This is a genomic window from Chryseobacterium sp. HR92, assembly GCF_045689405.1.
GTDB classification, from domain to species: domain Bacteria; phylum Bacteroidota; class Bacteroidia; order Flavobacteriales; family Weeksellaceae; genus Chryseobacterium; species Chryseobacterium viscerum_A.
This window is the reverse complement of record NZ_CP139139.1, coordinates 1,930,316-1,987,246: the sequence shown is the minus strand read 5'-3', so window position 1 is coordinate 1,987,246 and position 56,931 is coordinate 1,930,316. Positions and strand designations below refer to the sequence as shown.

Here is a 56,931-nt window from a genome sequence, read left to right as displayed (position 1 = left end):
GTATGCATCTCCTACCTGATTTCTGATCACCTGATACTGAACGGAAATTTTCATTTTGATGAAAACATTGTCCAAAGTTTTGGTATCAATCATCACATCTAGCTGTTGAATTCTCAGATTCAGTCTTTTAGCAATCTGATCTATAATTGGCAATTTAAGATGGAGCCCTGAATGTTTTACTCCCTGAAATTTTCCAAAGCGTTCGATAATAGCTGCTGTTTCCTGCTTAACTACAAAGAATGAAGCGAACAAAATAATAAGCCCAAAGAAAATAACGGGCGCTAAATATATTCCCATAGTTTTTAATTTTTTTAATATGTCGTTATAAACCCTGTTTTGTTAAAAACATTTCTACCTGTGTTGCTTAAATATAAGAAAAATAAATAGATGCCTTACAATATAATCCTCTGGGAATCAAATGCAGAAATTATTGATTATTTTTAAATTAAAATTATCCTGAAAAAACTTACTTTTGAATATTCATTGCATATCATGGTCAATTCCAAAGAAATATTAAAGGATCACATCTCTAAATTCACTTCTCTTCCTGAAGAACAACTTGACTATGTTTTTGAACATTTTAGTCTGATTACTTTAAAAAAAGGGCAAAGCCTTATTTCTGAAGGCGATTTCGTAAATCATGAATATTTCGTTCTGGAAGGCTGCCTGAAGGCATTTTATCTTAATGACAGCATGAAAATGTTTATTCTTCAGTTTGCTATGCCTACCTGGTGGGTGACAGATTTTGATGCACTTTACAGTAAAACCAGGGCAACCATCAATGTAGACTGCATCACAAATGCCAAAATCCTTTCTATTTCCAACGAAGACAGGGAAAAAATCTGCAGTGAAATTCATGAGGTTGAACATTTTTTCAGATGGAGAACCAACAAAGGATATGTCGCGGCACAGAAACGCCTGCTTTCTTTCATGAATAATGATGCTAAATTCCGATATGAGGAACTTTTAGCCATGTATCCTCAACTGTACAATTTGGTTCCTAAACACCTTATTGCTTCTTATCTTGGAGTGACCAGAGAAACTCTGAGCAGACTCCATCAATAATCAGCCTATTTAAAACTATTGACTTCCTTCTCTATTTTGTGAGGTACATCACGTAATTTTCTCTTTCAACCGGCTGAACTTTGTGTCAATATTTAAACTAATAAAAATGGACACAAAAAATTTTAAAGTCAATAAAGAAAACAGTACCATTGACTGGATCGGAAGAAAAGTAACCGGCGCTCACAATGGAACAATCGATGTAAAAGAAGGAAACTTTACGTTCAAAGACGAAAAATCCATCTCTGGAAAATTTATCATTGATACCCGTTCCATCAAAATCCTTGACATCGAGGATGCTGAAACCAATGCTCAGTTTGCGAATCATCTGGCTTCTGATGATTTCTTTAATTCTGAACAGTTTCCCGAAGCTTATTTCGAGATCACTCATACAGAACCGGGTGATGAAAATCTTTATTATGTGAAAGGAGATCTTACGATAAAAGGCATCACACATCCTATTGATACGAGTCTACAAATCGTAAAAACGGATAATACAGCTGTTTTAAATACTAAAATTGTAATTGACAGGACAAAGTTCAACATCAAATTCAGATCTTCCAATTTCTTCACCAATCTTGGTGACACCTTGATTTATAACAATTTCGACTTAAACATTCATCTTGTTGCAGAGGCTTACTAATGTAATTCAACTATCAATAATTTTTAAAATTTACCATCATGCCATTCATCAAAGTAGATGTGCTTCGCGAAGATCTTAACCGCGAAACAAAACAACAATTAATCAGAAAAATAAGCGAGGCTGTAACTTCAGTTTTGAATAAGGATCCTCATTTGACCCATATTGTCATCAACGAAATTGAAGATGATAACTGGGGATATGCCGGAGAACAGGTTTCAGTGTTAAAAGAACAAGGATTTTCAACAGAAAAAAAATAAATCAGAAATGAGAAAACAAACCGTAATTATAACAGGTGCATCTTCAGGAATAGGATTGGAAACTGCCCGTTATTTCTTAGACAGAGGTGATAATGTAATCATCAATTCACAAACAGCATCCAAACTAGAAGAAGTATATCATGAATTGGGAGCCGGAGAAAATCTGGCGATGGCTGCCGGAAATGTATCAGAGAAATCAACAGGAGAAGCTTTGGTAAAAACAGCACTTGAAAGATTTGGATCAATCGATGTACTTGTCAACAATGCAGGAATTTATGAGAACAAACCTTTCCTGGAAGTTACTGAAGACTATCTGGACCGTTTTTTAACAACGAATCTGAAAGGAACATTCTTCACCACACAGGCTGTGATTCCTCAAATGATTAAGCAAAAAGACGGAGTAGTTATCAACATAGGAACGCCGTTAGTATACCATTCGATTGCGGAATCTCCTTCTACAGCGCCTATTTCGAGTAAAGGAGCTATTCATGCCCTGACTTTGCAGCTGGCTGCAGAGTTTGGAAAAGAGAATATCAGGGTCAATACGGTTGCTCCGGGTTTAATCAGAACTCCGATGCATGGTGCTGGTCTTGATAATAATGCCGGAATGCACCTCATCAATCGTATTGGAGAGCCGGAAGAAGTTGCTCAGATGATTCATGCGATTGCTAAAAACAAATTAATTTCCGGAGCTATCATCAATGTAGACGGAGGAATGGGAGCCGGACATCATTTATCATGAAACTATTATTAATCATTGCATGGCTGCTCAGCTTTCCGTTGAGTGGTCATGCACAAAAAGCAAAGAATATGAACACCAAGCCAGCAACTGAAACTGAAATAAGAAATATCATTGAAAATTATTATTTCAAAGGGATTTATGAAGGGAATACTGAACTTCTTACAAAAGCATTTTATAAAGGAGCTTTAGTCTTTGGAGATGTAGATGGAGTTCCCTATTTCAAAACTGCAGAACAATATATTGAAGGAGTTGGAAACCGTATAAGTCCGGAGAAATCCGGAAAGGGATTTAAAGCTGAAATTATATCAATTGACGTCATTAACTCGATTGCTGTGACAAAATTAAACGTAAGAATGTATGATTTTAATTATTATAATTTCATAACTTTCAATCATATAGACGGGAAATGGATGATTATAAACAAGACATTGACCAACGTACACCCTTAATTCAAATTTTTAATTTAAACCGATACAATCATGTGGAATAAAAATAGAATTACGGAATTATTAGGAATTGAATATCCCATTCTGCAAGGTCCTTTTGGCGGAGGTCTTTCCACCGTTGAACTCACAACAACAGTGAGCAATTTTGGCGGATTGGGAGGTTTCGGAGCGTATACCTTGTCACCGCAGGAAATATATGATATTCACAGAGAAATACAGTCGAAAACAGACAAACCTTATAATCTTAATCTCTGGGTAAATGATCACGATATCACTAGCGAAGAACATACAAAAGAACAATATCAAAAAGCTGTTGAAATCTTCAGACCTTATTTTGATCTTCTGCAAACGGATATTCCTGCACTTCCACCTTCTTTTGAATCGAGATTCCAGAATCAGCTGAATGTTATTTTTGATATTAGGCCTAAAGTTTTCAGCTTTATGTTTGGGCTGCTTAGTGAAAACCTCATCGAAGATCTTCATCGTCAGGGAACGGTAGTGTTAGGAAATGCAACAACGCTGGATGAGGCAATTGCTCTGGAAAAAACGGGCGTTGATGCTATTGTAGCTTCCGGGTTTGAAAGTGGCGGCCACAGACCTTCGTTTCTGGATCAGGCTGAACTTTCTACAACGGGGACTTTTGCTTTAATTCAACTGATAAAGGATCGTGTAAAAATTCCGGTTATTGCAGCCGGAGGAATTGCTAATGGCCGTGGAATTGCCAGTGCTTTCACATTGGGAGCTGATGCGGTACAAATCGGAACGGCTTTTCTGGCTACTGAAGAATCCGGAGCACTGCCCATTCATAAAGAGTTTTTATTTTCAGATGCAGCAAAATCCACCACTTTAACCAGAGCGTATACCGGAAGATTAGGACGCGGAATTACCACAACAATTGCAAGAGATGTATTGACAGCAACTGATAAAACACTGCCATTTCCGTTACAGACACATTTTATGGGTGCGTTGAGAAAGGCTGCTTTGGAACAACAAAAGAATGATCTGGTTTTTTTCTGGTCTGGTCAGATCGCCCCACTTTTGAAGCATAAAAAAGCCTCCACTTTAATGCAGTCATTAATAGAAGAGGCTTCTGAATTATTACAATAAATAGAATTTACACAGTCATTCCGATGTCTATTCCTTTAATTTTTCTATATAAATCGGTAGCGTAATTATCTGTCATCCCTGAAACGAAATCAATGACCCCAAGAACTTTCTGATAATCGGTTCCGTCATTGTAAATAAATTGCTTTGGAATTAATTTCAAAGCTTTTTCATCATAAGACTTTCTATTGTCTTCCGGTTTCAGAATGGAAGGAATAAAATGATCCAGCAATTCATACATTACATTATACCCCGCATTTTCAATTTCAACAACTGCTTTGTGATTGTAAATTTTTTCTACCGAGAAACTTTCAATATCCTGCAGTGCTTTATTTTCTTTTTTATAGATATCAAGTAAACCATTACCAAGATTTCCTTCAAGAATTGTCACAAAATTATGTTTGTACATCTCAATCGATTTATTGATTAATGCATTGATTACTTTCGCTCTTAAGTAAGAAATCTGTTCGTTCTCATTGGAGATAGAACTTAACTTTGTTTCAATTCTCTTAACATCATTTGTTTCAGATTTTACCAGTTCAAAAAATAAATTTTTACAGTCTGCTGTTGAAACAATTCCCAGTCTGTGAGCATCTTCCATATCAATGATATTGTAGCAGATGTCATCAGCCGCTTCTACCAGCCACACAAACGGATGTCTTTTGAAAATATGAGGTTCTTCACTTTCAGAAATAAGCTGGGTTCCTTTGGCAATTTCCAGGAATATATCTTTTTCATTTTGGAAAAACCCAAACTTCTTCCTGTGAATGATTCCTTTTTTCTTTGCAACCGCTTCACACGGATATTTTGCAATACTTGCCAGTGTAGAAAATGTAAGCTGAACACCTCCTGCATCTTTCCCTTGTTGCTGCTGAGCCAGCACCCTGATGGCATTGGCATTTCCTTCAAAATTTACCAGATCCGCCCACTCCTTCTCATTGAACTTTGATTTCAGGTCTTTTTCATTTCTTTCAAAATAACTTGCAATAGCATCTTCCCCGGAATGTCCGAAAGCGGGGTTTCCCACATCATGACATAAACATGCGGCTGCAATTACATTTCCTAGATTATAGAGATAAAAATTCTTTGAATCTTCAGTAAGTTCGTTTTTAAAATCTTCAGCAATAAATTCACCGATAATACTTCCTAAACTTCTTCCTACAGATGATACTTCCAGAGAATGCGTAAGCCTGTTGTGTACAAAAACACTTCCGGGAAGAGGAAAAACCTGCGTTTTATTCTGCAGTCTTCTGAAGGCAGAAGAGAAGATAATTCTGTCGAAATCCCTTTGAAAATCAGTTCGCGAAGCTATAGTCTGTGGATTATTTCCTGTACGTTGATTGGTGAAAATCTGGTTTAAATTCATCATTTTTCAAAATTACTCCAAATTTTAATTGTACGGAATAGTATTTAGATTTTTATTAAACAGATCTGTCATTCAAAAAATCTATTATAGTAAACGTTTTTTAGGGATCGGAAAGCTTGAGGAAATATTCTACATTTGATACGACTAATACAATTGAAGAATACTTATGATTCTTCTTCATGTAAATTTTAAATTCTTTTTACAATGACGGACAACACATGGCTCAACAGATGGGACGAAAGGTATAACAGCGAAGAGTTTGCCTATGGAACAGAGCCCAACAATTATCTGAGAGAACAGCTTAGTAAATTACAACCAGGCAAAATACTTTTTCCTGCAGAAGGTGAAGGCCGAAATGCCATTTTCGCGGCTACAAAGGGATGGCAGGTTTCAGCTTTTGATATAAGTGCGAACGGCAGAAATAAGGCTTTACAGCTAGCGGAGCAACAAGGAACCACGATTGATTATCAGGTTGGAGAACTTTCAACTTTAAATTATCAGACAGATCAGTTTGATGCTATTGCTCTTATCTATGCTCATTTTCCGGGTGCCATTAAATCATCCATACATCAAATGTTGAATCAATATCTGCGTAAAGGCGGTTTTATTATTTTTGAAGCTTTCAGTAAAAATCATCTTGAATATATAGCAAGGAACGAAAAAGTAGGCGGCCCGAAAGATATTGAATCTCTATTCTCCATTGAAGAAATTAAAGCTGATTTCCCTGATTATGATAGTATTGAATTAGAAGAAACAGAAATAGAGCTCAATGAGGGACTGTTTCATAACGGGACGGGTTCAGTAATCCGCTTTGTAGGACAAAAGCTGGTATAATTTTATTTTTTTTGGCTAGAGCTGTTGAAGTGGAGATTGTTTTCATTAGACGGCTTTAGCCCATGGTTATTTTCTTTTTCTACTGCAGATTATACGGATTTTCACAGATGATGATGTATATTTTTTAGCCTGATTATTATTACTCATTGCTCATTACCTATTACTTATATTCTAATCTGAGTTCAGGAGCCCTCCGGCAAATTTTGTGAAAAATTCTGATCTGTATACTTCTCCAAGAGGGATTTCAGAGTCTTCTATGTATATATTATGATTATCAAATGAGTCTATATAGTTCATATTCACCACGTAGGATTTGCTCACTCTGATGAAGGTTTCACCGGAAATTTTCTGATGAATGGTTTTTAAATTCATTGCAGTGATAAGCTTTTGCTGCTTTGTATGAATGACTACATAGTCTTTAAGTCCTTCTATAAACTTAATGTCTGAAAAACTGATTTTATAGAATCTTCGTTCTGCTTTGATGAATAAAAAGTCTGCGGTATTAGATTCTACGGTATTTTTTACTGTGTCCTTGGATAAAAGTTCAGTGTAAAGTATGGCTTTATCAATTGCTTTTTCCAGTCTTTGGGGATCAACAGGTTTCAGAAGATAATCAACAGCTTCCAGTTCATAGCTCTTCAGTGCATATTGAGAATAGGCTGTTGTAAAGATAATCAGGGATTTTTTCGGAAGCATTTCTGCGAACTCAAGACCTGTTACCATAGGCATTTCTATATCAAGAAAAATAAGATCTACATCATTATCTTTAAGAAACTCGAGTGCAGACGGAGCATTGGAAAATTCGCCAAGGATATCAATACTGGAAATTTCAGCAATCAGTGACCTCATTTCGGATCTTGCCAAGGGTTCATCATCAACGATAATACAATTCATCACACAGGAATTTTTAAATTTACAATATATTCTTTTTCACCGGATTCTATCTTCAGGTCAAAAGTATCACCATAGAGAAGTTCCAGTCTTCTGGTAATATTGACGAGCCCAAGTCCACTGTTTTTATTGTCTGAAACTACATAATTGCCACTTATTGAGTTCACACATCTGAAATAAAGCTGTCTGTTTTCAATATTAATTTCTATTTTCACATAAGATTCTTCTCCACTGATATCTACACTGTGTTTCACAGCATTTTCAACGAAAGTAGTAAACAAATTCGGAGGAATAAATGTGCTGCTGGTCATTCTTTTATCAACATCGGTTTGAATATCAAAAGAAAAATTATCACGCCTTATTTTTTCAAGGTTTAAAAAGTTGGACAGGAAATCAATTTCTGAGGTCAGTAATGTCTTTTCCTCACTGTTTTCATACAGCTGATATCTCAGAAACTCGGAAAGTTTTACAATCACTACCGAAGCTTTTGCCGGATCTGTTCTTATAAGTGCTTTTACATTATTCAGCATATTAAACAGAAAATGGGGATTAATCTGGTTTCTGAGCTCATTCAGCTCCATACTCAGAGTAAGATTGCTAAGTTCATTGATTCTTTTATTATCATTAATCCATTTCTGCAGAAGCTTTATGGTTGTCGTTGTCAGAATAATCGGAATACACATCAGAACGCCTTCATAGATTCCTCCTCTTTCATTATCTTTCGGAATATATTGTGTTCTGAAATCCTCAAACAGATATCTGAAACTGTACCCAATAAAATTAAGCCCTACAACTCCCATCAGAACAAGCAAAACAAGATAAGTCACGTATTTTGTTTTAAAGAAAAACCGTGGAACCAATACATATATATTAATGTAAACCATGGCGATCAGAATAGTATACACAAAAAACAAAACATAGTATTGATATATTCCTGAATACCAATGCCAGAATCTTGCACTGTACAGCAAAAAGAAAAAGAAGATCAGAAACAGCAGATGTCTCCGGAACCCATACTTCGCTTCCACCAAAAAATCCATCACAAAGGTTTCTTCAAATTTCCACGGACTGTATTTCATAGGACAGGTTCATTTTATCATTAACAAAAATAGACAATAACGGAAATTACAACTATTTTATTATACAAAACCTACATTTTATTATACCAACTATGATGTCCCGGGATTTGGTATAAAATACCGGCCATTTTGTATAAAAACAAATTTACGCTCTCCTTTTCTCTATTCCTTTGTACCGTAAAATGAACACATATGGAATTAACAGCTTTTCACGAACTAACTCAGGAAATATCATTGGAATGTTTTTTTATGACAGAATCTCAACAGGAAGAAAAAGTAATACAGCTCATTGATTTGCACCATTTTGTAGAATGTTTTGACCCAAAAATGAAAATTCTCAGCTACCTCCATCATCCTATTAATATTGTGGAACATAATGGAAATAAAAAGGGAATTCTGTTCTGTGATCTCAAGCATTCTACTGTTCCTGACAGCAATGCTTCTGAAAAGTTCAGAAGAAGATACGGGCTTTCAGAACTCTGGTTTGTTTTTGTAGAGGAAACATTTGTACCGGATACGGCCGGCTACACTGATGCAATTATTGAAAACAGTCTGGATATCTTCTATGACAGAATTTTTACATTTAATTTTTTCCAATCTGTAATTCAACCTTTAAAATAAACAACCCATGAAAACATTGAGAAGAGTACTTGTCCCACTGGCAATACTCCCTTTTAAAAACATTACATATGCCCAGAAAAAGGATAGTATTCCTTTAAAAGTTCGTGCTTTTTTTGCTGATAAAATTCCACAGGCACGAAACTTCAATCTTGAATACACTTTGGTTTCTCCCTCCTCTTTCTCTTCGCAGCTTCAGGGAAAGGATATGCCGGATAATAAGGTAAAAAGCTTTCAACAGGTAAAAGCGGATGCCAATATTTATTTTATCAAGAACAGGAGCTGGCTCTTGAGTACTGCCTTAAGCTACCGCTACACTTCGATCAGAAATGAAAACCCTGTTATCCCCGGAATTGAAACTGACGAAAATTTCCACTACCATTCGGAGGCCATCAATCTTACTTATTTTTCAAAACTGCTCAAAAAGACAGCCATCTACTCAGCCAGTATTTCAACGGACGGAAGTGATCAGCATTTTGAACGAATCAGAGGATTGGTAACTGCTTCATTGATTTTAAAAGCAACTCCAAAAATAAAAATGACTCTTGGACTGGCCGGTATTATTGACCCAAGTACCCAAATACCTGTACTTCCTATCTTCACTTATGAAAACAGATTCAATAACGGATGGGTATTGGATGTTCTGCTTCCGAAAAAAGTACTGGTAAGAAAAGATATTTCCTCAAACGGAAGAGTTTCATTGGGGACAGAAATGGATAACACTTCTTTTTACACCTACAGAAATAATAATACGTATGAATTCCGGCAGGTTGCTATCAATTCAGGGGTGATCTATGAGCATAATCTTGGGGGAAATTTCATAGGAACTTTTAAAACAGGGCTTAGAGCCAATATTAATTCCAGAGCTTTTAATAAGCAGGAGTCTTTTAATGATTATATATGGAAAGGAACTTATAAACCTTCATTCTATTTCAATGCCGGAATTTCTTATAATCCTTTTGAAAGACGAAGAGCAAAATAAAATCAACAAAGTCATTCTCAGCCTTGTTCAGTTTTAATTTTTACAATATCTGAACTTATTATCAATATTCCCAGACCAGAAGATTAAAAAAAAATTAAAATTTTCACTCTTCAGCATTTAACCATTTTCACAAAATACAATCAAAACTTCAGCTAAACATAAGCTGTTTCACATTCAGGGATTGTATTTCTATCCTTCATGAAAAATCTTATAGTGTATGCACATAGTTGATGAAAAATGATCTCAGGATTTTAATAAGAATATACTAAAGAATATGGCAGTACCCAAACAAATATTTCAGACTTTTATAACTAACAAACTTCCTCTGATTACGCGTTATCATATCTGGAATATGAAAAGAAAGAATCCGGAATATGCGTATTACTTTTATGATGATCAGGATATAGAAAATTTTCTCGAAGAAGAATTCCCTCCCCAATATATTGAGACTTATCGCAAGCTGAGGATTGGTGCTTCAAAAGCAGATTTTTTCAGATATGCTGTTTTATATAAGAAAGGAGGTATTTATCTGGATATCGACAGCAGTATTATCAAGCCATTCAGAAAGTTGATTAAAGATAGTGATGAAGCTGTAATCAGTGTAGAAAGACATGAAAATTTGTATGTTCAATGGGCGCTTATTTTCAATAAAAATCATCCTTTTCTAGAAAAAACACTGGAATTGATGATGGATAATATAAACAGCCACCGCTATCCACATGATATACATTCTACTACAGGACCTACCGTATTCAGTAATGGAATCAGACAGGCATTAGAAGAAAATCCGACAATTCCCTTTACATTATTTGACGGTATTGAGTTCCGCGGATATTTAAAGTTCAAATATAAACTGGGAAAGTTTTTCTTATACAAAACAAGATCTAAACATTGGAAACAGATGCAAAAGCATCAGGAGATTATTTTTTAATGCGTTCCCATTTTTGAAAATACATTAATAATAACCACCCCGATTACAATCAGAGCAATACCAATAATAGCCGGAAGATCAGGAATCTGCTTGAAGGCGATAACCCCAATCATTGTTATAAAGACAATTCCTACCCCGGACCAGATGGCATAGGTAATCCCTACAGGAATCTGACGAAGGGTAAGACTTAAAAAATAAAAGGCACAGGCATATCCTATGACTGTCACTACGGAGGGCCATAGTTTGGAGAATTCCTCAGATTTTTTCAGAAAACTCGTAGCGATGATCTCAAATACAATAGCCAAAGCAAGAAAAATATAACTGCGTCCCATAAGTTTATTCTTTATACAAAAGTAACAAAGCACTCAGGTAATTCCAAAAAAGAATAGTGGTGAAATGCTCTGTTTATCCAAAGAAAAGAGATATTTCTCTGTCTTTGCTAGTTGTGAAAATTCTAAGTTTTTTAAATCATCAATCATACGATTATACTTCTTACAGGCACTTAATTCATCTTAAGTGCTTTATTTTTAGCTACATTCATCATTTCAAAAGCTTTAAAAAGTATGCCATTATGCAAACTTATTGTTCTGATCTGACACAAAAAACAATATTTCTCTTTGTCATCAAAAGTGACGGCTGACAAAAATTCCGAATGAAAAACGAGACGAAAAATAAATTTTCTTAACATGAAAATCCTTTTCGCGTGAAAAATTTACATTCAAAAAAAGTGTTTTAAAACAATATTATGCCAAGCATTATTTATTATTTGTTTTATCAACTCCAATATAGAAGTCAGGAAACGGTTAACGTTTTCACATAATTTTACAGAGAGAACAATAAAAGTATTAATAAATTCTCAATAATGCATTAATTTAATGTAAACAAAAACTCACCAATAAATGAACACCAACCATCGTAATACACTGATATACATCATGAACTTTTACTTTGGCACGTGATTTGAAAGTAGTAATATTGCAATTGAAAGATTGATAAAAAAAAGTCAAATAATTAAAAATAATACAAAATGGTAACTTATATCGGTATCGTAACAGGTTTAGTAGTAATCACTTCATATTTCATGACAGTAAGAAGAGAAAGAAACTAATTCTAAATAAAACAAGCCTATAGAAAATCTATACTAATTATATTGTTTTATGTTTTTAGTCTGAGAGATCGGATTGCTCTTTTACCATCGGGTAAAAGGGCCCAAAAACATAAACAGAAAGATCTTAGTTTCATAACAAATTTTAATATCCAAATGAGAAAAGCCGGTCGCAAGTCCGGCTTTTCTTTTTTTATTGGGAGCGTTCTGTAAAAACATAAAAGGTTTATTTCCCGCAGATTTCACAGATTTTCACAGATGCCTGGGGATATTTTTTATTTTACAGATGTACATTTATAAATTATAATTCATAATTCATAATTCATAATTCATAATTCATAATTCATAATTTATCATTTACATTCATTTTACGCTGGACCAGATGTTTATTATTATTCAGGATTTTTTTTGACATCCAATAAAGCTTTATCTTTGTTTATTCAATAATCCTTTTAATCGTCATCATGAATCTGTACAATCTTATTATCCAGGATAAAGAACAAGTCAACCTTAATGAAGTATTTCTCGATAAAAGTAACAAAGAGCATCTTGTACAGCTTATCAAGGAACACAATTATATTAAAGAGCTGCAGGAGTACGGTCTTCCGGTTAATAATAAGGTTTTGCTTCAGGGAAGTTCGGGATGCGGAAAAACAATGACAGCAAAGGCCATTGCCAATGCCCTGGGAAAAAATATTATCATTTTAAATCTTAGTAATATTGTATCATCCCGCATCGGAGAAACTTCACAGAATATTAAAATGATTTTTGATAAAGCCGCCAGAGAAAGATCTGTTCTTTTTCTGGATGAACTGGATCAGATTGGAAAAGCACGGGGAAGTGATGATAAAGATGTAGGCGAAATGAGAAGGCTGGTGAATACCTTGATTCAATTGATTGACTATTACCCTGAAAATTCTCTTTTAATCTGCGCTACCAATCATCCTGAGATTATTGACACTGCTCTTTTAAGACGTTTCCAGCTAAAGATTAATTATGAGATGCCTTCTGCTGAGATTCTGGATACATTCTACGATCAATTGCTGAATCAATTTCCGGAAGAAATGAGAACCGTTGAAAGAAAGTACTCTGTTTCTTTTGCTGAAGCTAAAGATTATGCCTTAACAGCTGTGAAAGCGGCTTTAATAAAAAAACTGGAAGCTAAAGAAACCATTCCATCATGAAAGACGATATCCTCCACAACCTTGCTGTCATAAATAACCGGATAAAAAATGCATGTGCAAAATCCGGAAGGAATACTGATGAAGTTAAGTTGCTACTGGCTACAAAAACTGTTTCAGCAGAGCGTATCAAAATCGTGTTGGAACATGGGCAGACTTTAATCGCTGAAAATAAAGTACAGGAACTGAAGGAGAAATATGAAGAACTAAAGGATACATCTCATAAAAACCACTTTATAGGCCATCTTCAGACCAATAAAATCAAAGATATCCTGAAATATGATGTTACCTGCGTTCAGTCACTGGATCGTCTGGAACTGGCCGAAAAACTCCACCAAAGACTTTTAACTGAAAACAGGACAATGGATGTTTTAATTCAGGTGAATACTTCCAATGAAGAGAGTAAATTTGGAATTGATCCCGGTGAAGCGATTGAACTTACCCGAAAGATTTCCCATTACCCTACTTTGAAAATAAAGGGTTTGATGACCATCGGTTTATTCAGTGCTGAAAGCGAGAAAGTAAGAGCATGTTTTAAAATCCTTAAAAATCTTCAACAGGATATCATCCGTGAAAATATTCCGAATGTGGAAATGAAAGAACTGTCTATGGGAATGAGCGGAGACCTGGAAACAGCCATTGAAGAAGGAGCCACCATTGTACGGGTGGGAACTGCTGTTTTTGGGGCCAGAATCTACCCGGACAGCTATTATTGGAATGAAGGAAGGAATGAAGGAAAAACAAATAACCAAGCTTAAAACTATATGTTCCCATTTACTTATACTTTTGAAAAAGAAATCACAAAAGATAAAACTTCTGATCAGGTTATTTACGCAGTACGAGATCTGCTAAAAGAAGAAAGGGTTCAAAATATTCTTTACGGGCCGGAGTTTGTTTCCTTCGATGAAGGTCTTTTCAAAGAAAGATCCAATTGGCACTATTTATCTTTAATTGATAATGGGAAATTCACTTATAATGAAAACAACAAAATACTGACTTACCAAGTAAAGTTATGGAAACTCAATCTCTTTTCGCTTATTTTTCTCATTATTACTATGGTTAATTTTAAAGATATCTTCGGCAATCTGTTTCCTTTTTCAGCACTTTTGATCAATCATTTACTTTGCTATTTTGGAAACCGGGGATTGATAAAGAAAATCGTTTATAAGATTAACGATTTGTCCTAATTGTTTACGTTAAATCATTTATTGCCAACCATCAGTATAGCCAAAAAACCTTACAACAAAAGGGGTTTTAAGTCTACAAATCCGGTATACTTTTTGCTGTAAAACTTTCATAACCAAACAAATGCGTTTATGAATAAAAAATTACTCTCGGTCTGTCTGTTTATGACAGTATTATTCTTTTTTTCATGTGAAAAAGAAAACACACAGATGAAAAGTGGAATTTCAATTGAAACTATTTCAATTATAACCTGCGTAACTATGGGCGTAGCCATTCTGCTTGCCTATAGCTTTAAAAGGAGATAAAAGAATATGACAGAAAACAATAGAACACCTCTCAGTTTTGAGAGGTGATTTTGCTTCCGGAAAGATCCTTTCATTTTATATAGAAATAAATTTTAACCCGCTGATATTTCATTAAAATCCAATATATTTCATCATTCTTTTACAACTAACAACCTCATGAAAAAAATACTTCTCTCAGCACTTTTACCTTTGCTTATCTTTAACTGCACCCGCAGACAAGAGGCTAAAAAAGAAGAGATCATTCAAATTCAGCATACAGAAAAAGATAAAGAAGATGTAAAACCTACAGCCCCTACTCCGTTTGAATATCTTGCCGATTACCCTGCAATCAAAGATTCCTCGAAGTTTATCCAAAATCTCCGTCAGGCTTTTGATCTTCATATTCATGAAAGCCCATCTCAGCAGGAAAGTGAAAAAATAACAGTATTCAGGAAGGTAAAAATCAATGGTTCAGATAAGGATTATTATTTTATTGAATACGACTGGAAAACCGGATCTACCTCACAATACCCATGGAAATATCAGCTGCTATTAACGAAGAATGGAAAGCTTGTCAAAACATTAGCTGCTGAGCGGTATGAATTTGTTTCAATTTTCCCAAAAGAAAATCCTTTTTTGCTGGCAACCATTGTAACAGGTCATGGAAATGGCGGGCATGAACTTTATAAAGTGTCAGCAGATTCTCTGGAAAATGTATATGAGGGATATTATGACTTTAATCTAAGAACTTATGATGCTCATGAAGATAACAAAGTGTATGAACCGTATGAATTACAATTAAAGATCAAAGACTATAATAATGACAGGGTCAACGATATTGCTTTCAAAGGAAAATCCGTATTAGTCCGTGGGCGGACTCCGGATGGTGACTGGTATGACTTTACAACAATAAATGGTAAGCAGGTCAATTATTCTGCTGACCACCCTTTCAAAAAAATCCCTGTGGAATATATTTTTCTTTATGATAAAAAATCAGGGCATTTTAAGGCAAAAGAAAATTATGCGGAAAAATATAAAATATATGAATAGAAAATTGAGATTGCTTCGCTACGCTCGCAATGACTATGAACAAAAACAAAAATCCCTCTCATTACTGAAAGGGATTTTTTATAGTTAAAAAACTGAGATTACATATAAGCCTCAATTGGCTCACAAGTACATACTAAGTTTCTGTCTCCGTAAGCTTCATCTACTCTTGATACAGAAGCGAAGAATTTGTGGTCCCTTACCCACTCTAATGGATAAGCTGCCTTTTCTCTGCTATATGGTTTATCCCAAGAATCAGAGATTACCAATTGTTCTGTGTGAGGAGCATTTTTCAATACGTTGTTAGCCGCATCTGCTTCTCCGTTAGCAATTTCATCAATTTCTTTTTTGATAGAGATCAATGCTTCTGCAAAACGGTCAATTTCAGACTTGCTTTCAGATTCTGTAGGCTCAATCATCAACGTACCTGCAACCGGGAAAGAAACGGTAGGAGCATGGAAACCATAATCCATTAATCTCTTCGCCACATCAGCCACTTCAATTCCTAAAGATTTGAACTGACGGAAATCTACGATACATTCGTGAGCTACTCTTCCATTTTCGTTTGAATATAAGATAGGGAAATGCTCAGCTAAAATTTCTTTCAGATAGTTAGCATTCATGATAGCGTGTCCTGTAGCCTTTTTAAGGCCTTCAGTTCCTAACATTTTGATGTAAGAATAAGAAATATTAAGGATCAATCCTGAACCGTAAGGTGCAGCAGAAATACCTTCAATAGCTTCTTTAGATCCGATTCTGATATTCGCGTTGGAAGGAAGGAAAGGTACTAAGTGTTTAGCTACACAAATTGGACCTACTCCAGGACCTCCACCTCCGTGAGGAATTGCGAAAGTTTTGTGAAGGTTAAGGTGGCAAACGTCAGCTCCGATGTTTCCAGGACTTGTAAATCCTACCTGAGCGTTCATGTTGGCACCATCCATATATACCTGTCCTCCGTGTTCGTGGATAAGGTTGGTAATTTCTTTAATGTTTGCATCAAAGAATCCGTAAGTAGACGGATAAGTAATCATTACAGCTGATAAATTTGCTGAATGAAGTTCTGTTTTAGCTTTAAGATCTTCGAAGTCGATTTCACCGTTTTCAAGGTTTTTCACAACTACGATTTTCATTCCTGCCATAGCTGCAGAAGCCGGGTTGGTTCCGTGTGCAGACTGAGGGATCAACACTACATTTCTGTGGTGGTCTCCTCTTGAGATATGGTACTCTCTGATTACCATTAATCCTGCATATTCTCCCTGAGCTCCAGAGTTTGGCTGAAGAGAAGTTCCTGCAAAACCTGTAATTTCTGCTAAGTCTTTCTCCAGTTCACGGATCATTTCCTGGTAACCTTCAGCCTGATTAACAGGCACAAACGGATGCACTGCTCCCCAGTTTTCCCAAGAAAGTGGTAACATTTGAGTTGCTGCGTTCAGCTTCATTGTACAAGATCCTAAAGAAATCATTGAATGTGTCAATGATAAATCTTTTCTCTCAAGACGTTTGATGTAACGCATCAATTCCGTTTCTGTGTGGTATTTATTGAATACTGATTCTGTAAGAATTTCGTCTTTTCTTAAGTTTTCTTCAGGAATGCTGTATCCTTCTTTGATTTCTAATTTGAAGGTCTGCTTGTCTTTAAACTGAGCGAAAGAAGCCATCAGATAGTTTAATTTTTCTAATGTTGTACTTTCGTTGATCGCGATACTTACCACACCTTCTGTAAAATAGTTAAGGTTAAGTTTGTGATCAAGCATCAATCTTACTAATCTTCCTTTTTCATCTTCAGCCATTGTGATTTTCACTGTATCGAAGATTGGCTCTTCTACTACCTGATAACCTAATGCTTTAAGACCATTTTTCAAAGCATTTGCTTTAAAGTGAATCTGATCTGCAATATAGTTTAATCCTTTTGGACCGTGATAAACAGCATACATTCCTGCCATTACCGCCAAAAGAACCTGAGCTGTACAGATGTTTGAAGTAGCTTTCTCTCTTTTGATATGCTGTTCTCTTGTCTGCAGTGCCATTCTTAATGCACGTCTTCCGTACATATCCTGAGAAACTCCGATGATTCTTCCCGGAATATCTCTTTTATAGTCTTCTCTACAAGCAAAGAAAGCTGCGTGAGGACCTCCGTATCCTAATGGAATACCAAATCTCTGTGTAGTACCTACCGCACAGTCAGCTCCCATTTCTGCAGGAGACTTTAGTTTAACTAAAGCCATAGGATCACAAGCAACTGCTACCTGAAGGTCCAGTTTTTTGTATTCTACGATATCTTCTGTATAATCTAAAACGATTCCGTTTTTACCAGGATACTGTAATAAAACTCCATAATAAGAACCATCAAACTGGTGTGTTTTATGATCTCCTACTACAATTTCAATTTCTAATCCTTCAGCTTTTGTTTTTAATACAGAAACTGTTTGAGGAAGAACAAGGTCAGAAATGAAGAACTTATTAGCTCCTGCTTTTTTCTGATCTTTCGTTCTGTTGTTGAAGAACATATGCATTGCTTCAGCTGCAGCAGTAGATTCATCCAGCAAAGATGCATTAGCCAATGCAAAACCTGTAAGATCACATACTACCGTCTGGAAATTAAGAAGGGCTTCAAGTCTTCCCTGTGCAATTTCTGCCTGATACGGTGTATAAGCTGTATACCAGCTAGGGTTTTCAAAAATATTTCTCTGGATTGCTGAAGGCAAAAGTGTATTGTGGTATCCAAATCCGATATAACTCGTATAATCTGTATTTTTAGATGCCAATTCTTTTGAATGGTTCAACATTTCGTATTCAGAAAGCGGTTCCGAGATCTCAAGATCTTTCTCTAAACGGATAGAAGATGGAATGGTCTGAGAAATTAACTCTTCAATACTAGAAACGCCAAGTTTCTCCAACATCGCCTGTTTATCGGCTTCATTAAGGGAAATGTGACGGCTCACAAACTGTTCTGTATTCATTTTTATTTATTAGATTTTGTTTGTAAAAAGATGTGTAAAATTACAATTTTTTGAATGATTGTACAAGAGCATATCCGGGGTGATAATTCACAAAAATATTTGTGATTTTTATCACACTTTATTTTTAATAACCTTTTACCATAGTTTATATAAATTCCAACAAACACACTCCCTATTCCATACATAATATGCAACAAAACAATCAATTTACACTCAATAAAATACTGACATTTTATTTAAAATAATGTGAATTATTCATCAATTCCTATCTTATTGGCTAAACTTATTTTTAAAACATTCTACAATTATTAGTTTTATTCAAAATGTAAACGTAAGCTCAATTCAGGGAGAATTCAAGAAGTAATCCGGGATAGAATTCAGGTAAGATCATCCATCAGAAAGCAAGCAATATCTGCTATACATCAGGTTTAAAGAATTTTATGAAATTTTATTAATTATATTTATTCTAAATTAATATATTTGCAGCATGAATATGATTGTCCCTTTTAAAGTTCCGCCTTTGGCACCTTACTCATTCAATAACGAAGAGATGTTCTGTGAAAAGAAATCGTGTTGTAAAAAGTTTAAAAAAGGAAAAAGATGCAAAAAATGCCCGGGAAGAAAGAAAATGGCTTAGGCTAACCCAGCGTTTTAATCAAAAAGTATAAGGCAATTGCCAGTACGATAATTCCCCAAAACAGCATTATAATTTTAGGCTGTCCATACCTGTTCATCACTGTTCTGGGTTGTGGTTTAAACATTTCTTCTACTGTGTTTTTGAATTTCTCAGTATCATTTTCAAAAACTTCTGTAATGGTAATTCCCTGAACTACGGTTTTGTGCAAAAGAGAATTCGTTGCGTGAAGCAGAAGCTGGAATTTTCCGTCTTTAAATTCTGTAATTTTAAAGATTCTCTCTCCATACGGCTTTTCCAATCCAAAAGGCAATACCTTCACCACATCCGCATTACTCGTCTGCCAGTTGATGATTATCTCCTCCCCTTTTTTTGCGTGAATTTTATTCGCTGTAAAAGTTTTGATTGCAGGTGGAATATTATATCTGAAACTTCGTTGATGACTTTCTAAATTCTGATCGTAAGCGCGTCTTCTTACAGGATCACTCAATGTCTCATAAGCTTCCTGAATTTCACGAAAACGGTCAGCAAAAAAATCGTCATTGTCATTTTTATCAGGATGATATTTTAAAGACAGTTTCCGATACGCTTTTTTGACGTCTTCTTCTGAAGCATCCTGTGATATACCGAGAAAATAGTAGTAGTCTTTCATTGAGAAATACAAAAATAAGGATTTATTTTTCTTTGTGTTTGATGTTTATGGTAAAATTTTGATAGAAAAAAGAATCTAAAAGTCATTGCGAATCGAAGATGAAGCAATCTCAATATCGTTTATTATTTTAAGGCTGGAAAACGCAAAGACGCTAGTTCTTTTTCAAACTGTATATTTTAAGACGCAAAGATTTTATCTCCGATAAAATTGCACTTCTCTAAAAATGAAAAGGTTATTTTCAACAGTTTTCCTGTCATTCCGAGCATAGCGAGGAATCTCAACTTTAATTTCTACCCGCAGATTTCACAGATTACGCAGATCATTTCGTAGTAACTTCAATCATAAGAACTAAACGTTAATAGACCAACCAGCATCTATTTCCGGGAAACCCAATCCTTAGTAGGAGTTATCCAATCATTGAGTGCTTTAAAAAGAAAACCATGTTGTAAACTAGTGTTAAGCTCTATTTCTTTAAAATCTTTAATATCAGATCTCATCAATCTCTGTTCCTTTGATAACGGCAGATGCCCGTCATCTGATTTCTCCGTAATGGAAAGAATTCTTCCATAAAGCTTAAAGTTTTTATCTTTTTCCAAAGAATCATCTTTAAAACTCGCTCCAATAATCACAAATTTCAAGTCCGTATTTTCTTCATAATAAGATACATACTGTGCAATATATCCTCCCTGCGAAGTTCCTACAACGGTAATCCTTCCAGCCGGAATTCCTTTTTTCATGAGACTGTCAATCTGCTTTCTCACCTTTCCTGCATACGCTATGGGATCGGTATCTGCTTTTCTTTTCTCAGAAATCACAATTGTATTTTTATCCTTCAGTTTATTAAGTATTTCTTCATATTCTGCAACCCCGTATTTTGGGTGCTTCTCCTCTAAAGAATGCCCTTCTAAAAATTTATTATGCAAAAAGAAAACATATTGTTTCTGTCCGGAATACTGCCCATAAATGATGACTGAGAAAAGTGACAGGGCCGCAATAAAAATATTTTTGAGTTTCATAATCTTCTGAATAGCTTTAATAGTAACAAAGAAACAAATGTAAGGCTAAAAAGCTTTTTAGTAACTTGTTTAAATAAAAAATTCCGGCGCGGGAAGCAGAGCTTCCCGCGCCGGAATTAAACAATTTCAATTTAGTTTTTACTTATCTTATGCTTCGCAGGTATTATCCTTTCTGCAGCATCTTGAATGGAATTCTTTTTTGAATTTCCCTTTCAGTTCCTGATATTGCTCATCATTCATTTCTCTGATCTTATCTGCCAGTCCGAAAGGAGATTTCTCCTTGATTCCATATTCATCAAAAATACCTTTGATAAATCTTTTTCTTTGTATTGCTTTTTTAGCGATTAAGGCTACACCCACAACGGCTAATGCTCCAAGAGCTCCTTTTAATGCTGAATTTTTCATTTTTTCAAAATTTTAAATTTTACTACTTCTTGTTTTTTATAGAGACGAATGAATTCTAATTTTACTTTACTACTTCTTTAAAATTTTCAAATTATTCGTTATTTCTGTTGAAGAATCCTCCCGAGCATTTATTTCTCCAAACCTCTTTGAATTTTTCTCTTTCCTCAGGGGACCAGCTTTCCATTTTTTCTCTCATTTTTCTTTCCTTGAAGTCTTTCATTCCTTTACCGAAATGGAAACCTCCGAAAAGAATTTTACTTAGGATCAGTATTCCCATTGCCTGCCAGAAAGTAATCGTTTTCACTCCTAAAATCTCTGGGAGAAGACAATTCCAAAGCAGCATTACAATCCATGTAACAGCGGCTAAAATTAATGGCGGGCATAACAATAAAAAAATCCAACCCTTTTTGTGTTTATGATTCATAATTTCTTTTTCTAACTTTTTAAATCTTCGTATAATTTTCTCAATCTGTTTCTCAAATGCTTCACAGCATAGTTTTTTCTACTGATGATGGTCTTGATGTTTTCTCCCTGTTCATCGGCAATCTCCTGGAGGGTTTTGTCATTCAGTTCATTTTCTACGTAGACCAGCCTTTGTTTTTCGGGAAGTTCATCAAGTGCTTCAAACAGTTTTTTCCAGATCTCATCCTGAAACATTTTAACTTCAGGGCCAGCGCTCTCATCCATCAGAAGAATATCCTTGATAGAAAAACTGCCGTCTTCATCTTCATACACGAAATCTTCAAGATTTTCTGTTTTCTTTTTACGGTAACGATCCGTGATTTTATTCGCCGTTACTCTGTATAACCACCCACCAACATTTACGATCTCCGAAATATTCGTAAGGCTACTGAACTGATACCACACTTCCTGCAGAATATCTTCCGCATCCTCCGTGTTTTTCACTTTCGGACGAATATAAGACATCAGCTTCCCTCCGTAGTTGGAAACGGTCTGCGAGATGATGCTTTCTTTCTCTTTCTGTGGCATTGTTATTTTTTCGACAACCTCCATATTGCTATGACGGCTGATCTTTTGGTTTTACTTTAATAAATTTAAAATATTTTTCTTATAATTCAATTTTTCTTTTATTCATCGATATTTTTATCTCTCAAATTATCGCCAAATTATTCATTACTTATTAATCATTGCTTATTTTTTTAAGGAAGCTTTTTCCCGCTATCCGCTCATACTCCTCACACCAAACGATCCCACGCTCTTACCCTCCGACGCTCCCACTCATGTTCCGGGGTAACCGCTGCTATCGGGGCTAAAATGATAAATAACAAATGAAATATTGATGAATGATAAAAACCTTTTTATCCATTCTCAATTTCTAACTTCATTTTAGATTCCTACGGAATGACACAATTGTAATGATAGTTTATCCATACAGCTTGTCATTCTGCAGGAATCTAAACACCTAGTCATAATAACAAAAAAAAGAAACGGAAGACCTTAGCCCTCCGTTTCCACATTATAAAATTATTAGTTACTTATTAAAATTTTCTGCAAAGAATCCTAACATGGATTTATAAAGTTCAATTCTGTTCGGTTCTTTTCCAAATCCGTGCCCTTCATCATATTTTACCAGATAAGGAACTTCAAAACCTTTAGCACGCATTGCTTTTACAATCTGATCAGATTCATTGATGTTTACTCTTGGATCATTAGCTCCCTGTACTACGAATAACGGTTTCTTTATTTTATCAATCTGGAACACCGGAGAAACTTCCTTAGCAATTTTAGCTTCTTCTGGATTATCCAGATCATACCAGATTTGTTTTACCATTTCCTTATAAGGTTTCCAGTATTCCGGGAAAGAAGCAAAGAAGGTGAAAATATTGGATACTCCTACGTAATCCACTCCACAGGTATACAAATCCGGAGTTTTGATCAATCCCATTAATGTGGCATATCCACCGTGGCTTCCTCCGTAAATGGCTACTTTATCTTTGTCTACCCATCCCTGCTCAATGGCATATTTTACTCCGTCTTCTACATCATCCATGGCTTTTCTTCCGATTTGTTTGTACCCGGCTTTCTGGAATGATTTTCCATATCCTCCTGAAATTCTGAAGTTCACCTGAAGAGTGGCATATCCTCTGCTTGCAAACAATTGTGTTTCCGGATTGAATCCCCAGCTGTCTCTGATTCCTTGCGGTCCACCATGAGGATTTACAATCAAAGGAACTTTTTTACCTTCCAGTGCTGCTTTAGGCAATGTAATATATCCATGAATGGTCATTCCATCTCTGCTTTTAAATTCGATAGGTCTCATTTCAGCCATATCTTCTTCCTTCAGCTGAGGCATTAGGTTGTAGAGAAGTTTGGTCTGCTTGGTTTTGGTGTCATATTCATAATAGGTTCCGTAGAGCTTATCACTTCCTACCACAACCAGAAGTTTATCATTATTATCATCTGAAGAAGCAATCCCAAATTCCTTATCTCCAAACTGAGCTTTTAATTTGTCATGTATTTCTTTATAAAATTTACTTACCGGAACTGTTTCTCCTTTAGTTCCTTCATAGCTTATAAAATCAAGTTCGTAATTTCTGTTTTTACCGGCAGTGCTTATGGAGCTTACATCATATACAGGATTAGAATAAATCTCTTTTATCACAGCATTTTTTTTCAGATCATACAGCACAATTCTCGCTTTATCGCTATCCAGATTCGTTACTACATACGCTTCATCTTTATTTTTAGAATTTTCATTAAATTCTATAATGCTGAAAGTATCAGACCAATCTGCAGATTTAATCAGATTGAATTTTCCTGTCTGCAGATCTTTATAATAGGTTTTTGTGGTTAATCCGTTTTCAAGAACACTATAACCTCTCAAATTTCCATCTTTATCAAAAAGGTAGTCGTCAATAGGACTGTTGACATCTTTATTTTCATATAGCTGGGTCATTTCTCCGGTAACGAAATTGATTTTAAAAGGCTCAAAAATCTGTTTATTATTTTTATTGAGGGTAACTACAACAAAATCCGTATCTTTTATGGGAATGATTGACTGTACTTTTACTCCGTCAAATGGCGTTAAATCCTTTTGATTCCCACCATCTGCATCTGCAGCATACAAATGAATATTTTCATTTCCTCCTCTATCCTGAGTGTAGTAAAGGCGTTTTTTGTTCAGCCAGCCATAGCCTCTGATCAGATCATCTTTTTCCACGATGGCTTTAGTAATTTTTCCTGTACTCAGGTCTTTTACATAAACGTGGTTCTTTTTATCCTGGTCTTTTTCTTTATAGGAAAGGTATTTTCCGTCAGGAGAAATTTTAAATGCTGAAGCTTTTGGTCTTGCAAAATAGTCTTCCACTTTGTATTTAAAGTTTCCTTTGTCATAAGAAATCAGCTTCTCAAGATTGGCTTTGGAAGATGGCAAAGTAGGATCTCCCGGCAGTTTGGCAGTAGAGCTCTGTGCGTTGGTCATAATGGTAGATAGTACAATAAGGGCTGTACCGAAAATGTTGTGATTTAGGTTCATAACTTCTGTTTTAAAGGTTAAAGTTATAGAAGGCACTCATTTTTAAAACAATAGAAAATAAATGCATTTATATAATAAGACATATTATACCCACAAAACGTTACACTGTTTTTATCAATTAATGAAAAAAATATCAATTATATGAAAAAGACAGCCTTAGTGACTGTCTTTTTTATTTAGTGTAAATATATTCCGAAATACCATGTCCAGACGATTAAGATAATCTGCATGGGAATCCTTTGAGTATAAAGGTACTTCATTCCCGGACCTGTGTAATCGGCTTTAAAAATATTAATCTTTTTCCTGGAAGAATTGATATTGGCTATAAAAACCAGGACATAAAAAACAATGAGTAAAATTGCGGTTATCTCACGAATAGCCGGAATCATAAGCCCAATTCCCGCGGAAATTTCCAGTACTCCTGTACAATAGACCCAAAACATTTTTGCAGGCATAAAATCCGGGATCATCATTTCCATCCCTTTTTGAAACTTAAAATGAGAAAAACCTGTAAATATGATAAATACAGCCATTCCCAGGTTTCCAGAGAATATAAAATCCGGCTTCCCCTGAAACAAAAAAGTCCCTAGTAAAGCCAGAATACATGTTACGAAAAGTATTACAAGTAGTTTCATTTTTTAGTTGATAGATAATAGATGATAGGTAGCAGGTGGCAGGGATTAGGGATGGATATCAAGACAGCTGCCCTAAACTTTAAACCTTGAACTTTAAATTTTAAACTTTGAACTTCAATCACACAGAATCAAGACTTACTCCCTCTGCAAGGCTTTTCACAACCGTCAATCCTTTTGTAAAGCCTGTGTTCATATGGTCTTCCCATTGTTTTTCAACCTGAACTTCAGCATGAAGTTTTGTTTTCCCTCCAAAGTCTATTAAAAAATATTTTTCAAAGCTTCCGTTCCATTCCATTACTTCTTTGCTTTGAGTGTCTTCTACTCCATTTTTATCTACTATTCCCAGATGTTTAAAAACAATCTGATTGGGTTCTTCCATACTGTCTATAGTTGAAACCATTCCTTCTCCCTCAGCATTAAGAAAATAGGTCTTTCCACCTACCTTCCAATCGGACTTCATAACAGATCCTGCACCGAAAAATCGGGTCCATTCACTATAAGTTTCAGGGTTCCAGAGAATGTCCCATACTTTCTGTAGAGGAGCATCTATTACTGTTTCGTATGATAAGGTTTCCATTTTTTTATTTTTTAGAGTGATTTGGCTATGAATTACTTTCAATATCAGGTGTATTTCAACCTGAGATATTTACAGCTGATTTTCTGAAAGATGCTTAACGATGGTCATCGCTTTTGGAAATTTCTCTTCAAAAAATTCTTTAAATTCCGCAGGGGTCTGAATTTCTGTTTTCAATAGTGTTCCTTCTTCATTTTCTTCAAGAAAATAAGCTTCTGTTGCTTCTCCCCAATCCTGAGGAACTTCAATCCCTTCATAAATTTCTCCCAGGTGCAGAAATTTTATTTCTTCGTTGGGAATAACTTTTTCTACTCTGCTGTACATCCCATTATTTTTGGGATCAAGAAATTTAACAATATTATTCTCTTCGAGCGTTCCTTCATAGAAAGAACCATCTGTAAATGCTGTTGTCCATTGCCTGTATGTAATATCTCCCCAAAGGACACTCCATACTTTTTCAGGTTCAGCATTGATTTCTATTTCGTATGATAATTTTTCCATTATATTTTAGGTGTTTGGTTTTAGGTAATAGGTTGCAGGTGATTGTGTTTGAGGGTTAGAGAGTAAGAGTGTATTGAACTGCGATTTTCTAACTTCTAACTTCTAACTTCTAACTTCTGGTTTCCAGTTTCCAGCATTTCATTCTATCCTCCGACGAAATCACCTCCGTTAATGTGGATAATTTCTCCTGTAATATAGCTTGCATCTTTAGAAGCAAGAAATACATAAGCCGGAGCTACTTCCGACGGCTGCCCCGCACGCTTCAGCGGAGTATCTTTTCCAAACCTTGAAAGGTCATCAAAAGCTTCTTTCACAAGCGGAGTCCAAATAGGCCCGGGTGCAATTCCATTCACCAGAATTCCTTTTCCGGCAAGATTATCCGCCAATGAACGGATAAAAGACAACACCGCTCCTTTTGTGGCCGCATAATCAAGTAAATGATCGCTTCCGCGGTACGCTGTGACAGAGGTTGTACAGATAATTCTTCCTCCTTTTCCGATCAGCGGAAGAAAATTTCTGGTGAAAGAGATCATAGAAATGATATTGGTATCAAATGTTTCCTGAATCTGCTCATCAGAGATTTTTTCCAGACTGTTTTTAGAGGTGTGAATTCCTGCATTATTAACAAGAATATCAAGTTTCTTCCATTCTTTTTTAATCTTGTCCGCACATTTGGTTCTGAATACTTTCCGGGTAAGATCACCTTTTATAAGTAAGCACTTCTGTCCCTCTTTTTCAACCAGTTTTTGGGTTTCTTTGGCATCATCATTACTTTCTTTATAGATAATAGCAACGTCTGCACCTTCTCTGGCAAAATGAACGGCTACAGCCTGTCCTATGCCGCTGTCTCCCCCGGAAATAACTGCTTTTTTACCCTTCAGCTTCCGGCTTCCCTGATAATCGTTCCGGATAATTTCCGGAAACAGCCCTTCTTTAGGGACTTTTGACTTAGATTCTGATTTGTTCTGTGTCTTCATATGCAAATCTTTTCTCTAAAGTACATCAAACAATACGCCGAAACAGATTAAGAATTATATGCATCTTCCAGATCCTGGATGATAATTTTCTGCATTTTCATCATTGCCTGAACCACTTTATAAGCTTTTTCCTGATTGGAATCGTTCATTAGCTGAATAAGTCTTTTAGGTACGATCTGCCAGCTCAATCCATATTTATCTTTCAGCCAGCCACACATACTTTCTCTGCCACCATCTGTTGTCAGTGTATTCCAGTAGTTATCGGTCTGCTGCTGGTCATCCGTCATTACCACCAATGATATTCCTTCATTGAAATCAAACTGGTGATCGTAAGAATTATCCATACAGAATAAACTATAATTGTCTATCATAAATTGAGCATGCTGAACATTTTCTGCCGGTTCCGGAATATCATGGCCTTCACTTCCTGCTCCATAGGTCAATATGTTTCCTATGCTTGAATTGGGGAATGTTTTGGTGTAAAGTTCCATTGCCTCTTTTGCTTTTCCGTTGTTCTGATGGATGAACATCAAAGTAGGTATGATCTTTTGTTCACTTTCTTTTTCGCCCAAAAACAACTGCCACGTTACTCCATATTGATCCTGAACCCAGCCATATTTTTTACTCCATGAGTAAGATCCCAGCTCCATCAAAGCCAGCCCGCCATCCAACAGCTTATCCCAGTATTTTTGAACCTCATCCTCTGTTTCACAAATTACCATGAAAGAGATGGAAGGATTTTTTTTGAATTGCGGACCGCCGTTCAAAAGCATTACTCTTTGTCCAAACAAGTCAATATTCATTACCACGGGTGTATCTGCAGTGATTTCACCTCCAAAAACTTTACAATAAAATTCTGCAGACTGCTTGGCGTCTCCATCATACCAGAGACATGGGAAAATATCGTTATTCATAATTTTTAAATTTTAACAGGGAATGATGTATTTATATTCTTAAATTCTCTATACAACAGCAAAAGAAATCTTATGCCTTTGCATTTAAACGATATGATTCCGCTTTATTGCAATGACACTGCAAAATTTTCCAGTTGTATACTTATTATGCTTCTTTAAAACAGACCTGATTTTCTTTCATATAATTCTTCAGTTTCACCATCGTATTTTTCCCGAAACCATGCAGCTGCATAATTTCCTTCTCGGAATAATCTGAAAGTTTTTCCAAAGAATTTATTTTTTCTTTTTCTAAGGCTCTTCTTGCAGGTATTGCAATCACTCCGTGAAGGAACTGTTCTGCAGAGTCATAATTAAAAGCATAAATGGAGTTTAAACTCTTGGACATGATAACTAGATTGATCATGGCTACAAAAAATAGTGTTAATGATTCTCAACATACTTGTGGAAATTATTAAGAATAGCATACCAGCCATCCCGTTGCATTTCCACAGAATTTTGTTTTTCCGGATCGAAAATTTCAATAACTTTCGTTGTGTTTTCATCTATTTTATCGAAAACAACTTCTACTTTCCGTCCGTCCTCCATATGATACTTGATCACTTCATGAGGAATAATTTCATCATAAACTCCTTCAAAATCAAATCCGAAACTTTTGTCTTTCGCTTCCATTCTGTTTTTGAATTTGCCTCCTACCGTAAGATTATTTTCAGAACTAGGGCACTGCCAGGTTTCATGGGCAAAATTCCATTTTGTGATGTGCTTTGGCTCATTGAAATAATTCCAGACTTTTTCAACGGGTGCTAAAATTGTAATGTCTATTTTAATTGGATCCATAGTTCTGTTTTTTTATAGTTAGAATAAAGAGCTGCCCAAAAAATGGGCACCTCTTTTTATAATTAGTTAAATATAGGATTATTTTGCGTATTCATCATTATAGTTCACCATCCAATGAACACCATATTTATCCTGAAAGCATCCGAAATAGTCTCCCCAAAACTGATCTTCAATCGGCATTTCTACATTTCCGCCATCAGAAAGTTCTTTAAAAATTCTGTCAGCCTCATTTCTGGAGTCCGGGAAAATAGAAACATAATTGTTATTTCCTACCGTAAGCGTCTGCCCAAAACCGGGTACAATATCTGATGCCATTAAAAGGTCACCTCCAATAGGCAAAGCAATGTGCATTACCCTGTTTTTTTCTTCTTCTGAAAGGTTTTCTGTACCAGGAGCATTTCCCATTTTATGAATTCCTCCGACGAATTCACCACCGAAAACAGTTTTGTAAAAATTGAACGCTTCTTCAGCTGTTCCATCAAAATTCAGATAGGGATTTAATTTAGCCATGATTTTTAATTTTAAAGTTATTATTATAAGATATAGTTTCTACTGATGATCCATTAAGGATTAATTAATTTAATATGAATAAAACACTTAGTGGTTTATAAATTTTTCTACTTCTCTGACGGTAAAGTCTATTAAGTTGGTATCCATACTTCCGTCAAAGTCAGGCATCATATAGACACCGTGAGTTGCGGGAAGTATCATTAACCGGGAGCCTTTTACCAGGCGCCACATTGCTGCAGCATGCTCTGGTTTCATGACGTCCTGATCACCGCTGATGAATAATGTAGGTGATTTGATAGAAGCCAATACCTCATCATCCCAGTCTTGAAATGTCTGCATCCTTGTGCAGTCTTTCTCAAAAAGATTTTCCAATTTTGAAAAATCCGGATTGAGATTTAAAAAATTGATTTTGAAAGGTTCCGGCATCGAATCAAAAGTGGCTTCCTGCATTCCTTCAAAAAAACCGTCTATCATTCCGCTTCTTTTATAAAAAGCTGAAGCGACAACCAGTTTTTCAACGATTCCGGGATGGCGGTGCCCAATCTGCATTACGGTACTTCCTCCATTACTGAATCCCCAGAAAGAAGCTTTTCCAATGTTAAGCTCTGCCAGTACTCCGGCTACATCGTCTGCATCCTGTTCAAAGGTTTCAGGAATATCGCGGTGTTCACTTCTGCCATGATTTTGTAAATCTATTCCTATGAGTTGGAATTTACCTTCCAGTCTTGCAATAACTTCTTTAAAATCATACAAAATGGAAGAACCTCCTCCATGAATTAAAACCAAAGGTTTTCCTGATCCATAGATCTCGTAATACAATTGGATTCCGTTGACTTTTTTATAGCCTGTTTCTACTGGATTCATTATTAATATTTAAGATTTTCGTCCACATCGTATTTCATTCCCGGATAGTTCAGAATTCTGCGCATCAGGCCTATCTGTCCGCAGAGATAATCTTCGCGGCCAATACACATTCCTACAAAATTCAGTTTTGTTTCTTTAATGAAAGGGATATTCATTCCTATCTCAAATATTTCATCCAGTTCTTCATCAGTTACTTCGTAAAGTTTTTGGTATACTTTAGCTGAAATAGCATGGAAATTTTCTTTCAATTCGGCCAAAGTTGGATATTTAAAGCTTTCATCCAGTGCTTTTCCCTGGAAAAACAAATCGCTGTAAGGATCCTCTTCCTGTATTCCAAGTACCCAGCCCAGCCCATAGCGCATATTGACAAAGTTTCCTGCCATCCACACAATATGATTGGTTTTATTTTCAATTCTTTTCAACGCGTCTTCTTCCGAAATGCCGTCTAATACATTCATAAAGCTTTGGGAATGCATTCTGTAAGCAGGAATAACGAGTTCCATTTTTTTTGATTTTGGTGTGTCCATTTTATTTTAAAGATTAGAAGTTAGAAATTAAAGGTTAGAATGTTAGAGAAACGTAAAGGCGCTAAGTTTTTACAAACTATATGCTTTTTAAGGTGCGAGGGGTTTTATCTTCGATAAAATTGTACTCTTCTAAAAGGTAATACTAATATTTCAGCGATATACTTGTCATTCCGAGCAAAGCAAGGAATCTATTTTATGGCGCCCGGTTTTCCTAAAATCCTGCGGAGATAACCTAGCTGCCCGCTGTGATAAATTTCATGAAGGCTCAGCGTTGAAATATCATTTACCATTTCAGATTTAAAGCTGTCAAGAGTCCCGAGTTTCGCTTCCAGTTTGTCCTGAGATTGTTTCAGATAGGATTTTAAATCTTCAAAGCTGACCAATTCATCTTTCCGGTTCAAAGGAATTTCCCCCCTGTTGTAACAAGAAAACTTTTCACTGTCCCAGACAGATTCTTCTCCTAAAATATTCAGTAAAGGATTTCTGATGTAGATCAAATGTCCAAGAATCCAGTTCATACAATTGGCTTCACCATTAGGAAAAATCATAGATTCTTCATGGGTAATGCCCTCAATATTCAAAGAAATCACCTGATAGTTACTCACTACCTGATTCTTTATTAATTCTATATCGTTTGATATTGCTTCCATTGGATATGTATTTAATAAGTGAATGATAATACATTATTCTGCAGGCATCTGAGATGCATCTCCATGCATTACTTCCCACTGATGACCATTGATATCTGCAAAACTATTTTGATACATCCATCCGTAATCCACAGGCTCACCATATTTTGAACCTCCGCTTTCGATGGCTGTTTTCACCATATGATCTACTGCTTCGCGGCTGTTTACCCCGATAGCAAGAAGCACCTGCGTAGTATCTCCTTTGGCAAAAGGTCTGTTGGTAAAAGTTTGGAAGAACTCTTCTTTAAGAAACATTGTATAGATATGATTTTCTTTCATTACTACACATATTGCCTTCTCATCTGAAAACTGTTCATTGATAGAAAAGCCTAGCTTCGTCCAGAATTCTCTGGTTTTTTGTACGTCTTTTACGGGTAAATTGACGTAAATATCAGTAATATTCATTTTGTAAAATTTAGTGGTGATTGTTATCCAAAATTACCAGGATATGGTAAGAATGTGCTTGTCATAGGACAAGATTTAATTTTTACTTGGATTTAAATTATTCTGCCGGCATTTGAGACATATCGGCAAAAGTGATATTCCAGCCGTGTCCGTCCAGATCCCAGAAAGAATTCTGATACATCCAGCCGTAATCCTGAGGTTCTTCATGCTGCCACGCCCCGTTTTCTACAGCGGTATTCACTATTTTATCTACTTCTTCACGGCTGTTCAAACCTACTGCTACAAGAACCTGACTGGTATTTTCTTTGGCAACAGGTTTATTGGTGAAGGTCATAAAATAATCTTCCTGCAGAAACATTACGTAGATCATATCATTCAAAGCAACGCAGGCTGCTTTATCATCAGAGAATTGTTCGTTAATCGAAAAACCTACCTTGGTCCAGAATTCTTTTGTTTTCTGTACATCTTTTACAGGAAGATTCACATAAATTTGATTGACTTTCATTTTTTGTAATTTTAGTGTTAAACTGTAATCCAAAATTACCGAGGTGCAATGAAAATCTACTTGTCATAAGGCAAGATTTAATTTTTCTTAGGATGGGAAACTATTTCTTTGCGAATACGGCTTAAAGAAGTGTCTGTAACTCCCAGATAGGAAGCAATCTGCTTCAATGGTGCAAATTGTATGACTTTAGATTTTTGTTCCAGCAGATTAAGGTATCTTCTGGTTGCTGACAGCGTGAACATTTCTACGGAGCGTTGTTTGTAAGCAAAAAGCTCCTGAGACATCCATGATCTTCCCCATTCCCTGAGATTTGGAATTTTATGGAACAATTCCTGGAACGTGTCATAATCAAGCCTCCAGCAGTCACAATCTGTAATACAAACGATATTTTCCTGAGACGGAACTCTTTGAAACATTGACAAAACCTCAATAATCACTTCATTCTCTACAAAAAAATGAGTGGTTACTTCATTTCCGTTGAAATCATTGACATAGGAACGCGCCAATCCGCTTTCAAGAATATAATATTCATTGGCTGTTTTTCCTTCTTCAAGAATAAAATCACCTTTCTGGAAAGACGTTTTTTCATGAGCCTGAAAGATTTCAGCAAGCTCTTCAGGGAAAAAGAATGGGAAATCATAGCAGGTTTCTAAGGCTTTATTGGTCATTGGTGTCAATTTTTTAAGTCTTTAAAATTAAAATTTTTAATTGAATTAAGAGCAAGAAATATTAAACAAAGAGTTTAAATGTTTTATAAAAAAAGCGGATACCACACTGAAATAAAAGACATTTCAAAACCAATAATTTTTTAAACAGCTATTTAAAACATACTATCTCTGACCACCCCGTCAAAAATTCTTTGAATTTTTGCCACCCCTCCGGAGGATGGGAATAACTATCTGCCAATATAGTAATTGTTAGCTTTTTACAGGAAATATTTTTTTAAAACAGGGAAAGCTGTATTGATTTCGGAGTGCTGGGTTTCTGGGCATCACCAAATACGGTCTTTCCGCCAAAACGCCAGGAATTTTGTCTTTCTTCTTCAATCACCTGCTGAATATCAAAATCCGGTGTAAAGTCTTTTTCTGCTTCAGTGACGATCTGGTGAAGCTTGTTTAAAGAATTCAGCTTATCAGAATTCCCCAGTTTGGACTTTTCAATTCCTTTTCTGAGAATATTGATACTTTCGTCATACGTATTCACAGGAACAGGGAAAGGATGTCCGTCTTTACCTCCATGAGCAAAGGAAAACCTTGCCGGATCTGCAAATCTTGACGGCGCCCCGTGAATCACTTCACTTACCAAAGCTAATGACTGCATAGTTCTTGGACCTACTCCTTCCAGCATCAGCAAATCTTCAAAATTCTGAGGCTGCTGTTCTCTGGTAACATACAGAAGCGCTCCCAGGCGTTTCAGATCTACGTCAGAAGCCTGAACATCATGATGGGCAGGAAGAATCAATCTTGCAAAATCTTTCATCACTTCTGCTGAATCGGTATGGGAAATATCTAAAATTCCTTTTCTGTTCTCTGAAGCTTCAGTATCAGTAAGGTTAAGAATTCTTCCTCTTGAAATCCCATTAATTCCTGTATGAGGTTTTTCTACAAATGAAGTAATGTTTTCGGAATGCCAATGATATCTTCTCGCTGTTCCGTCGGATTCATGCATTCCCTGCTGGATAACACTCCAATTTCCGTTGTCTGAAAGAATGAAATTGTGCAGATACAACTGGTACCCATCCTGAATGGCTGTATTGTCTACTTTTGCAGAAAGTTTACTGGCTCTCACAAGATCCGTTCCGTTGAGTCCGGTTTTATCTGCAATTCTGATTAACTCTGATGGAGTTTCGCGTGAAAATTTACCTTTTCCGCCACAGATATAAAGTCCCAGAGACTGTGAATTGGGGTTAATAGACCGTTTTAAAGCTCCCATGACGGAAGTGGTAATTCCTGAAGAATGCCAGTCCATTCCCATCACCGCTCCAAAACTCTGAAACCAGAACGGATCTGCCAGCCGGCGCAATACCTCATCTTTACCATAATCCATGAGAATGACTTCAATGATGGAAAGACCCAGTACAGACATACGTTCATACAGCCATGGCGGTACTTTGCCATAGTGAAGGGGTAAATCTGCTGTTCCTGAACGTTTCATTCTGTTTTTAAAGTGTAAAGGTAAGTTTTATTCATCTTACTATTTAATGATCCGGATCATTAATTATTGGAAAAGGTTTGTAAAAGAGAATTTGAAATCCCGCATTTCCAGTTCATTTTTACTGGATTCGAGCTGAGCTTCTTTGGCGTAGATAAACATTTCTTTTTCGTAAGCATTAACGGCTTCGGATATCGTTTGGTATTTTCCTTCTGTCAGATTTTCTGATAAAATTAAAGCATCCAATAATCCGGTATTTACACCCTTTCCGGCAAAAGGAGGCATAAGATGTGCTGCATCACCAATCAGTGTAACGGGTAAATTACGATTGCTTTTCCAAGGTTTGTCTAATGGAATTCTCCTTGTTGGCAGCCCTACAAAAAAAGAAGTTGACAGGAATAACTGCTGATACAATTCATTCCATGAAGAAAATCTTTCGGAAAGAAACTGACGGACCTGTTCTGTATTCTTAAAATCTAATGTACAGCCATCTTCCCATTCTTCAGGCTTTTTGAATATAACTCCATAACTCAAAGCACCGTTATTAAATGGATTGGCTACCAATAAATTACCTTCAAAAGCTGCCATTGGTCTTTTATCTTCACACCATTCAAAGAATTCGGGACATGTTTTCTCAGGCTGCGGAATATCTCCCTGAATAATAAAAGTTCCGGTTTCTTCTACTTCAGCATCTGTAACGTATTTTCTTACTCTGGACATTCCGCCGTTAGCACCAATCACCAGATCAGCTGTCTCATCAGGTTTGTCTTTAAAATGAAGAATCCATTTGCCGTTATTTTCTTCCATTCCAGTAAAATTCATATCCCAGATTACTGTATCATCTGCCAGACTGCCAAGGAGCATTTCTCTCAAATGATTTCTGTTGATTTCAGGATTGTCATATTGATTTTCGGGGGTAATTTCCTTTGTAAATAAAATATTGCAATGTTCATCAGCGATTTTGATCCCCATAGGTAGTGCCATCTCGTAGTATTTATCAAGTAAACCTGCTTTTTTCATGGCTTTCTGTCCTGATTCTTTATGAAGATCCAAGGTTCCGCCCCAGACTCTTGTCTGTGCATTCACATCTCTTTCATAGATATTTACTTCAACATCTTTCTGCTGTAATAAAACAGCCATGGTTAAACCTACAGGTCCTGCGCCAATGATAGCGACTCTTTTATTATTCAGTACCATAATTTTTTAATGTATTTATTATGGTACAAAATTCCAGAATGTAGTTGTATCATGCTTGTACAAATGCGACAAAATCATTGCTTAAGATTTGCTTTCTTTTTCTTGCTTCCCGTGCGAAAACAGCAGGTGTTGTACCGCTGTAGCGTTTAAATTCTCTGCTTAAATGGGATTGGTCTGCATATCCGAATTCCTGGGCAAGTTCAGCAATAGAAGCTTCCGGAGCATGCCACAGACGGTTTCTTATCTGTTCAAAACGCATAATTCCGGAGACATCTTTTACGGTATGACCAGAAGATTGTTTAAACTTTCTTTCCAACGTCCGAACTGTTGTATGAGCAGAATCAGCTATCTGATTTACAGGAATTGCTCCATTATTTTTTCTCATGGCAGCTCCTGCTTTGAAAAGGAGACTGTTTACTGTAATGTGCTTGTGTAATTTCAAAAAATACTGTTCTATCAGTACAATAGCTTCCTCTATTTTCTTCTGACTGATGAGATCATTCAATCCGGTTTGAAGCGTTGCAACAGGATGTTCAAAAGTATGAACTCCGTTTTCTGTTTTTTCTGATGAAAGTTCCAGTAAGTCAAAAACAGCCCATGGAAAACATCTTATCCCGATAATTTCCAGCTGGTTTTGAGCATAAAAAAGAGCAGGCTGATTGAGCAGTCCCATGATGAATGGAGAAGGCAAAGCCTGTAGAATTCCCTGATGAGAAATACTGCATCCACTTCCAAAATGAAAGATGATTTCTGCATAACCATCCGGAAGTACTGTAAATTCGGACAGTTCTTCTCCATAATCCCTTCTGTTATACCAAAAGCATTTAATGGTATCCTTTAATTCTTCCGGAACTTCAAACTCCTGATGTATATTGGACAACATAGCGTTATAAAGTCTATCTGTTATATCGTTTGATCAAAATCAATCGTGAGAATACAGCTCCAGATCTTTATGTTTTGATTCATCATATTCTTCTTCAAAGGTAATTTTATTTCCAAAAGGATCAATTACGGTAAAAGATACGGCTCCGTAAAACGTTTTTTCAAGTCCGGGACGATTGTATTTGTATTTTTTGTCTATCAGTTCTTTATGATATTGAGGAACGCCTTCACCCCAGACAGCAACTCGTGTTCCCGGTGTTCCATCTCCATGGTGCTCGCTTAAATGGAAAATGATATTTTCTCTTTTTACCTCCATATAAACGGGTGTATTTTCATCGAAATAATGTTCCCATACAATTTCAAATCCCAGCCAGTCTACATAAAATTCTTTTGTTTTCTGATAATCGAAGATTCTTAGTATAGGAATAATACGTTCTGCTTTCATAGTAAATTTTTATTGGTGAGTCAGTATATTGATCAGTTTCTGAAAAGGATCTTTAACGAAAAACCTTCGGACACCCCAGTCTTCATTGGTAAGTTCGTAAGTGATTTCAAAACCGGCATGTTTCATTTTGTTGTAAACTTCATCCACATTATCTACTTCAATGGAAAGATCGGGAACTTCCGTATCGTTTCCTCCCTGTTCAGCAAAGCTGATCTGAACTTTTGCTTCTTCATCATTCCCCAGCGTTTTAATCCAGCCATGATCCATCAACACATCCAGTTCCAAGATTTCCTGATAAAACTGATTGGCTCTGGAAAGATCATTCGTTTTAATATTTGCTACGATTCTTTTTACCATTTTGTACTAGTTTTTCATTAAAAAAGCCTTGTGAAATTACGTAAAATTTCACAAGGCTTAATCAATTATTGTGTTGTATCTTTTATTAAACGGAAGCAGCTGCTTCTAAAATCAATTGGGTAACTTCTTCAGGATGTGATGCCAATGAAGCATGTCCCGCATCCAAAGAGATTATTTTCTTAGGCTCAAGACGTTCCGCCATTTCTTTTTCTGTTTCTGCAGGGATCATACGGTCCTGCAATGAGATCTGATACCAACTTGGGCGGGTTTTCCAGGCAGGTTCTCCCGCTACATCCCCAAAACACTGACCGTGAATTGGCTTTTGTGATAAGGACATCACCAATGCTTTTTCATCATCCAAATCCTGACAGAAAGCAGATTTAAATTCATCGTATTTGATCCATAAAAAACCTTTGTTATCAGGATAAATACTCGCTCCACCCGGCGATTCTCTTCTTCCTAACAGAGATCCAAGGCTGTCTCCTGCATCAGGTGCAAAAGCAGCAATATAAACCAGTCCGGCTACTTTATCATGATGCCCGGCTCCTGAAATAACAGCTCCTCCATAAGAATGTCCTACTAAAAGTACTTTCCCTTCCTGGGCATCAATAAGATCTTTAGTCTTATTAATATCGTCCTGAAGTGATGTTAATGGATTCTGAACACTTCTTACTTTATATCCTGCTTTTGTAAGTGAAGGAATAACGTATTGCCAGTGTGATCCGTCTCCCCATGCTCCGTGTACCAAAATAATGGTTAAATCTTTTTGTTCCATAATGATTGTGTTAAAATTTGATGATGATAAAGCTACGGTTTAAAATATCAGTGGACGTTAACTTAAGTTAATTAACGATACGGCTTCTTATTCGGCTGAGTGACTGCTCTGTTACGCCGAGGTAACTGGCAATGTGTTTCTGGGCTATTTTCTGAAAGAGTGCAGGCTGTTTTTTGACAAGATTGAGATATCTTTTTTCTGGAGAAAAGCACAACAGATCATCAATCCGTTTTTTGGCATCAAGATAAATTTTTTCACTCATCACTCTCCCGAATTGCTGCCAGTATGCTTCTCTTTTATATAAATCCTGGAGATGATCTTTACTCAGCAGTAGAATTTCACAGTTTTCCAACGCCTGGATGTTCATATTGGATACGGTATCACACAGAATGCTTTCGTAATCTGTAAAAAATTCATTTTCAAAATAGAATCCGAAATTAATTTCGCGGCCCTGATCATTGATATAGAAAGACCTGATAGTACCTTTTTTGATAAAGCCCAAATACTTGCATTTTTCTCCCTGCTTGAGAAAAAAATCAGATTTTAATAGCTTGGTATCATGAAGTAAAGCATAGAACTCTTCAAAATGATCCGAGTCTACCTGGAAAAGTTCTCCATATTTCTTATAATTATTTGACGTCATTTGGTGTGATTTGATTAGATTTTATATTCAAAAAAAGCCTTGCAAAATGATTCACAAGGCTTTTCTACAAAAATTATTTATATTATTTGTTCAATGCAGCAAGAGCAGCATCATAATTAGGCTCATCAGCAATTTCAGGAACCTGCTCAGTATATACTACTTTGTTGTTTTCGTCTGTAACGATCACGGCACGGCTCAATAGTCCTTTCAAAGGAGAGTCTGCAATAGTCACTTCATAATCATCTCCGAAGCTGCTTCTGAAATCTGAAAGTGTTTCTACGTTATTCAAGCCTTCAGCAGCACAGAATCTTCCTAATGCGAATGGAAGGTCTTTAGAAACGTTGATTACCACTGTATTGTCAAGTTTTGAAGCCTCTTCATTGAATTTTCTGGAAGAAGCAGCACAAGTAGGTGTATCAATGCTTGGGAAAATATTGAATACTTTTTTCTTTCCTGCAAAAGTTTCAAGAGTTTTTACCGCTAATCCTGAGTCTACCAAAGCAAAATCTTTTACAGTGGTTCCTACAGATGGTAATGTTCCTATTGTGTGTACTTCGTTTCCTTTTAAAGTGATTGTCGTTGACATAATATTTATTTTTTTAGTTTTTCAAATTTAATCAAAAAAGAAAATTTTTCCAGTCTTATTATGGTTAAATTAATCTTAAAGTAAAAATAAAAACCACCCATCTGATAATCAGACTTAAAATATAATTCCTTATAAGTCTGCAGCCTGAAAAAAAATAATGATGCAACCTGGAACTATACAATTACACAGATATAAAATTAAAGAGTCAAAAGCCTCTTTTTTTTATGGAAATATCTCAAATAAAACAATGATATTTACTAAATTTGTGGGACTTAAAATTTCAAATAAAAAATTACAGTATAATGTCAGAAAAATCAAAAATCTATTACACACTTACTGATGAAGCTCCAATGCTGGCTACTCACTCGTTTTTACCTATTGTAAAAGCTTTTACTAAATCAGCAAATATCGAAATCGCGGTTCCGGATATTTCTTTGGCAGGAAGAATTCTAGCAAACTTCCCTGAGTTTTTAAAAGACGACCAAAAAATCAGTGATGCTCTGGCTCAACTAGGAGAATTGGCGACTCAACCTGACGCTAATATCATTAAGTTACCTAACATTTCTGCTTCTGTACCTCAATTGGATGCAGCTATTGCTGAACTGCAAGGTAAAGGTTTCGCGGTTCCAAACTATCCTGCAGAGCCTAAAAATGACGAAGAAAAAGCAATCAAAGCTAAATATGCGAAAGTATTAGGAAGTGCTGTAAACCCTGTATTAAGAGAAGGAAACTCTGACAGACGTGCTCCAAAAGCTGTTAAAAACTATGCAAAAGCCAACCCTCACAGAATGGGTGACTGGGCGTCTGACAGCAAAACTGACGTAGCTCACATGAACAATGGTGATTTCTACGGTACAGAAAATTCTACAACATTAGAAAATGCAACAAAATACAGAATCGTATTCAAAGGAAACGATGGTTCTGAATCTGTATTAAAAGACTTCGCAGGTCTTCAGGCTGGTGAAGTCATTGATTCTTCTGTAATGAACTTAAATGCATTAAAAGCATTCGTTCAGGAGGCTATTGAGGAAGCTAAGAAAAGAAATGTACTTCTTTCTGCCCACCTTAAAGCAACCATGATGAAAATCTCTGACCCAATTATTTTCGGGGCTATCGTTGAGACTTTCTTCAAAGAAGTATTTACTAAATATGCTGAGACTTTCAAGTCTTTAGACATCAATCCAAATAACGGTCTTGCTGATCTTTTCGATAAAATCAAAGGAAATGCTCAGGAAGCTGACATCAAAGCTGATATTGAAGCTGCTTTGGCAAACGGACCTAGAGTGGCAATGGTAAATTCTGATAAAGGAATTACTAACTTCCACGTACCTTCTGACATCATCGTTGATGCATCTATGGCTGCTCTTGTAAGAGGTGGAGGTAAAATGTGGAACAAAGACGGAAACGAAGAAGATACAGTTTGTATTATTCCAGACCGTTCTTATGCAGGTTTCTATCAGTCTGTAATTGACGATATGAAAGCGCACGGAAAATTAGATCCTACAACAATGGGATCTGTTCCAAACGTTGGATTAATGGCTCAGAAAGCTGAAGAATATGGTTCTCACGACAAAACTTTCCAGTTATCTGCTGACGGAACTGTAGAAGTTCAGGATGAAGCAGGAAATGTTCTTCTTTCTCAGAAAGTTGAAAAAGATGATATCTTCAGAATGTGCCAGACTAAAGATGCTCCTATCCAGGACTGGGTAAAACTAGCGGTAAACAGATCAAGATTATCTGATACTCCGGCCATCTTCTGGTTAGACAAAGGAAGAGCTCACGACAGAGAAATCATCAAGAAAGTAGAAAAATATCTTGCTGATCATGATACAACAGGTCTTGACATCAGAATCCTTGATGTAAAAGATGCAATGACTGAAACACTTAAGAGAGCAAGAGAAGGAAAAGACACCATCTCTGTTTCAGGAAACGTATTAAGAGATTATTTAACAGACCTTTTCCCAATCCTTGAGCTTGGTACTTCTGCAAAAATGCTTTCTATTGTTCCATTAATGAATGGTGGTGGTTTATTTGAAACAGGTGCCGGAGGTTCTGCTCCAAAACACGTTGAGCAGTTCTTAGAAGAAGGATACTTAAGATGGGATTCTTTAGGTGAATTCTTAGCACTTCAGGCTTCTTTAGAGCACTTGGCACAAACTCAGGGGAATACAAAATCTCAGATTTTAGCTGATGCACTGGATGAAGCAAATGCTAAATTCTTAGCAACAGACAAGTCTCCTGCAAGAAAAGTAGGTCAGATTGACAACAGAGGTTCTCACTTCTATTTAGCAATGTATTGGGCTGAAGCGTTAGCTAACCAGACTGCTGATGCTGAATTGGCTGCTCAGTTTGCTCCTGTTGCTCAGGCAATGCAGGAAAACGAAGAAGTAATCAATGCTGAATTAATTGGTGCTCAGGGTAAACCTCAGAACATTGAAGGATACTACAAAACTGATACGTATAAAACGTATGCAGCAATGAGACCTAGCACAGTTTTAAATGAAATCATTGACGGAATTTAATTGTTCGTTTTGATATAGATTAAAAGCTCCTTTTTTAAAGGGGCTTTTTTTGTTTAACCACCCCGTCAAAAATTCTTTGAATTTTTGCCATCCCTCCAAGGGAGGGGAATACTAAGTACATATTTACTCATCAAGGTCGGCACATCCCTAATCCCTAATCCCTAATCCCTAATCCTAATCCCTAATTCCTGCAACCTAACACCTTCTATCTGCTACCTATCCTCCACAATCACTCTCCTATGTTCTCTTCCCCAATTAATCATCTCCTGAATGATGTTTCCAAAGGTTCTGCAGTATTCTGTGGGTTCATATTCTATTAAAACAGGAGTTTCCGGGTAAACGGTACGTTTTAAGAGTTTATTCAGCTCCATGTCTTTCAGTTCTTTTGAAAGCATTCTGGTAGTAATTCCGGGAATACTGCGTTCAATTTCCCTGAAGCGTCTGTTACCGTTACAAAGTGAGTTGATCACCGGAATCCGCCATTTCCCTCCGATAAAATAAAGGGTATCCTGCAGGGCTCTAAGCTCTTCTGTCTGATCTCTTTCCATAGTTGCAAAGTTAAGTGATATCATTCATGATACTGGTATACTCTGTGATACTGATTACAAAAGTATACCATTTTGAAATAACTTTGTCAAAAAAATTTTACAATGAAAAAATTCAGTAACAAACTGGCTATCGTAACAGGAGGAAACAGCGGAATAGGATTCGCTGCAGCAAAAGAACTTATTTCAGAAGGAGCAACCGTAATTATTACCGGAAGACGAAAAGAGGTGGTGGAAAAGGCAGCTCAGGAAATCGGTGCTGTTCCGTTCATTGCAGATCAGGCTAATCTTGAAGACATAGATCTGTTGAAGAAACAAGTAGAGGAAAAATTTGGTAAAGCAGATATTCTGTTTATTAATGCAGGCATTACAGGAACTCTGACACCTATTGAAAATATGGATGTAGAAAATTTTGATCAGGTGATGAATATTAATTTCAGAGGTGCTTATTTTACATTAAGCAAATTTATTCCTTTATTGAATGACGGAGCTTCTGTCATCTTTTTATCTTCTATTGTTGCTTCTACCTACAAGCCCAACAGTTCGGCATATCAGGCAAGCAAGGCAGCATTAAACTCAATTGCCAAAACGGCGGCAGCAGAATTAGCTCCAAAAAAAATCAGAGTGAACATGATAAGCCCGGGACCTATAAAAACCGAAATCATGAGTAAGGCCGGACTGGATGAAGAGACATTGAAGAATATCAACAGCCAGCTTGTAGATCAGATTCCAATGAAGAAAATGGGAACCGCTGAAGAAGTCGCTCAACTGGTTACTTATTTATCAGATAATCAGCTTTCAGGATTTATCACAGGTACTGAAATTGTGATAGATGGTGGCATTACTTTATAAATGATAGATTCCATCGAATCCCGGTAAAACAATTGCCGGGATTTTTCATGTGTATTTTCAGGGTTAAAAATTCCGGATTCACCTTTTGATTTGTCCAACTCGGCCTGTTTTCCGTTTTACAGCACGCACTACCCGCCTACTTTTGAATCAGAAAATAAAAACAATACTCATATGGATACCACAAAGAAAAAAAGAAATCCCATTGCCATCATATTTCTGGCTATGCTAGGAGTTTTAGGAGGCCTGCAGTTATTCAGCCAACCTTTGGAAGGAAAACCGGTTACAGGAAAAATTGAAGCACCGAGGGAAGTCATTAGTATTCTTGAAAACTCATGTTTCAACTGTCATTCCAATCAGCAGAATCTAAGCTGGTATGATAAAATTGCTCCTGTTTCCTGGGCTGTCAATAAAGATATTAAAAGAGCCAGAGAAGTCCTGAATTTCTCAGAATGGGAAAAGTTGTCTCCAGCTGAACATCAGGGAAAAATGTATGCTATTCTCAATATGATGCAAAGTGGAAAAATGCCTCTTCATGAATACACTCTTCTGCATCCTTCGGCAAAGATTACAGCAAAAGATATTGAAACGATTAAAAAATATACACTTTCATTATCCTCAGCAAACCCATCAGCTCAAAAAAAGATTGAAACACCTCAGGCCTCATCCATTGTACCTATTCCGGCATCAACAAAATTTCCGGTTTCCCCCAATGGAGTTCAATACACCCCTGATTTCAAAAACTGGAAAGTCATCAGTATGAGTACTCTTTTTGACAATTCCATCCGCGTGATCTATGGAAATGACATCGCTGTAAAAGCTGTGGAAACAGAGAACTTTCACCCGTGGCCAGACGGAAGCATTGTGGTAAAATCTGTATGGAAACAACAGGTGTTGCCTGACGGAGAAATCAGACCCGGAAAATTTATCAATGCACAATTTATGGTAAAAGATTCCAGACAATATAAAGATACTGAAGGTTGGGGATTTGCAAAATTCTCCGGCTATGATCTCCATCCAACCGGAAAAACAGCTTCTTTCGCCAAAGAATCATGTATTGCCTGCCACAGACAGCTGGCAGAGAAAACAGGGTATCTGTTTGATGTTCCAATGAAAGTAAATACTCAAAGATTAATCCAAAATTTACAGAAAAAATGAAAAATACAATTCTGATCTTATTGGTAAGCCTGGTTTCTCTTACCGCTTGCAGCAAAGAAAATAATGATACAAATAATGGGCTTTCAAGGGTTGTTTTTGACCCGGGTCATCTCAAATTTATTTCCAATTCTTTAAACCCTAAGAGAGAAACGATGTCCGCTTTATACGGAAATGAAAAAGCATTGGAATCTTTATCAAAGGAAAGCCAGACACCGGAAGCAGGTGCTGTTATGAAACTGGTAACCTGGAAGTATCATGATAATCCTCAATATATTGGCGGAACAATCACCGGAGAACTGGTAAGTATTGAAACTGTTCAGGCTGATCATCTTGGAAATATATCTTATGATCTAAAAAATGATCTGCCACAAAACAGCTCTCCTGATAAAGAAGAAAGAATACAATATTTTATGAGTTACCAACCTGTAAACAGGCCGTAATAAAAAACTCCGATTTCACTATTTATCATAATATTTTCAATAAAAAACATTAATTTAACTTTTTCAAATCAGCGGATTTCATGCAACAGCAAAAAATAAAAATCTCACCAGCCATTATCTGGATAAGCTCTATTTTCCTGGGAGTTTTATCTTCTGTACCTCAGCTGGCTTCTCATGCATTCAACTGGAAAGAAGCAGTAGTCAATTCAGCGATTACAGCAGCTTTCTCCGTCATCATGTGGTATCTCAATATTTATATGCTGAACCGTACTGGAAAACGCAGACAGCATATTTCCTACTCAAGATTGATGGTGGTACTGGCTTTCGGAATGGTGATTATGTTTGCGCTTGCCTGGATTCAGCAGCTTATTTTATCTCATATCAATTTTGGTCCGGTAATGCTGATGGTCGAAGTAAGAGGAATTTTAATCAACCTGGTATGCTATATGTTTCTAACACTGCTTCAAAATAACTATACAGGCCAGCAGATACAGCTTGAACTGGAAAAGGTAAAAAGTGACAATCTTGGGGCTCAGTATGAATTATTGAAACAACAGATCAATCCACATTTTCTCTTCAATAGCCTGAATACATTAAAATTAATGGCAGAAACGCATGACGAAGAAACAGTTGATTTCATTGTAAAACTTTCTGACTTTTACCGATTTACTCTCGAAAGCAGAAAACTGGACCTCATCAGTGTACAGGAAGAAATGAAAATCGTAGATTCTTATCTTTTTCTTCAGAAAGCCCGTTTTGGAGTAGGAATTAAATTTACCAACGAGCTTGGAAAGGAATCAGCTCAAACCCTTATTCCTCCCTTCACTCTTCAGCTTTTGGTGGAGAACTGCATCAAGCACAATATTGTTTCACAAAGTAAACCTTTACATATTAAAATCTATACCGCTGGCGCTCAAATTGTAATTGAAAATCCTATACAGCGAAAGATAAATACAGAAGACTCTCTGGGAGTTGGACTTGACAATATTAAAATGCGTTACAAACACTTACTGGAAAAGGAAATTACAATTAACTCAGACGAAAAAATCTTTCAGATAAAACTACCATTAATTCATGAATATCATCATTATTGAAGACGAATTCAGGGCCGCAAAATCCCTTCAGAATTTAATTTCAGATTTAAAACCGGACTCAAAGATACTGGGAGTTTATGACAGTATCGAAACAAGTATTGAAGGCTTAAAGGAGCTCAAGCCTGATCTTATTTTTATGGATATCCATCTTTCGGACGGACTTTCATTTGAGATTTTTAAATCAGTAGACATCACATGCCCTGTGGTTTTCTGTACCGCCTTTGATCAGTATATGCTGGATGCTTTTAAGAGCAAGGGTGTTGATTATGTTTTAAAACCATTTTCCAAAGAAGATATTGCTGAAGCTCTGAGAAAAGTTGATGAACTGAAAAAATTCTTTCAGAAGAATGATCTGCCGGATTTAGAATCCATTATACAAAAAATCGCTCAGCCTTCCGGTAAAAGCAGTTTTCTGGTTTTTAAAAATCAGAAATATACAACGATTCCTACGGATGATATTGCTTATTTCTATATCCATAATGAAATAACCCATTTGGTAACCTTCGGCAAAGAGCAGTTTTCCCTTAGTCAGCCTTTGGGACAAGTCGCGGAACAGGTCTCTGATAAACAATTCTTCAGGGTCAACAGGCAATATCTTGTTAATTTTAAAGCCATTAAAGAGATGGAGCATTATTTTCAGCGTAAAATACTGGTAAAACTCACCATTGAAACTCCCGAAAAGCTTCTCATTAATAAAGAAAAAACGCATAGTTTCTTTACTTGGCTGGAAGACAGGTAAATGAGTAAGGAAGTTTGGGGCTGGGAGCTGTTCTAATCTATAGAAGTTTAAAAAAAATAAATGATAACCCTGATTGAAATAATCAGGGTTTTTCTATTTGATTCTGATACTTTATTAGAAAACGCTATTCCTATCAAAGACCTGGAGTACTTCCAGCCTCCCTCTTCCCCTATAAAAAATCCCCTTCACAATTTCCGGGTTTACCTTTCAATTTGTCCGGTTAACCTTTTTTTGTATTCTTCTGCCTTTCCAGAGTATCTACTTTTGAATCAAATTAAAAGACATGATACTAAAAAACTTAATCACGGTAAGCGCTTTTACCACATTATTATTTGCTACTTCAGCATTTATTCACCAAGATAAAATCCAAAAGACAGTACAGCATCCAACCACAGAAAACGGTTTTGCTGTTTTGGAACTCTTCACTTCAGAAGGCTGCTCCAGTTGCCCACCAGCAGATGAACTGATGGGAAAAATTGAAAAAGAATATAAGGACGAACCTGTTTACCTTCTCTCCTACCATGTGGATTACTGGAACCGCCTCGGATGGAAAGACAGATTCAGCACTGCTGAGAACTCACAACGGCAACAGCAGTACAGCCGTATCTTAAATTCACAGGTTTATACTCCACAGTTGGTTGTCAATGGAAAAGCGGAATTTGTAGGGTCTGATGAAAACAATATCAAAAATGCAATCCGGAAAGCCTTATTTAATTCTAAAAAAACAAATATAGAACTATCGGCAACTCTTTCTCAACAGGAAATCAAGGTACAGTATAAAACCTCTGACACTGATCCTAAGAATATGCTTCTCATTAATCTGGTTGAAAAACATTCTTCCACTCAGGTAGGTAAAGGTGAAAATGAAGGCCGCCATCTGCACCACTGGCAGATTGTTCATAAGCAAAATCAGATCTCACTGAATAAACAGCCGGTAGGAACAACAACCTTTAAGCTTCCCGACGGCTTTTCTCCTGAAAACTGGGAGGTCATAGCTTTTATTCAAAATCCAAAAACAGGAAATACATCAGGATCAGCAAAAACAATCTTCAAATAACGTTTACACAAAACAGTAATAATAACAACTAAAAATAATACTACAATGAAAACAAAAACAACAAAAATCATCTATTGGGCAGGAGCTATTTTTATATCATTATGGTTTGGAGCCAGCGGTTTCTTTGAACTGACAAAAAACCCTGTCGTTTGGGACATCACCCAACAGCTTGGCTATCCTCCTCATTTCATTTATATACTGGGTGTTTTTAAAATTTCAGGTGTTCTTGTTCTTCTGCTTCCCAACAGATTACTGAGGCTGAAAGAATGGGTATTTGCAGGAATGTTTTTCGATATCCTCTTTGCTTTCTTCTCAAAAATAGCAGTACTGGGTTTTTCGTCTACAATAGATGCAATAGTTGCTTTTTCTGTACTTACAATTACTTATCTGATGTTCAGAAAACTGTATTCTCCTGAGTTGATATTTGGAGAGGCTTGATAATGATAAAACTCTAATTTTTTCTTATGTTGAAACAGATCCTCCCATTGTCCGGGAGAATCTGTTGTTTTAGTTGAATGATGAATAAGTTTTGACTGAAGCCGGATGAGTACTGTTTTTGAAAGCGGACTAAAGTCCGCTGCTATTGATTGTATTGCATATATGATTTATTTGCCCCCCCGTCAAAAATTCTTTGAATTTTTGCCACCCCTCCGGAGGAGGGGAATACTGAGCGCATATTTATTAATCCTGGTCAGAGCATCCCTAATTCTTAATCCCTAATCCCTGCAACCTATTATCTAAACCCTATTACCTAATTCATAAAACTTTCCGGAAACCATTCAAATGCACCAGATTTTGTTTTTGTAAAGCCCAGACCCGGCCATGGCAAATGACAGGCAATTGCTCTGGTTTTAGTATCTGCCAATTGTCTCAGCAGTTTTTTCCTTGAAGTTGTTGCAATATCCAGATCGGTGTCTCCAAAGTAGCCCCACTCAGGATGTGGAAAAAGGATTATATCGGAATGAATCAAATCGGCAATGTAGATCAGCTTTTCATTCCCTGAGGAGATAGTTGTTACTGTTAAACCCGGAGTATGACCGGGAGCCAGCTGAAAACTGAAAGAATCGTACAGTGGATTGTTTAGATCATAAAATTTCAGTTTCGGCTGAATCGTTTTCAGAATGTTTTGAACAGCAGGGATAATCTGATTAAGCAGTTCAGGCTGTTTTTTCAAAGCACTATTATCAAAATCCTTTATAGTAGCTTTCATCCAAAAATCATGTTCAATTTTTGAAATGAAAATATTGGCGTTCGGAAAAACCAGATTTTGTTTCTTATCAACGACACCGCCAATATGATCGGGGTGGGCATGGGAAATAAAAACATCAGTAATATCTTTTGCCGAGAAGCCTGCTTTTTGGAGGCTTTTTAATAAAAACCCGGTCCTCTCATCAGCAAAAATGCCCATTCCGGTATCAAACAAGATGAGTTTATTCTTTGTTTTAACCAATAGAATATTCATGGCCATATCAATATAATTCTCCGGTCTGAAATTATCTTTAAGAATTGATTTCAGCTCAGCAACAGTTCCTCTGGGAGCAAATGCATTGAGATTTTCTTCATGAATATATCCGTCTGTAAGAACAAAAAGTTCTAATTCTCCAAGCTTCAGTTTTTTAAAGCCGGAAAGATCATCACCTGTCTTTTCAGATGTTTTTGGAGTTTCTGCCAGTACACTGGAAAAAGGAATCATACTTAATGTTCCTGCCAATAAACCATTCTTTAACAGTTCTCTTCTGTTCATAATTTAGTTTTTTTCATATTATACATTCCTCCTTGAGAATAATAACAAAAAACTGAGCTCCATCATAAGCAGGAACTCAGTTTTTTATAATAGTCTTTAATTGTTTACCAGTTTCATTGAACCTTCAGTATATCTTTCTCCCACATTCGGATATTTTTTCAGAATGGCATCAATAGTATCCAGATCTGATTGGGAAAGTTCAATATTGACGGCTGCAATATTTTCTTCCAGGTATTTAATTCGTTTGGTACCCGGAATCGGGATGATATCATCTCCCTGATTCAATACCCAGGCCAGGGCAAGTTGAGTTCCTTTTACTCCTTTGGAAGCAGCAAATTCATTAATCTCGTTGGCCAGTTTGGTATTATTTTCAAGATACTCCTGCTGATAGCGCGGTAAAGATTTTCTGAAGTCATCATCCCCCAGGTTCTGTACATCATAAATATTGGTAAAAAGACCTCTTGCCAACGGTGAATAAGGTACTAAAGAAATTCCCAGTTCTCTGATAGTTGGTAAAATTTCTTTTTCAACATCCTTTGTAAGGATAGAATATTCTGACTGTAATGCTGCAATCGGATGAATTTTATTAGCTTTTCTGATAGATTCTGCTGAAGCTTCGGATAATCCGATATACTTCACTTTGCCCGCTTTTACCAGCTCTGCCATTGCACCTACTGTTTCCTCTACCGGAACATTGGGATCTACTCTGTGAGCATAGTACAGGTCAATAGTATCTATTTTTAATCTTTGAAGACTTAAATCTACTGCCTTTCTGATCCATTCCGGAGAACCGTCAAAATAAGTTCCGGGAGCTCCGCTGTGGCTTGCTTTACCATCTTTAAACCTGAAACCGAATTTGGTTGCAATAAAAATCTTATCCCTGTTCGGAACCAAAACTTTAGAGATTAGTTTTTCGTTTTCTCCATTGGCATACATATCTGCCGTATCCCAGAAGTTAACGCCTAAATCCAAAGCTCGGTGTAAAGTATTGATACTTTCCTGTTCATCTGTAGGACCATAAGCAAAGCTCATTCCCATACATCCTAAACCAATTGCTGATAACTGTTCGTCTGTGTTTCCTAATTTTTTAAATTTCATGATAGGTATGATTTAATTTTATAAGACAAAATTAGAACATGAAAGGACTAATTCTGATATAGAATTCAAACCAAGAATTATAAAATTCAAACAATATCCATTCTTAGGGCATTAGGAGTAATTCCGGTTTGTTTTTTAAAGTAATTGGTAAAATAAGCGGGTTCTTCAAAGCCTAATCCGTAGGCGATTTCAGCAACATTCCAGTCTGTATGTTTCAGTAAAGCATTGGCTTCCTGAATAATTCTTCCTGTAATCTGCTGGCTGGTTGTTTTTCCTGTGATTTCTTTTACAGAACGGTTTAAAGAATTCACATGTATGGAAAGACTCTGAGCATAGTCATTGGGGGTTTTTAATTTTAAAAAGGCTTCAGGGCTGTCAATTGGAAATTGTCTTTCCAGAAGTTCCATAAATAAGGAAGCAACCCGCTGTGAAGCATTCTGATAAGGCTCAAAACTTTCTGCCGGCTGCATTCTCATGGTTTCGTGAATCATCAGGTGAAGGTAAGCTCTCAGCATATCATATTTGTGAATATAATCCGACTGAATTTCCGTCATCATTTTCGTATAAATATCAGAAAGTATCCTCTGCTGTTCTTCGTCCACAAAGAAAACCGGAGTTCCACCAATCTTGAACAGCGGGGAATCCTGAAGGTTTCCCATTCGGCTTCCATTATGTAAAAACTGATCGGTAAACAGACAAAACCAGCCTTTCTGGTCTTCATCATCTGCTTCCCAGGAATAAGGAATAATAGGATTTGAAAACAATAAAGCAGGCCGGTCTACTTTAATCCATTTATCAGCATAATGTAATTTTCCTTTTCCTATGATCAGTGAAATCTTATAATAATCTCTTCTGCTATAGGGAGTCAACGGAGAACAATATTCCCGTGAAAATACATTGAAGTGCCCCATCCTGCTGACTCCAATACACTGTGATGCCAGATTGGGAGCATTCCTTTCATAAAAACCTTTAAGTGACTCGTGTGATTCCATAGATCAAAGTTATAAAATTCAAACAAATTAAATAACAATAATATTTGAGGCCGGAAAAATAAAATGACTGACAAGATGCCAGCCATTTAAAAGTGAATATATAGTTGATAATGCTTTAATCCCAATCATCATCGTGGCCATGCCCACGACCGTGATGTTTAGATTGCTTTTTATAGTATTTTTCCTGATTTTTATAATATTTCTCCTGTTGTTTACGATATTTTTTATAATCGTTCTTATTTCTGCCGTAAACAATCACAGGGTTTTGACCTCTATAATATTTCTTTTTAAAAATGATATATTTTTCTCTACCCAGAATTCTTTCCAACTCCGAATAACGGTCGTTTCTCCATCTTCCCGGTTCTACCACATACACCCTGTTCCATGTGTCATAGTCACGATATCGGTCATTGAGTACATAAATCTGGTTTGCCTGTGTTGTAGACAGCAACAGATCAGCAACAACTCTTTGCCAGTTAACATCCGAAATACTCCTTCTGTAATCATTGTAATAATCTGACTGGGCATAACTCAAACTAAATGTCCCAACCAGAAATGCTGTTAAAAGTAACTTTTTCATTTCATTCCCCTTTTAAATTAAACATGATGATATAGTCAATTAAAGTGCCAAATCTTAATTGTAAATCCTAATATTTATTTAAAAAAAGCATAAACAACTGATTATCTTCCAAATACATTATAATTTTTCATGAAATTATTACATGTTAATCACCCTGAAATTATAATCAGAATACAATTCATTTCGTTAAACAGAGGTTTATGACAATCAGTAAATTAGAATTAAATTCGGGATTTTAAAGAGTAATATTGTAAGTCTTGGCTAAAGCCAATGGATGTTTTTTAAAGTCTGGCTGGGCTAAAGCCCACCCCTATTGAATTTTATTAACAACATCATTTATCATTTATCATTTATCTTTTATCTTTTATCTTTTATCTTTTAATCATTATGTTATAAATTTCGTTAAGATTCCCGAAAACTATTATTTCATATTATTTAATTTCGTAATTTTAGTGGAGAGAATGTTTTTTGGAAATTCTCCGAATTATTTTTTATCAACCAAATCTTACATTATCATGGAAAATATAAAGTTTCAGGTATCTCCATATCAGGATGAATTGCAGCTCTTTATTGATGGAAAAAAGGCAGGTTATATGTCTATAGAGGTTGACGGAAGATTGCTTATTGTGTATTATACGAAACTTGATGAAGAGCGTGAAGGAAAAGGATACGCCAAACTATTGCTGGATGAGCTGGTACGCTACGCGGAGGAAAAAGATTTGCTTGTAGATCCGGAATGTGATTTTGTGCGACAACAGTTTGAAAATCATCCTGTGAGATATAAAGACATCTGGCATGCCTGATCAGTCTTCCCACCAGGCTGTAAATTGCTGTTCATGCTGATTCAGATCTACTACCTCTCCGATCATCGGAGTGAGGATATTCAATCCTTTTTCTTTTCCTAGAGCAGTTATCTTTTGTAAAGGTTCATTCCATGGGTGAAGTGCGAGTGCAAATTTTGCTGCGTGAACAGGAATGATACGTTCTGTATTGAGATCAATACCAGCCTGAATAACATCTTCCGGCAGTGTATGAATGTATTTCCATGCTTCCCCATATTGTCCGTTCTCAAGAATTGCATAATCAAAAGGACCATATTGTTCACCAATTGTTTTAAAGTGAGTATCATAACCACTGTCTCCTCCTAAGAAAATCTTCTTTGTAGGTGTTATCAGAACATAGGAGCTCCACAGGGTATCATTCTTCCTGGTTCTTCTACCCGAAAAATGTCTGGCAGGGGTAAAAACAATTTTTATATCATTTTTCAGATTCACCTCAGTTCCCCATTCTTCTTCAATCATCGAGTTTTCAGCATATCCCCATCTTTCCAGATGCGCTCCCACTCCCAAAGGTAAGATAGCCATCCCCGTTCTGTCTTTGATAGATTTTACAGTCGGGTAATCCAGATGGTCAAAATGATCATGGGTTATTACCAGATAATCCACATTGGGAATATCTTCAGGTTTAAAGATATCTGATCCTTTAAAAGCTTTGTTAAAGTATTTGAAAGGTGAACCATATAAACTCAATACAGGATCAATCAGGAACGAAATACCATCTGTCTGCAGATAATAAGATGAATGTCCCAGCCAGATAAACACATCCTGATTTTTGTCTCTGTTTTTTAAATCAGTATGAAGAGATGGAATTTTTTTCAAAGGCTTCAAAAGTGGATCTTTTTTTCCTAAAAAGAAATCATAAATCACTTTCGACATTTTGTAGCCTTCTGTAATGGAAGGAGTATGGCTGATATTCTGGAATTGCTTCCTTTTATAGAGTTTTGACTGCCTGATGCGTTTCAGCCTCTTTCCTTTTGGCACCCCGCCAAATGCCTTCATATTGATCACTATAAAAAAAGTAACTGTCAAAACAGCGATAGTCGTAATAATCCAGTAAATCATCTGTACAAAATAAACATCAAATGTATTGACTTTTGCCTTTAAATGAAAATTCATTCAGTTTCAGTGCATTTTTTAACTAAATTTATCATGTATTTTGGAAAATTTATTAGTCATTTAAGTCATGATTAATTTTAAACTTTCTATTTTAGCACCCTAAAAAACTCAGATCTATTGAAAAATTATTCGGTAATATTTCTTCTCGCAATACTTTCGTCTTGTGCCTCTATAAGGAAACACAACGAACAGCGGGCTTCATGTATTCCACCGGAGCAACTCAAAGAGGATGTGGACTTTGCATATTCAAAATTACAGCAAATGCACCCTCAATTATATTGGTATATTCCCAAGAAGGAATTGGACCATAAATTTGACAGTCTTAAACAGACTCTTACTGAATCTCTTACTCCTCTTCAGTTTTATTTTAAACTTCAGCCGGTTATTGCAGGAATCCGTGAAGGGCATCTTTCATTGAGAATTCCCAGAAAGAAGTTTACAAAAAGGGAGTTTAAAAGACTGGAACATCAGAAAGGAATGTTCAGCCGTTTTGAATATTATATATCAGGTGATCAGATGTATATCATTCAAAACAGAGATTCTATTGAGCATATACAACCCGGAACTGAAATTCTATCAATCAACAATATTCCTGTTTCGGATTATATAAAGAAATACAGAAGTCTGATCAGCAGTGATGGTGATAATACGACTTTTCATCCTTATTTTTTAAAAGATCTTTTCTTTAATTTTTATACTGCAGAGAACGGTTTTGGAAGTAAAGCAATTCTTGAAACACTTTATCAGGGTGAAAAAAAATCCTATACATTAAGCAGAGAAATAAAATCTGACTCTGATCTTGAGAAGGATAAGGAAATGAAGAAAAAAACACTGGAAAAGAAACTGAACGATTATGTAGCTTCAAGTAATTCTTATAACAGAAGTTTTAAATTCCTGGATAAAGACAGCACTATTGCTTATATAAAGGTACAAAGTTTCTCCAGAGATTATTCTGATGAATTTTATAAAAAGACCTTTGCCAAGATCAATGAGGCCAAAGCTCCCTACCTCATCATAGATGTCCGAAATAACTATGGAGGCTCTCTCTATGAGATCAATAACCTGTATTCCTATTTAGCGGACGCTCCTTTTACCCTGATCAAACCTTCTCAGGTCACATCAAGAGATACTCCACTGCGCACAAATTATTTCAGAAAAAGTAATCCTTTAGAATACGCTCTTAAAAGTATTGCCTATCCAAGTTATTTCTTCGCACAGGCTTTCAGTACGTATAAAAAAGACGGAAAGGTTTTCTATAAAATGAAAGCTGATAAACCTACAAAGCCTAATAAACAAGCTTTCCACGGAAAAGTTTTTGTATTGATCAACGGAGGAAGCTTCTCTGCATCTTCTATTATTACCGCCAAGCTTAAGAATGATAAAAGGGCAACTCTTGTAGGTGAAGAAACTGGTGGTGCCAATGACGGAACAGTTGCAGGTTTCTATTCTTATCAGAAACTGCCTAATTCTGAGATCAGGTTCCCTATCGGATTACTTCTGGTACAGCCCAATATCAAGTTTTCAGACTCACGGAAAGGTGTTATTCCTGATGTAGTGGTTACTGAAAGCATGCAGGATATCATTGACAGAAAAGACCCGCAGCTGGATTGGATAAAAAATGAAATTGCTAAAGAAAAAGACCATAAAGGACAATAATTTATAAAGATTTTGGCGGGCTTTCGGCCCGCCAAAATCTTATCTATTTTTTCAACTCTTCCAAAAGATTTTCAATATGCTGCATGTATCTTCCGTAATAACGATGAAACCAGAATTTCCCGGCCAGGTAGAGTAAAAATAATCCTCCAATCACAGAACCGATTAAGATCACTGCAATTTTTAGTTCACTCAAAGGCTTTGGCCATGGGATAAATTCCAGGACAATCAATATTTCACATACCAGAAAGGGAGCAAAACTGATGTAATATGAAAGATAATACTGTTTATTCAGATTCAGCTGCATCACCAGATCTTTCAGAGAATCGTAGGTCTTAGGTGCAGTATTACTGATTTCGTTATAGAGTTTAAAGAATTTACTGAAGAAGAAAACGGTAACAATAAGCATGGAGGCAATTAAAACCGTTATATACAATTGCAATTTAAATGGCCTGCAGACTGAGCAAACCAAAAAAGCAAAAACAAAAATCCCTATCACCCACCAAAATTCCACACGCATGTTTTTACGTATTTTTTCAAGGGGAAGATTCAGTTTATTTCTTTGCTCTATACTTATTTCCGGAGTTTCCTCCATAATATCTTCATTCCAGGTG

Annotated in this window: 65 protein-coding genes (2 of these 65 only partly in view); 24 read left to right on the top strand and 41 right to left on the bottom strand. The window is 36.2% G+C overall.

The features are described from left to right. On the bottom strand, positions 1-297 hold the 5' end (the start) of the coding sequence (locus SFA27_RS08890) for an SPFH domain-containing protein (RefSeq protein WP_047377557.1). Its footprint begins 642 nt before the window's first position; 297 of the gene's 939 nt are visible here — the first part of the coding sequence; it begins with the start codon at positions 295-297; its stop codon lies off the left edge, out of view. 195 nt (positions 298-492) lie between these two features. On the opposite strand from SFA27_RS08890, the gene SFA27_RS08885 reads away from it, so the two are divergent. The 6 genes from SFA27_RS08885 (at position 493) to SFA27_RS08860 (ending at position 4,257) form a co-directional block, all read left to right on the top strand. Further along, on the top strand, positions 493-1,065 hold the full coding sequence (locus tag SFA27_RS08885) for a Crp/Fnr family transcriptional regulator (protein WP_407297735.1): 573 nt from the start codon (positions 493-495) through the stop codon (positions 1,063-1,065). Between the two features lie 106 nt (positions 1,066-1,171). Continuing rightward, the gene (locus SFA27_RS08880; protein WP_407297733.1) at positions 1,172-1,705 is read left to right on the top strand and encodes a YceI family protein; all 534 of its coding nucleotides are present in this window, start codon (positions 1,172-1,174) and stop codon (positions 1,703-1,705) included. Between the two features lie 38 nt (positions 1,706-1,743). Next, positions 1,744-1,962, top strand: a complete 219-nt coding sequence (locus SFA27_RS08875; protein ID WP_047377560.1) for a 4-oxalocrotonate tautomerase family protein — start codon at positions 1,744-1,746, stop codon at positions 1,960-1,962. A 7-nt stretch (positions 1,963-1,969) separates the two neighbouring features. Then, on the top strand, positions 1,970-2,704 hold the full coding sequence (locus tag SFA27_RS08870) for an SDR family NAD(P)-dependent oxidoreductase (RefSeq protein WP_264517642.1): 735 nt from the start codon (positions 1,970-1,972) through the stop codon (positions 2,702-2,704). Continuing rightward, positions 2,701-3,153, top strand: coding sequence for a nuclear transport factor 2 family protein (locus tag SFA27_RS08865; protein ID WP_407297730.1), 453 nt, complete (start codon positions 2,701-2,703; stop codon positions 3,151-3,153). The genes SFA27_RS08870 and SFA27_RS08865 overlap by 4 nt, the downstream gene beginning before the upstream one ends. A 30-nt stretch (positions 3,154-3,183) precedes the next feature. Next, positions 3,184-4,257, top strand: coding sequence for an NAD(P)H-dependent flavin oxidoreductase (locus SFA27_RS08860; protein WP_407297728.1), 1,074 nt, complete (start codon positions 3,184-3,186; stop codon positions 4,255-4,257). 7 nt (positions 4,258-4,264) lie between these two features. On the opposite strand, the gene SFA27_RS08855 is transcribed toward SFA27_RS08860, so the two are convergent. Further along, entirely contained in the window at positions 4,265-5,620 is a 1,356-nt protein-coding gene (locus SFA27_RS08855) for a deoxyguanosinetriphosphate triphosphohydrolase (RefSeq protein ID WP_047377679.1), read from the bottom strand. A 204-nt stretch (positions 5,621-5,824) separates the two neighbouring features. On the opposite strand from SFA27_RS08855, the gene SFA27_RS08850 reads away from it, so the two are divergent. Continuing rightward, positions 5,825-6,454 (top strand): bifunctional 2-polyprenyl-6-hydroxyphenol methylase/3-demethylubiquinol 3-O-methyltransferase UbiG, encoded by a 630-nt coding sequence (locus tag SFA27_RS08850; protein WP_047377564.1) that lies wholly within the window; start codon positions 5,825-5,827, stop codon positions 6,452-6,454. Between the two features lie 171 nt (positions 6,455-6,625). Here the strand turns inward: SFA27_RS08850 and SFA27_RS08845 are convergent, their stop codons facing one another. Beyond that, positions 6,626-7,348, bottom strand: a complete 723-nt coding sequence (locus SFA27_RS08845; RefSeq protein ID WP_255815755.1) for a LytTR family DNA-binding domain-containing protein — start codon at positions 7,346-7,348, stop codon at positions 6,626-6,628. Beyond that, on the bottom strand, positions 7,348-8,424 hold the full coding sequence (locus tag SFA27_RS08840) for a sensor histidine kinase (RefSeq protein ID WP_264517639.1): 1,077 nt from the start codon (positions 8,422-8,424) through the stop codon (positions 7,348-7,350). The genes SFA27_RS08845 and SFA27_RS08840 overlap by 1 nt, the downstream gene beginning before the upstream one ends. A 192-nt stretch (positions 8,425-8,616) precedes the next feature. Here SFA27_RS08840 and SFA27_RS08835 point away from each other — a divergent pair, with 192 nt between their 5' ends. The 3 genes from SFA27_RS08835 to SFA27_RS08825 all read left to right on the top strand — a co-directional run bounded on the left by SFA27_RS08835 (position 8,617) and on the right by SFA27_RS08825 (position 10,955). Next, entirely contained in the window at positions 8,617-9,045 is a 429-nt protein-coding gene (locus SFA27_RS08835; RefSeq protein ID WP_264517638.1) for a hypothetical protein, read from the top strand. Positions 9,046-9,052: 7 nt separating this feature from the next. Continuing rightward, positions 9,053-10,024, top strand: coding sequence for a DUF6268 family outer membrane beta-barrel protein (locus SFA27_RS08830; protein ID WP_047377567.1), 972 nt, complete (start codon positions 9,053-9,055; stop codon positions 10,022-10,024). A gap of 274 nt (positions 10,025-10,298) precedes the next feature. Further along, positions 10,299-10,955: a glycosyltransferase family 32 protein gene (locus SFA27_RS08825; protein WP_407297724.1), complete on the top strand. Its 657-nt coding sequence runs from the start codon at positions 10,299-10,301 to the stop codon at positions 10,953-10,955. On the opposite strand, the gene SFA27_RS08820 is transcribed toward SFA27_RS08825, so the two are convergent. Next, positions 10,952-11,287 carry a multidrug efflux SMR transporter gene (locus SFA27_RS08820; RefSeq protein WP_264517635.1) on the bottom strand — a complete coding sequence of 112 codons (336 nt, stop codon included), beginning with the start codon at positions 11,285-11,287 and terminating at the stop codon, positions 10,952-10,954. The genes SFA27_RS08825 and SFA27_RS08820 overlap by 4 nt on opposite strands. Before the next feature lie 1,237 nt (positions 11,288-12,524). On the opposite strand from SFA27_RS08820, the gene SFA27_RS08815 reads away from it, so the two are divergent. From SFA27_RS08815 to SFA27_RS08800, 4 genes are all read left to right on the top strand, one after another. Beyond that, positions 12,525-13,244, top strand: coding sequence for an AAA family ATPase (locus tag SFA27_RS08815; RefSeq protein WP_047377572.1), 720 nt, complete (start codon positions 12,525-12,527; stop codon positions 13,242-13,244). Continuing rightward, positions 13,241-13,999 (top strand): YggS family pyridoxal phosphate-dependent enzyme, encoded by a 759-nt coding sequence (locus SFA27_RS08810; RefSeq protein ID WP_407297721.1) that lies wholly within the window; start codon positions 13,241-13,243, stop codon positions 13,997-13,999. The genes SFA27_RS08815 and SFA27_RS08810 overlap by 4 nt, the downstream gene beginning before the upstream one ends. Before the next feature lie 6 nt (positions 14,000-14,005). Then, a complete protein-coding gene (locus tag SFA27_RS08805; protein ID WP_047377574.1) occupies positions 14,006-14,428 on the top strand; it encodes a hypothetical protein in 423 nt (140 codons plus the stop codon). 459 nt (positions 14,429-14,887) lie between these two features. After that, positions 14,888-15,760 carry a hypothetical protein gene (locus tag SFA27_RS08800; protein WP_407297719.1) on the top strand — a complete coding sequence of 291 codons (873 nt, stop codon included), beginning with the start codon at positions 14,888-14,890 and terminating at the stop codon, positions 15,758-15,760. 98 nt (positions 15,761-15,858) lie between these two features. On the opposite strand, the gene gcvP is transcribed toward SFA27_RS08800, so the two are convergent. The 29 genes from gcvP to tpx form a co-directional block, all read right to left on the bottom strand. After that, the gene (gcvP, locus tag SFA27_RS08795) at positions 15,859-18,717 is read right to left on the bottom strand and encodes an aminomethyl-transferring glycine dehydrogenase (RefSeq protein WP_407297717.1); all 2,859 of its coding nucleotides are present in this window, start codon (positions 18,715-18,717) and stop codon (positions 15,859-15,861) included. Positions 18,718-19,355: 638 nt separating this feature from the next. Next, complete coding sequence (locus SFA27_RS08790; protein WP_255815766.1) at positions 19,356-20,003, bottom strand: J domain-containing protein; 648 nt, start codon at positions 20,001-20,003, stop codon at positions 19,356-19,358. A gap of 374 nt (positions 20,004-20,377) precedes the next feature. Beyond that, positions 20,378-21,019 (bottom strand): alpha/beta hydrolase, encoded by a 642-nt coding sequence (locus SFA27_RS08785; RefSeq protein WP_407297715.1) that lies wholly within the window; start codon positions 21,017-21,019, stop codon positions 20,378-20,380. A gap of 147 nt (positions 21,020-21,166) precedes the next feature. Continuing rightward, positions 21,167-21,424, bottom strand: a complete 258-nt coding sequence (locus SFA27_RS08780) for a hypothetical protein (RefSeq protein ID WP_047377578.1) — start codon at positions 21,422-21,424, stop codon at positions 21,167-21,169. A 91-nt stretch (positions 21,425-21,515) separates the two neighbouring features. Beyond that, the gene (locus SFA27_RS08775) at positions 21,516-21,848 is read right to left on the bottom strand and encodes a hypothetical protein (RefSeq protein WP_047377579.1); all 333 of its coding nucleotides are present in this window, start codon (positions 21,846-21,848) and stop codon (positions 21,516-21,518) included. Positions 21,849-21,859: 11 nt separating this feature from the next. After that, entirely contained in the window at positions 21,860-22,414 is a 555-nt protein-coding gene (locus SFA27_RS08770) for an RNA polymerase sigma factor (RefSeq protein ID WP_185145132.1), read from the bottom strand. 502 nt (positions 22,415-22,916) lie between these two features. Further along, positions 22,917-24,920: a S9 family peptidase gene (locus SFA27_RS08765; protein ID WP_407297712.1), complete on the bottom strand. Its 2,004-nt coding sequence runs from the start codon at positions 24,918-24,920 to the stop codon at positions 22,917-22,919. A 176-nt stretch (positions 24,921-25,096) separates the two neighbouring features. Beyond that, positions 25,097-25,555 (bottom strand): hypothetical protein, encoded by a 459-nt coding sequence (locus SFA27_RS08760; protein WP_407297710.1) that lies wholly within the window; start codon positions 25,553-25,555, stop codon positions 25,097-25,099. A 118-nt stretch (positions 25,556-25,673) separates the two neighbouring features. Continuing rightward, positions 25,674-26,132 carry an SRPBCC family protein gene (locus tag SFA27_RS08755; protein ID WP_407297708.1) on the bottom strand — a complete coding sequence of 153 codons (459 nt, stop codon included), beginning with the start codon at positions 26,130-26,132 and terminating at the stop codon, positions 25,674-25,676. A gap of 69 nt (positions 26,133-26,201) precedes the next feature. Further along, on the bottom strand, positions 26,202-26,630 hold the full coding sequence (locus SFA27_RS08750; protein WP_047377584.1) for an ATPase: 429 nt from the start codon (positions 26,628-26,630) through the stop codon (positions 26,202-26,204). Between the two features lie 143 nt (positions 26,631-26,773). Beyond that, positions 26,774-27,607 (bottom strand): SDR family oxidoreductase, encoded by an 834-nt coding sequence (locus SFA27_RS08745; RefSeq protein ID WP_047377585.1) that lies wholly within the window; start codon positions 27,605-27,607, stop codon positions 26,774-26,776. 47 nt (positions 27,608-27,654) lie between these two features. Beyond that, entirely contained in the window at positions 27,655-28,521 is an 867-nt protein-coding gene (locus SFA27_RS08740) for a VOC family protein (protein ID WP_407297706.1), read from the bottom strand. Between the two features lie 145 nt (positions 28,522-28,666). Beyond that, positions 28,667-28,906: a hypothetical protein gene (locus SFA27_RS08735; RefSeq protein WP_264517624.1), complete on the bottom strand. Its 240-nt coding sequence runs from the start codon at positions 28,904-28,906 to the stop codon at positions 28,667-28,669. Between the two features lie 35 nt (positions 28,907-28,941). Next, a complete protein-coding gene (locus SFA27_RS08730; RefSeq protein WP_047377587.1) occupies positions 28,942-29,355 on the bottom strand; it encodes an SRPBCC family protein in 414 nt (137 codons plus the stop codon). 78 nt (positions 29,356-29,433) lie between these two features. Further along, positions 29,434-29,865: a VOC family protein gene (locus tag SFA27_RS08725; protein WP_047377588.1), complete on the bottom strand. Its 432-nt coding sequence runs from the start codon at positions 29,863-29,865 to the stop codon at positions 29,434-29,436. A gap of 87 nt (positions 29,866-29,952) precedes the next feature. Then, entirely contained in the window at positions 29,953-30,729 is a 777-nt protein-coding gene (locus SFA27_RS08720) for an alpha/beta fold hydrolase (protein ID WP_407297703.1), read from the bottom strand. A 2-nt stretch (positions 30,730-30,731) separates the two neighbouring features. After that, positions 30,732-31,232, bottom strand: a complete 501-nt coding sequence (locus tag SFA27_RS08715; protein WP_407297701.1) for a DinB family protein — start codon at positions 31,230-31,232, stop codon at positions 30,732-30,734. A 212-nt stretch (positions 31,233-31,444) separates the two neighbouring features. Then, positions 31,445-31,906, bottom strand: a complete 462-nt coding sequence (locus tag SFA27_RS08710) for a hypothetical protein (protein WP_407297699.1) — start codon at positions 31,904-31,906, stop codon at positions 31,445-31,447. Positions 31,907-31,939: 33 nt separating this feature from the next. Beyond that, the gene (locus SFA27_RS08705; protein WP_407297697.1) at positions 31,940-32,350 is read right to left on the bottom strand and encodes a VOC family protein; all 411 of its coding nucleotides are present in this window, start codon (positions 32,348-32,350) and stop codon (positions 31,940-31,942) included. 97 nt (positions 32,351-32,447) lie between these two features. Further along, a complete protein-coding gene (locus SFA27_RS08700) occupies positions 32,448-32,855 on the bottom strand; it encodes a VOC family protein (protein ID WP_407297695.1) in 408 nt (135 codons plus the stop codon). 77 nt (positions 32,856-32,932) lie between these two features. Further along, positions 32,933-33,523, bottom strand: coding sequence for a Crp/Fnr family transcriptional regulator (locus SFA27_RS08695; protein ID WP_047377594.1), 591 nt, complete (start codon positions 33,521-33,523; stop codon positions 32,933-32,935). 274 nt (positions 33,524-33,797) lie between these two features. After that, entirely contained in the window at positions 33,798-35,009 is a 1,212-nt protein-coding gene (locus tag SFA27_RS08690; protein ID WP_407297693.1) for a DUF763 domain-containing protein, read from the bottom strand. 63 nt (positions 35,010-35,072) lie between these two features. Further along, positions 35,073-36,203, bottom strand: a complete 1,131-nt coding sequence (locus SFA27_RS08685; RefSeq protein ID WP_407297691.1) for an FAD-dependent oxidoreductase — start codon at positions 36,201-36,203, stop codon at positions 35,073-35,075. Between the two features lie 49 nt (positions 36,204-36,252). Beyond that, positions 36,253-37,086, bottom strand: coding sequence for a helix-turn-helix domain-containing protein (locus SFA27_RS08680; RefSeq protein ID WP_407297689.1), 834 nt, complete (start codon positions 37,084-37,086; stop codon positions 36,253-36,255). A gap of 39 nt (positions 37,087-37,125) precedes the next feature. Further along, positions 37,126-37,530 (bottom strand): glyoxalase superfamily protein, encoded by a 405-nt coding sequence (locus tag SFA27_RS08675; protein ID WP_047377598.1) that lies wholly within the window; start codon positions 37,528-37,530, stop codon positions 37,126-37,128. A gap of 9 nt (positions 37,531-37,539) precedes the next feature. After that, positions 37,540-37,887: a VOC family protein gene (locus SFA27_RS08670; RefSeq protein ID WP_407297687.1), complete on the bottom strand. Its 348-nt coding sequence runs from the start codon at positions 37,885-37,887 to the stop codon at positions 37,540-37,542. Between the two features lie 85 nt (positions 37,888-37,972). After that, positions 37,973-38,662: an alpha/beta hydrolase gene (locus SFA27_RS08665; RefSeq protein ID WP_047377600.1), complete on the bottom strand. Its 690-nt coding sequence runs from the start codon at positions 38,660-38,662 to the stop codon at positions 37,973-37,975. Between the two features lie 67 nt (positions 38,663-38,729). Further along, positions 38,730-39,305: a Crp/Fnr family transcriptional regulator gene (locus tag SFA27_RS08660; protein WP_264517614.1), complete on the bottom strand. Its 576-nt coding sequence runs from the start codon at positions 39,303-39,305 to the stop codon at positions 38,730-38,732. 82 nt (positions 39,306-39,387) lie between these two features. Continuing rightward, on the bottom strand, positions 39,388-39,891 hold the full coding sequence (gene tpx, locus SFA27_RS08655) for a thiol peroxidase (RefSeq protein WP_047377602.1): 504 nt from the start codon (positions 39,889-39,891) through the stop codon (positions 39,388-39,390). 302 nt (positions 39,892-40,193) lie between these two features. Between tpx and SFA27_RS08650 the strand changes: the two genes are divergently transcribed. Continuing rightward, on the top strand, positions 40,194-42,413 hold the full coding sequence (locus tag SFA27_RS08650) for an NADP-dependent isocitrate dehydrogenase (RefSeq protein WP_407297684.1): 2,220 nt from the start codon (positions 40,194-40,196) through the stop codon (positions 42,411-42,413). Positions 42,414-42,625: 212 nt separating this feature from the next. On the opposite strand, the gene SFA27_RS08645 is transcribed toward SFA27_RS08650, so the two are convergent. Continuing rightward, positions 42,626-42,961: a helix-turn-helix domain-containing protein gene (locus SFA27_RS08645; RefSeq protein ID WP_047377604.1), complete on the bottom strand. Its 336-nt coding sequence runs from the start codon at positions 42,959-42,961 to the stop codon at positions 42,626-42,628. Between the two features lie 102 nt (positions 42,962-43,063). Here SFA27_RS08645 and SFA27_RS08640 point away from each other — a divergent pair, with 102 nt between their 5' ends. From SFA27_RS08640 to SFA27_RS08610, 7 genes are all read left to right on the top strand, one after another. After that, complete coding sequence (locus SFA27_RS08640; protein WP_407297681.1) at positions 43,064-43,810, top strand: SDR family oxidoreductase; 747 nt, start codon at positions 43,064-43,066, stop codon at positions 43,808-43,810. A gap of 171 nt (positions 43,811-43,981) precedes the next feature. Continuing rightward, a complete protein-coding gene (locus tag SFA27_RS08635; RefSeq protein WP_407297679.1) occupies positions 43,982-44,965 on the top strand; it encodes a heme-binding domain-containing protein in 984 nt (327 codons plus the stop codon). Then, positions 44,962-45,405 (top strand): cytochrome P460 family protein, encoded by a 444-nt coding sequence (locus tag SFA27_RS08630; protein WP_264517610.1) that lies wholly within the window; start codon positions 44,962-44,964, stop codon positions 45,403-45,405. Before SFA27_RS08635 ends, SFA27_RS08630 begins: the two co-directional genes overlap by 4 nt. Before the next feature lie 80 nt (positions 45,406-45,485). Next, positions 45,486-46,499 carry a sensor histidine kinase gene (locus tag SFA27_RS08625; RefSeq protein ID WP_264517609.1) on the top strand — a complete coding sequence of 338 codons (1,014 nt, stop codon included), beginning with the start codon at positions 45,486-45,488 and terminating at the stop codon, positions 46,497-46,499. Then, a complete protein-coding gene (locus SFA27_RS08620) occupies positions 46,480-47,238 on the top strand; it encodes a LytTR family DNA-binding domain-containing protein (protein ID WP_047377609.1) in 759 nt (252 codons plus the stop codon). Before SFA27_RS08625 ends, SFA27_RS08620 begins: the two co-directional genes overlap by 20 nt. Before the next feature lie 283 nt (positions 47,239-47,521). Then, the gene (locus tag SFA27_RS08615) at positions 47,522-48,295 is read left to right on the top strand and encodes a thioredoxin family protein (RefSeq protein ID WP_264517607.1); all 774 of its coding nucleotides are present in this window, start codon (positions 47,522-47,524) and stop codon (positions 48,293-48,295) included. A 45-nt stretch (positions 48,296-48,340) separates the two neighbouring features. Next, entirely contained in the window at positions 48,341-48,733 is a 393-nt protein-coding gene (locus SFA27_RS08610) for a DoxX family protein (protein ID WP_407297676.1), read from the top strand. A 313-nt stretch (positions 48,734-49,046) separates the two neighbouring features. Here SFA27_RS08610 and SFA27_RS08605 read toward each other — a convergent pair whose 3' ends face one another. The 4 genes from SFA27_RS08605 to SFA27_RS08590 all read right to left on the bottom strand — a co-directional run bounded on the left by SFA27_RS08605 (position 49,047) and on the right by SFA27_RS08590 (position 52,709). Beyond that, a complete protein-coding gene (locus SFA27_RS08605; RefSeq protein WP_047377612.1) occupies positions 49,047-50,039 on the bottom strand; it encodes an MBL fold metallo-hydrolase in 993 nt (330 codons plus the stop codon). Positions 50,040-50,135: 96 nt separating this feature from the next. After that, a complete protein-coding gene (locus SFA27_RS08600) occupies positions 50,136-51,137 on the bottom strand; it encodes an aldo/keto reductase (RefSeq protein ID WP_264517605.1) in 1,002 nt (333 codons plus the stop codon). Positions 51,138-51,223: 86 nt separating this feature from the next. After that, the gene (locus tag SFA27_RS08595) at positions 51,224-52,129 is read right to left on the bottom strand and encodes an AraC family transcriptional regulator (protein ID WP_047377614.1); all 906 of its coding nucleotides are present in this window, start codon (positions 52,127-52,129) and stop codon (positions 51,224-51,226) included. Positions 52,130-52,244: 115 nt separating this feature from the next. Next, complete coding sequence (locus SFA27_RS08590; RefSeq protein ID WP_264517603.1) at positions 52,245-52,709, bottom strand: hypothetical protein; 465 nt, start codon at positions 52,707-52,709, stop codon at positions 52,245-52,247. A gap of 515 nt (positions 52,710-53,224) precedes the next feature. On the opposite strand from SFA27_RS08590, the gene SFA27_RS08585 reads away from it, so the two are divergent. Next, positions 53,225-53,512 (top strand): GNAT family N-acetyltransferase, encoded by a 288-nt coding sequence (locus tag SFA27_RS08585; protein ID WP_047377616.1) that lies wholly within the window; start codon positions 53,225-53,227, stop codon positions 53,510-53,512. Here the strand turns inward: SFA27_RS08585 and SFA27_RS08580 are convergent, their stop codons facing one another. Next, positions 53,513-54,664, bottom strand: a complete 1,152-nt coding sequence (locus SFA27_RS08580) for an MBL fold metallo-hydrolase (RefSeq protein ID WP_407297672.1) — start codon at positions 54,662-54,664, stop codon at positions 53,513-53,515. It lies immediately after the preceding gene. Between the two features lie 261 nt (positions 54,665-54,925). Here SFA27_RS08580 and SFA27_RS08575 point away from each other — a divergent pair, with 261 nt between their 5' ends. Next, positions 54,926-56,320 (top strand): S41 family peptidase, encoded by a 1,395-nt coding sequence (locus SFA27_RS08575; RefSeq protein WP_407297670.1) that lies wholly within the window; start codon positions 54,926-54,928, stop codon positions 56,318-56,320. 43 nt (positions 56,321-56,363) lie between these two features. Here SFA27_RS08575 and SFA27_RS08570 read toward each other — a convergent pair whose 3' ends face one another. Next, a protein-coding gene (locus tag SFA27_RS08570; protein WP_407297668.1) for a hypothetical protein crosses the window boundary here: on the bottom strand, positions 56,364-56,931 show its 3' portion. 23 nt of this gene lie beyond the right edge of the window; 568 of the gene's 591 nt are visible here — the last part of the coding sequence; its start codon lies beyond the right edge, outside the window — the gene reads right to left on this strand; it ends in the stop codon at positions 56,364-56,366.

Coding starts and splice junctions, on each gene's coding strand:
- SFA27_RS08885 (WP_407297735.1), top strand. CDS start 493: ATGGTCAATTCCAAAGAAATATTAAAGGATCACATCTCTAAATTCACT.
- SFA27_RS08880 (WP_407297733.1), top strand. CDS start 1,172: ATGGACACAAAAAATTTTAAAGTCAATAAAGAAAACAGTACCATTGAC.
- SFA27_RS08875 (WP_047377560.1), top strand. CDS start 1,744: ATGCCATTCATCAAAGTAGATGTGCTTCGCGAAGATCTTAACCGCGAA.
- SFA27_RS08870 (WP_264517642.1), top strand. CDS start 1,970: ATGAGAAAACAAACCGTAATTATAACAGGTGCATCTTCAGGAATAGGA.
- SFA27_RS08865 (WP_407297730.1), top strand. CDS start 2,701: ATGAAACTATTATTAATCATTGCATGGCTGCTCAGCTTTCCGTTGAGT.
- SFA27_RS08860 (WP_407297728.1), top strand. CDS start 3,184: ATGTGGAATAAAAATAGAATTACGGAATTATTAGGAATTGAATATCCC.
- SFA27_RS08855 (WP_047377679.1), bottom strand. CDS start 5,620: ATGAATTTAAACCAGATTTTCACCAATCAACGTACAGGAAATAATCCA.
- SFA27_RS08850 (WP_047377564.1), top strand. CDS start 5,825: ATGACGGACAACACATGGCTCAACAGATGGGACGAAAGGTATAACAGC.
- SFA27_RS08845 (WP_255815755.1), bottom strand. CDS start 7,348: ATGAATTGTATTATCGTTGATGATGAACCCTTGGCAAGATCCGAAATG.
- SFA27_RS08840 (WP_264517639.1), bottom strand. CDS start 8,424: ATGAAATACAGTCCGTGGAAATTTGAAGAAACCTTTGTGATGGATTTT.
- SFA27_RS08835 (WP_264517638.1), top strand. CDS start 8,617: ATGGAATTAACAGCTTTTCACGAACTAACTCAGGAAATATCATTGGAA.
- SFA27_RS08830 (WP_047377567.1), top strand. CDS start 9,053: ATGAAAACATTGAGAAGAGTACTTGTCCCACTGGCAATACTCCCTTTT.
- SFA27_RS08825 (WP_407297724.1), top strand. CDS start 10,299: ATGGCAGTACCCAAACAAATATTTCAGACTTTTATAACTAACAAACTT.
- SFA27_RS08820 (WP_264517635.1), bottom strand. CDS start 11,287: ATGGGACGCAGTTATATTTTTCTTGCTTTGGCTATTGTATTTGAGATC.
- SFA27_RS08815 (WP_047377572.1), top strand. CDS start 12,525: ATGAATCTGTACAATCTTATTATCCAGGATAAAGAACAAGTCAACCTT.
- SFA27_RS08810 (WP_407297721.1), top strand. CDS start 13,241: ATGAAAGACGATATCCTCCACAACCTTGCTGTCATAAATAACCGGATA.
- SFA27_RS08805 (WP_047377574.1), top strand. CDS start 14,006: ATGTTCCCATTTACTTATACTTTTGAAAAAGAAATCACAAAAGATAAA.
- SFA27_RS08800 (WP_407297719.1), top strand. CDS start 14,888: ATGAAAAAAATACTTCTCTCAGCACTTTTACCTTTGCTTATCTTTAAC.
- gcvP (WP_407297717.1), bottom strand. CDS start 18,717: ATGAATACAGAACAGTTTGTGAGCCGTCACATTTCCCTTAATGAAGCC.
- SFA27_RS08790 (WP_255815766.1), bottom strand. CDS start 20,003: ATGAAAGACTACTACTATTTTCTCGGTATATCACAGGATGCTTCAGAA.
- SFA27_RS08785 (WP_407297715.1), bottom strand. CDS start 21,019: ATGAAACTCAAAAATATTTTTATTGCGGCCCTGTCACTTTTCTCAGTC.
- SFA27_RS08780 (WP_047377578.1), bottom strand. CDS start 21,424: ATGAAAAATTCAGCATTAAAAGGAGCTCTTGGAGCATTAGCCGTTGTG.
- SFA27_RS08775 (WP_047377579.1), bottom strand. CDS start 21,848: ATGAATCATAAACACAAAAAGGGTTGGATTTTTTTATTGTTATGCCCG.
- SFA27_RS08770 (WP_185145132.1), bottom strand. CDS start 22,414: ATGCCACAGAAAGAGAAAGAAAGCATCATCTCGCAGACCGTTTCCAAC.
- SFA27_RS08765 (WP_407297712.1), bottom strand. CDS start 24,920: ATGAACCTAAATCACAACATTTTCGGTACAGCCCTTATTGTACTATCT.
- SFA27_RS08760 (WP_407297710.1), bottom strand. CDS start 25,555: ATGAAACTACTTGTAATACTTTTCGTAACATGTATTCTGGCTTTACTA.
- SFA27_RS08755 (WP_407297708.1), bottom strand. CDS start 26,132: ATGGAAACCTTATCATACGAAACAGTAATAGATGCTCCTCTACAGAAA.
- SFA27_RS08750 (WP_047377584.1), bottom strand. CDS start 26,630: ATGGAAAAATTATCATACGAAATAGAAATCAATGCTGAACCTGAAAAA.
- SFA27_RS08745 (WP_047377585.1), bottom strand. CDS start 27,607: ATGAAGACACAGAACAAATCAGAATCTAAGTCAAAAGTCCCTAAAGAA.
- SFA27_RS08740 (WP_407297706.1), bottom strand. CDS start 28,521: ATGAATAACGATATTTTCCCATGTCTCTGGTATGATGGAGACGCCAAG.
- SFA27_RS08735 (WP_264517624.1), bottom strand. CDS start 28,906: ATGTCCAAGAGTTTAAACTCCATTTATGCTTTTAATTATGACTCTGCA.
- SFA27_RS08730 (WP_047377587.1), bottom strand. CDS start 29,355: ATGGATCCAATTAAAATAGACATTACAATTTTAGCACCCGTTGAAAAA.
- SFA27_RS08725 (WP_047377588.1), bottom strand. CDS start 29,865: ATGGCTAAATTAAATCCCTATCTGAATTTTGATGGAACAGCTGAAGAA.
- SFA27_RS08720 (WP_407297703.1), bottom strand. CDS start 30,729: ATGAATCCAGTAGAAACAGGCTATAAAAAAGTCAACGGAATCCAATTG.
- SFA27_RS08715 (WP_407297701.1), bottom strand. CDS start 31,232: ATGGAACTCGTTATTCCTGCTTACAGAATGCATTCCCAAAGCTTTATG.
- SFA27_RS08710 (WP_407297699.1), bottom strand. CDS start 31,906: ATGGAAGCAATATCAAACGATATAGAATTAATAAAGAATCAGGTAGTG.
- SFA27_RS08705 (WP_407297697.1), bottom strand. CDS start 32,350: ATGAATATTACTGATATTTACGTCAATTTACCCGTAAAAGACGTACAA.
- SFA27_RS08700 (WP_407297695.1), bottom strand. CDS start 32,855: ATGAAAGTCAATCAAATTTATGTGAATCTTCCTGTAAAAGATGTACAG.
- SFA27_RS08695 (WP_047377594.1), bottom strand. CDS start 33,523: ATGACCAATAAAGCCTTAGAAACCTGCTATGATTTCCCATTCTTTTTC.
- SFA27_RS08690 (WP_407297693.1), bottom strand. CDS start 35,009: ATGAAACGTTCAGGAACAGCAGATTTACCCCTTCACTATGGCAAAGTA.
- SFA27_RS08685 (WP_407297691.1), bottom strand. CDS start 36,203: ATGGTACTGAATAATAAAAGAGTCGCTATCATTGGCGCAGGACCTGTA.
- SFA27_RS08680 (WP_407297689.1), bottom strand. CDS start 37,086: ATGTTGTCCAATATACATCAGGAGTTTGAAGTTCCGGAAGAATTAAAG.
- SFA27_RS08675 (WP_047377598.1), bottom strand. CDS start 37,530: ATGAAAGCAGAACGTATTATTCCTATACTAAGAATCTTCGATTATCAG.
- SFA27_RS08670 (WP_407297687.1), bottom strand. CDS start 37,887: ATGGTAAAAAGAATCGTAGCAAATATTAAAACGAATGATCTTTCCAGA.
- SFA27_RS08665 (WP_047377600.1), bottom strand. CDS start 38,662: ATGGAACAAAAAGATTTAACCATTATTTTGGTACACGGAGCATGGGGA.
- SFA27_RS08660 (WP_264517614.1), bottom strand. CDS start 39,305: ATGACGTCAAATAATTATAAGAAATATGGAGAACTTTTCCAGGTAGAC.
- tpx (WP_047377602.1), bottom strand. CDS start 39,891: ATGTCAACGACAATCACTTTAAAAGGAAACGAAGTACACACAATAGGA.
- SFA27_RS08650 (WP_407297684.1), top strand. CDS start 40,194: ATGTCAGAAAAATCAAAAATCTATTACACACTTACTGATGAAGCTCCA.
- SFA27_RS08645 (WP_047377604.1), bottom strand. CDS start 42,961: ATGGAAAGAGATCAGACAGAAGAGCTTAGAGCCCTGCAGGATACCCTT.
- SFA27_RS08640 (WP_407297681.1), top strand. CDS start 43,064: ATGAAAAAATTCAGTAACAAACTGGCTATCGTAACAGGAGGAAACAGC.
- SFA27_RS08635 (WP_407297679.1), top strand. CDS start 43,982: ATGGATACCACAAAGAAAAAAAGAAATCCCATTGCCATCATATTTCTG.
- SFA27_RS08630 (WP_264517610.1), top strand. CDS start 44,962: ATGAAAAATACAATTCTGATCTTATTGGTAAGCCTGGTTTCTCTTACC.
- SFA27_RS08625 (WP_264517609.1), top strand. CDS start 45,486: ATGCAACAGCAAAAAATAAAAATCTCACCAGCCATTATCTGGATAAGC.
- SFA27_RS08620 (WP_047377609.1), top strand. CDS start 46,480: ATGAATATCATCATTATTGAAGACGAATTCAGGGCCGCAAAATCCCTT.
- SFA27_RS08615 (WP_264517607.1), top strand. CDS start 47,522: ATGATACTAAAAAACTTAATCACGGTAAGCGCTTTTACCACATTATTA.
- SFA27_RS08610 (WP_407297676.1), top strand. CDS start 48,341: ATGAAAACAAAAACAACAAAAATCATCTATTGGGCAGGAGCTATTTTT.
- SFA27_RS08605 (WP_047377612.1), bottom strand. CDS start 50,039: ATGAACAGAAGAGAACTGTTAAAGAATGGTTTATTGGCAGGAACATTA.
- SFA27_RS08600 (WP_264517605.1), bottom strand. CDS start 51,137: ATGAAATTTAAAAAATTAGGAAACACAGACGAACAGTTATCAGCAATT.
- SFA27_RS08595 (WP_047377614.1), bottom strand. CDS start 52,129: ATGGAATCACACGAGTCACTTAAAGGTTTTTATGAAAGGAATGCTCCC.
- SFA27_RS08590 (WP_264517603.1), bottom strand. CDS start 52,709: ATGAAAAAGTTACTTTTAACAGCATTTCTGGTTGGGACATTTAGTTTG.
- SFA27_RS08585 (WP_047377616.1), top strand. CDS start 53,225: ATGGAAAATATAAAGTTTCAGGTATCTCCATATCAGGATGAATTGCAG.
- SFA27_RS08580 (WP_407297672.1), bottom strand. CDS start 54,664: ATGAATTTTCATTTAAAGGCAAAAGTCAATACATTTGATGTTTATTTT.
- SFA27_RS08575 (WP_407297670.1), top strand. CDS start 54,926: ATGCACCCTCAATTATATTGGTATATTCCCAAGAAGGAATTGGACCAT.